The sequence below is a fragment of the Galbibacter kalidii genome (genome assembly GCF_026241135.1).
In the GTDB taxonomy this organism is placed as follows: domain Bacteria; phylum Bacteroidota; class Bacteroidia; order Flavobacteriales; family Flavobacteriaceae; genus Galbibacter.
In genome coordinates this window covers 115,344-173,014 of record NZ_JAPFGA010000002.1, presented here as the reverse complement: position 1 = coordinate 173,014, position 57,671 = coordinate 115,344, and the positions used below count along the sequence as shown (strand labels likewise).

General features: G+C 38.7%; 50 protein-coding genes, 1 tRNA gene, 1 pseudogene and 1 riboswitch (2 of these 53 cut by a window edge). Of the genes and pseudogenes, 27 read left to right on the top strand and 25 right to left on the bottom strand.

The window, feature by feature from the left end; all coding sequences use genetic code 11:
• The 4 genes from OOZ15_RS02950 to rseP form a co-directional block, all read right to left on the bottom strand.
• A protein-coding gene (locus OOZ15_RS02950) for a hypothetical protein (protein WP_265954222.1) crosses the window boundary here: on the bottom strand, window positions 1-33 show its 5' end (the start). It extends 642 nt beyond the left edge of the window; only the first 33 of its 675 coding nucleotides appear in the window; its start codon is at window positions 31-33; its stop codon lies beyond the left edge, outside the window.
• A 135-nt stretch (window positions 34-168) separates the two neighbouring features.
• Window positions 169-242: transfer RNA gene (locus tag OOZ15_RS02945), tRNA-Asn, on the bottom strand.
• Between the two features lie 3 nt (window positions 243-245).
• Window positions 246-530, bottom strand: a complete 285-nt coding sequence (locus tag OOZ15_RS20235; protein ID WP_265954221.1) for a GIY-YIG nuclease family protein — start codon at window positions 528-530, stop codon at window positions 246-248.
• 152 nt (window positions 531-682) lie between these two features.
• Entirely contained in the window at window positions 683-2,008 is a 1,326-nt protein-coding gene (gene rseP, locus OOZ15_RS02935) for an RIP metalloprotease RseP (protein ID WP_265954536.1), read from the bottom strand.
• Between the two features lie 157 nt (window positions 2,009-2,165).
• On the opposite strand from rseP, the gene OOZ15_RS02930 reads away from it, so the two are divergent.
• The 4 genes from OOZ15_RS02930 to OOZ15_RS02915 all read left to right on the top strand — a co-directional run bounded on the left by OOZ15_RS02930 (window position 2,166) and on the right by OOZ15_RS02915 (window position 5,950).
• Window positions 2,166-2,837, top strand: a complete 672-nt coding sequence (locus OOZ15_RS02930) for an SCO family protein (RefSeq protein ID WP_265954220.1) — start codon at window positions 2,166-2,168, stop codon at window positions 2,835-2,837.
• Between the two features lie 92 nt (window positions 2,838-2,929).
• Window positions 2,930-3,178: a FeoA family protein gene (locus OOZ15_RS02925; protein WP_265954219.1), complete on the top strand. Its 249-nt coding sequence runs from the start codon at window positions 2,930-2,932 to the stop codon at window positions 3,176-3,178.
• Window positions 3,171-5,270 carry a ferrous iron transport protein B gene (gene feoB / locus OOZ15_RS02920; protein ID WP_265954218.1) on the top strand — a complete coding sequence of 700 codons (2,100 nt, stop codon included), beginning with the start codon at window positions 3,171-3,173 and terminating at the stop codon, window positions 5,268-5,270. Before OOZ15_RS02925 ends, feoB begins: the two co-directional genes overlap by 8 nt.
• Window positions 5,271-5,437: 167 nt before the next feature.
• Entirely contained in the window at window positions 5,438-5,950 is a 513-nt protein-coding gene (locus OOZ15_RS02915; RefSeq protein WP_265954217.1) for a DUF6155 family protein, read from the top strand.
• A 61-nt stretch (window positions 5,951-6,011) separates the two neighbouring features.
• Here OOZ15_RS02915 and OOZ15_RS02910 read toward each other — a convergent pair.
• Window positions 6,012-6,614: pseudogene (locus OOZ15_RS02910) on the bottom strand (BRO family protein); the annotation flags it as partial.
• Between the two features lie 106 nt (window positions 6,615-6,720).
• Between OOZ15_RS02910 and OOZ15_RS02905 the strand changes: the two are divergent.
• On the top strand, window positions 6,721-7,167 hold the full coding sequence (locus OOZ15_RS02905) for a YybH family protein (RefSeq protein WP_265954216.1): 447 nt from the start codon (window positions 6,721-6,723) through the stop codon (window positions 7,165-7,167).
• Window positions 7,168-7,214: 47 nt separating this feature from the next.
• Here the strand turns inward: OOZ15_RS02905 and OOZ15_RS02900 are convergent, their stop codons facing one another.
• Window positions 7,215-8,039 carry a ZIP family metal transporter gene (locus OOZ15_RS02900; RefSeq protein ID WP_265954215.1) on the bottom strand — a complete coding sequence of 275 codons (825 nt, stop codon included), beginning with the start codon at window positions 8,037-8,039 and terminating at the stop codon, window positions 7,215-7,217.
• Window positions 8,040-8,042: 3 nt separating this feature from the next.
• On the bottom strand, window positions 8,043-8,696 hold the full coding sequence (locus tag OOZ15_RS02895) for a metal-dependent transcriptional regulator (protein ID WP_265954214.1): 654 nt from the start codon (window positions 8,694-8,696) through the stop codon (window positions 8,043-8,045).
• Window positions 8,697-8,780: 84 nt separating this feature from the next.
• Between OOZ15_RS02895 and OOZ15_RS02890 the strand changes: the two genes are divergently transcribed.
• Together OOZ15_RS02890 and OOZ15_RS02885 are read left to right on the top strand one after the other, a co-directional pair.
• The gene (locus tag OOZ15_RS02890; protein WP_265954213.1) at window positions 8,781-11,045 is read left to right on the top strand and encodes a TonB-dependent receptor; all 2,265 of its coding nucleotides are present in this window, start codon (window positions 8,781-8,783) and stop codon (window positions 11,043-11,045) included.
• Window positions 11,046-11,126: 81 nt separating this feature from the next.
• Window positions 11,127-12,119 (top strand): hypothetical protein, encoded by a 993-nt coding sequence (locus OOZ15_RS02885; RefSeq protein WP_265954212.1) that lies wholly within the window; start codon window positions 11,127-11,129, stop codon window positions 12,117-12,119.
• Here OOZ15_RS02885 and OOZ15_RS02880 read toward each other — a convergent pair whose 3' ends face one another.
• Window positions 12,120-13,094 carry a polyprenyl synthetase family protein gene (locus OOZ15_RS02880; protein WP_265954211.1) on the bottom strand — a complete coding sequence of 325 codons (975 nt, stop codon included), beginning with the start codon at window positions 13,092-13,094 and terminating at the stop codon, window positions 12,120-12,122. It abuts the gene before it with no gap.
• 127 nt (window positions 13,095-13,221) lie between these two features.
• On the opposite strand from OOZ15_RS02880, the gene OOZ15_RS02875 reads away from it, so the two are divergent.
• Genes OOZ15_RS02875 through OOZ15_RS02860 form a run of 4 tightly spaced genes read left to right on the top strand, consistent with a single transcriptional unit; the run spans window position 13,222 to window position 19,912 of the window.
• A complete protein-coding gene (locus tag OOZ15_RS02875; RefSeq protein ID WP_265954210.1) occupies window positions 13,222-13,827 on the top strand; it encodes a TetR/AcrR family transcriptional regulator in 606 nt (201 codons plus the stop codon).
• A 3-nt stretch (window positions 13,828-13,830) separates the two neighbouring features.
• The gene (locus OOZ15_RS02870; RefSeq protein ID WP_265954209.1) at window positions 13,831-15,186 is read left to right on the top strand and encodes a TolC family protein; all 1,356 of its coding nucleotides are present in this window, start codon (window positions 13,831-13,833) and stop codon (window positions 15,184-15,186) included.
• A 28-nt stretch (window positions 15,187-15,214) separates the two neighbouring features.
• Window positions 15,215-16,381 (top strand): efflux RND transporter periplasmic adaptor subunit, encoded by a 1,167-nt coding sequence (locus tag OOZ15_RS02865; RefSeq protein ID WP_265954208.1) that lies wholly within the window; start codon window positions 15,215-15,217, stop codon window positions 16,379-16,381.
• Window positions 16,382-16,387: 6 nt separating this feature from the next.
• Entirely contained in the window at window positions 16,388-19,912 is a 3,525-nt protein-coding gene (locus OOZ15_RS02860; RefSeq protein ID WP_265954207.1) for an efflux RND transporter permease subunit, read from the top strand.
• A 190-nt stretch (window positions 19,913-20,102) separates the two neighbouring features.
• Here OOZ15_RS02860 and OOZ15_RS02855 read toward each other — a convergent pair whose 3' ends face one another.
• Window positions 20,103-21,200, bottom strand: coding sequence for a PA0069 family radical SAM protein (locus OOZ15_RS02855; RefSeq protein ID WP_265954206.1), 1,098 nt, complete (start codon window positions 21,198-21,200; stop codon window positions 20,103-20,105).
• Window positions 21,201-21,359: 159 nt separating this feature from the next.
• Window positions 21,360-21,454: riboswitch (TPP riboswitch) on the top strand.
• Between the two features lie 93 nt (window positions 21,455-21,547).
• On the opposite strand from OOZ15_RS02855, the gene thiS reads away from it, so the two are divergent.
• The 8 genes from thiS to OOZ15_RS02815 all read left to right on the top strand — a co-directional run bounded on the left by thiS (window position 21,548) and on the right by OOZ15_RS02815 (window position 29,140).
• Window positions 21,548-21,751, top strand: coding sequence for a sulfur carrier protein ThiS (gene thiS, locus OOZ15_RS02850; protein ID WP_265954205.1), 204 nt, complete (start codon window positions 21,548-21,550; stop codon window positions 21,749-21,751).
• A gap of 33 nt (window positions 21,752-21,784) precedes the next feature.
• Window positions 21,785-23,644 carry a phosphomethylpyrimidine synthase ThiC gene (gene thiC, locus OOZ15_RS02845; protein ID WP_265954204.1) on the top strand — a complete coding sequence of 620 codons (1,860 nt, stop codon included), beginning with the start codon at window positions 21,785-21,787 and terminating at the stop codon, window positions 23,642-23,644.
• A gap of 14 nt (window positions 23,645-23,658) precedes the next feature.
• Complete coding sequence (locus OOZ15_RS02840; protein ID WP_265954203.1) at window positions 23,659-24,393, top strand: thiamine phosphate synthase; 735 nt, start codon at window positions 23,659-23,661, stop codon at window positions 24,391-24,393.
• Window positions 24,380-25,144, top strand: coding sequence for a hydroxymethylpyrimidine/phosphomethylpyrimidine kinase (locus OOZ15_RS02835; RefSeq protein ID WP_265954202.1), 765 nt, complete (start codon window positions 24,380-24,382; stop codon window positions 25,142-25,144). The genes OOZ15_RS02840 and OOZ15_RS02835 overlap by 14 nt, the downstream gene beginning before the upstream one ends.
• Window positions 25,132-25,779, top strand: a complete 648-nt coding sequence (gene thiE, locus OOZ15_RS02830; protein WP_265954201.1) for a thiamine phosphate synthase — start codon at window positions 25,132-25,134, stop codon at window positions 25,777-25,779. Before OOZ15_RS02835 ends, thiE begins: the two co-directional genes overlap by 13 nt.
• Complete coding sequence (locus OOZ15_RS02825; RefSeq protein ID WP_265954200.1) at window positions 25,769-26,542, top strand: thiazole synthase; 774 nt, start codon at window positions 25,769-25,771, stop codon at window positions 26,540-26,542. The genes thiE and OOZ15_RS02825 overlap by 11 nt, the downstream gene beginning before the upstream one ends.
• Complete coding sequence (thiH, locus tag OOZ15_RS02820; protein ID WP_265954199.1) at window positions 26,535-27,644, top strand: 2-iminoacetate synthase ThiH; 1,110 nt, start codon at window positions 26,535-26,537, stop codon at window positions 27,642-27,644. The genes OOZ15_RS02825 and thiH overlap by 8 nt, the downstream gene beginning before the upstream one ends.
• 80 nt (window positions 27,645-27,724) lie before the next feature.
• Window positions 27,725-29,140 carry a Gfo/Idh/MocA family protein gene (locus OOZ15_RS02815; protein WP_265954198.1) on the top strand — a complete coding sequence of 472 codons (1,416 nt, stop codon included), beginning with the start codon at window positions 27,725-27,727 and terminating at the stop codon, window positions 29,138-29,140.
• A gap of 749 nt (window positions 29,141-29,889) precedes the next feature.
• On the opposite strand, the gene OOZ15_RS02810 is transcribed toward OOZ15_RS02815, so the two are convergent.
• The 5 genes from OOZ15_RS02810 to purN are packed head-to-tail and all read right to left on the bottom strand — an operon-like array spanning window position 29,890 to window position 34,474.
• The gene (locus OOZ15_RS02810) at window positions 29,890-31,791 is read right to left on the bottom strand and encodes an amidophosphoribosyltransferase (protein WP_265954197.1); all 1,902 of its coding nucleotides are present in this window, start codon (window positions 31,789-31,791) and stop codon (window positions 29,890-29,892) included.
• Between the two features lie 51 nt (window positions 31,792-31,842).
• A complete protein-coding gene (locus tag OOZ15_RS02805; protein WP_265954196.1) occupies window positions 31,843-32,769 on the bottom strand; it encodes a PfkB family carbohydrate kinase in 927 nt (308 codons plus the stop codon).
• Between the two features lie 26 nt (window positions 32,770-32,795).
• Window positions 32,796-33,392, bottom strand: coding sequence for an START domain-containing protein (locus OOZ15_RS02800; protein ID WP_265954195.1), 597 nt, complete (start codon window positions 33,390-33,392; stop codon window positions 32,796-32,798).
• A gap of 43 nt (window positions 33,393-33,435) precedes the next feature.
• On the bottom strand, window positions 33,436-33,918 hold the full coding sequence (gene rnhA / locus OOZ15_RS02795; protein ID WP_265954194.1) for a ribonuclease HI: 483 nt from the start codon (window positions 33,916-33,918) through the stop codon (window positions 33,436-33,438).
• Window positions 33,911-34,474 (bottom strand): phosphoribosylglycinamide formyltransferase, encoded by a 564-nt coding sequence (gene purN, locus OOZ15_RS02790; protein ID WP_265954193.1) that lies wholly within the window; start codon window positions 34,472-34,474, stop codon window positions 33,911-33,913. The genes rnhA and purN overlap by 8 nt, the downstream gene beginning before the upstream one ends.
• A 280-nt stretch (window positions 34,475-34,754) precedes the next feature.
• Between purN and OOZ15_RS02785 the strand changes: the two genes are divergently transcribed.
• From OOZ15_RS02785 to OOZ15_RS02760, 6 genes are all read left to right on the top strand, one after another.
• Window positions 34,755-34,988 carry an acyl carrier protein gene (locus OOZ15_RS02785; protein WP_008989958.1) on the top strand — a complete coding sequence of 78 codons (234 nt, stop codon included), beginning with the start codon at window positions 34,755-34,757 and terminating at the stop codon, window positions 34,986-34,988.
• Between the two features lie 103 nt (window positions 34,989-35,091).
• The gene (fabF, locus tag OOZ15_RS02780) at window positions 35,092-36,342 is read left to right on the top strand and encodes a beta-ketoacyl-ACP synthase II (protein ID WP_265954192.1); all 1,251 of its coding nucleotides are present in this window, start codon (window positions 35,092-35,094) and stop codon (window positions 36,340-36,342) included.
• Between the two features lie 17 nt (window positions 36,343-36,359).
• Window positions 36,360-37,100 carry a ribonuclease III gene (gene rnc, locus OOZ15_RS02775; RefSeq protein ID WP_265954191.1) on the top strand — a complete coding sequence of 247 codons (741 nt, stop codon included), beginning with the start codon at window positions 36,360-36,362 and terminating at the stop codon, window positions 37,098-37,100.
• Between the two features lie 104 nt (window positions 37,101-37,204).
• Entirely contained in the window at window positions 37,205-37,681 is a 477-nt protein-coding gene (locus OOZ15_RS02770) for an IPExxxVDY family protein (RefSeq protein ID WP_265954190.1), read from the top strand.
• Window positions 37,674-39,104, top strand: a complete 1,431-nt coding sequence (pyk, locus tag OOZ15_RS02765) for a pyruvate kinase (RefSeq protein ID WP_265954189.1) — start codon at window positions 37,674-37,676, stop codon at window positions 39,102-39,104. The genes OOZ15_RS02770 and pyk overlap by 8 nt, the downstream gene beginning before the upstream one ends.
• Window positions 39,105-39,230: 126 nt before the next feature.
• Window positions 39,231-41,852 carry an ATP-binding protein gene (locus tag OOZ15_RS02760; protein WP_265954188.1) on the top strand — a complete coding sequence of 874 codons (2,622 nt, stop codon included), beginning with the start codon at window positions 39,231-39,233 and terminating at the stop codon, window positions 41,850-41,852.
• Here the strand turns inward: OOZ15_RS02760 and OOZ15_RS02755 are convergent.
• From OOZ15_RS02755 to OOZ15_RS02735, 5 genes are all read right to left on the bottom strand, one after another.
• A complete protein-coding gene (locus OOZ15_RS02755) occupies window positions 41,849-43,018 on the bottom strand; it encodes a DNA cytosine methyltransferase (RefSeq protein ID WP_265954187.1) in 1,170 nt (389 codons plus the stop codon). The two genes, OOZ15_RS02760 and OOZ15_RS02755, sit on opposite strands and share 4 nt — an antisense overlap.
• Complete coding sequence (locus tag OOZ15_RS02750; RefSeq protein ID WP_265954186.1) at window positions 43,015-45,765, bottom strand: BpuSI family type II restriction endonuclease; 2,751 nt, start codon at window positions 45,763-45,765, stop codon at window positions 43,015-43,017. The genes OOZ15_RS02755 and OOZ15_RS02750 overlap by 4 nt, the downstream gene beginning before the upstream one ends.
• Window position 45,766: 1 nt before the next feature.
• Window positions 45,767-47,422, bottom strand: coding sequence for an Eco57I restriction-modification methylase domain-containing protein (locus tag OOZ15_RS02745; RefSeq protein WP_265954185.1), 1,656 nt, complete (start codon window positions 47,420-47,422; stop codon window positions 45,767-45,769).
• The gene (locus tag OOZ15_RS02740; RefSeq protein WP_265954184.1) at window positions 47,415-47,714 is read right to left on the bottom strand and encodes a helix-turn-helix domain-containing protein; all 300 of its coding nucleotides are present in this window, start codon (window positions 47,712-47,714) and stop codon (window positions 47,415-47,417) included. The genes OOZ15_RS02745 and OOZ15_RS02740 overlap by 8 nt, the downstream gene beginning before the upstream one ends.
• 161 nt (window positions 47,715-47,875) lie before the next feature.
• Window positions 47,876-48,556 carry a LytR/AlgR family response regulator transcription factor gene (locus OOZ15_RS02735; protein WP_265954183.1) on the bottom strand — a complete coding sequence of 227 codons (681 nt, stop codon included), beginning with the start codon at window positions 48,554-48,556 and terminating at the stop codon, window positions 47,876-47,878.
• 111 nt (window positions 48,557-48,667) lie between these two features.
• On the opposite strand from OOZ15_RS02735, the gene OOZ15_RS02730 reads away from it, so the two are divergent.
• Together OOZ15_RS02730 and OOZ15_RS02725 are read left to right on the top strand one after the other, a co-directional pair.
• Entirely contained in the window at window positions 48,668-50,188 is a 1,521-nt protein-coding gene (locus tag OOZ15_RS02730) for a vanadium-dependent haloperoxidase (RefSeq protein WP_265954182.1), read from the top strand.
• A gap of 166 nt (window positions 50,189-50,354) precedes the next feature.
• On the top strand, window positions 50,355-51,473 hold the full coding sequence (locus OOZ15_RS02725) for a transporter (protein ID WP_265954181.1): 1,119 nt from the start codon (window positions 50,355-50,357) through the stop codon (window positions 51,471-51,473).
• Between the two features lie 251 nt (window positions 51,474-51,724).
• On the opposite strand, the gene OOZ15_RS02720 is transcribed toward OOZ15_RS02725, so the two are convergent.
• From OOZ15_RS02720 to OOZ15_RS02695, 6 genes are all read right to left on the bottom strand, one after another.
• The gene (locus OOZ15_RS02720) at window positions 51,725-52,555 is read right to left on the bottom strand and encodes a 3-keto-disaccharide hydrolase (protein WP_265954180.1); all 831 of its coding nucleotides are present in this window, start codon (window positions 52,553-52,555) and stop codon (window positions 51,725-51,727) included.
• Entirely contained in the window at window positions 52,556-53,314 is a 759-nt protein-coding gene (locus OOZ15_RS02715; protein ID WP_265954179.1) for a 3-keto-disaccharide hydrolase, read from the bottom strand. It abuts the gene before it with no gap.
• Window positions 53,315-53,342: 28 nt separating this feature from the next.
• On the bottom strand, window positions 53,343-54,395 hold the full coding sequence (locus OOZ15_RS02710) for a sugar phosphate isomerase/epimerase family protein (RefSeq protein ID WP_265954178.1): 1,053 nt from the start codon (window positions 54,393-54,395) through the stop codon (window positions 53,343-53,345).
• 103 nt (window positions 54,396-54,498) lie between these two features.
• Window positions 54,499-55,641, bottom strand: a complete 1,143-nt coding sequence (locus OOZ15_RS02705; RefSeq protein ID WP_265954177.1) for a Gfo/Idh/MocA family protein — start codon at window positions 55,639-55,641, stop codon at window positions 54,499-54,501.
• Between the two features lie 275 nt (window positions 55,642-55,916).
• Window positions 55,917-57,050, bottom strand: coding sequence for a Gfo/Idh/MocA family protein (locus tag OOZ15_RS02700; RefSeq protein WP_265954176.1), 1,134 nt, complete (start codon window positions 57,048-57,050; stop codon window positions 55,917-55,919).
• A 110-nt stretch (window positions 57,051-57,160) separates the two neighbouring features.
• Window positions 57,161-57,671, bottom strand: the 3' end of a protein-coding gene (locus tag OOZ15_RS02695; protein WP_265954175.1) for a nucleoside permease. It continues 722 nt past the right edge of the window; only the last 511 of its 1,233 coding nucleotides appear in the window; the start codon falls outside the window, past its right edge — the gene reads right to left on this strand; it ends in the stop codon at window positions 57,161-57,163.

Here is a 57,671-nt window from a genome sequence, read left to right as displayed (position 1 = left end):
TAATAGAGCTAATTTTTTTATCCATTTATCCATATATGGTTACTTATATTTTCCAATACAGACCTTAAGATAAGAAATAATTAAAAAGTGGATTTTGTTGTACCTATGTTGTACCCGAGCAGAAACAAAAAAGCCACTCAATTTCTTGAATGGCTTGTCGTTGTTATGCTCCCCCTCTTGGGCTCGAACCAAGGACCCTCTGATTAACAGTCAGATGCTCTAACCAACTGAGCTAAGGAGGAATATTATTTATATTTTAATTTTAACCGTTCTATAATTTCAGGATATTTTACAATATTCCTGACATACGTTGAACTTTTCATTTTATTAATGTGTGATTCAATTTTTTTTGCTTGACTTCGTGAATCACATTCAATTTTATAAAATAAAACCCAATCATCAGTAATCGATGTAAATGAATCTTTGAAAAAACCATCGTTGTGTTGTTTCAATTTCAAGTCAACATTTTCTGATTCCGATTCCCCGGTGTAAAACCTATCTAAGGCTTCAGAGTATAATATATATACCATAATAACACATTTCTAAGAACGTCTTCTCCGATGCTCTAACCTATCGATAGCTATTGGGGTGAGCTAAGGAGGAAGGTGGTATTCCCTTATTTTGCGGATGCAAATATATATGTTTTTTTGTTTAAGGCAAACAAAAAAGATTAATTTTTATTTTAATCAAAAATAGCTTTGTAAAGATCGTTCCCGTTAGCATACAAAAGTAAGGCAATTAATAAAAAGAACCCAACCATTTGTGCATATTCCAGGAATTTTTCATTCGGTTTTCTTCCGGTAATAATCTCATAGAGGAGAAACATCACATGACCACCATCCAATGCCGGGATAGGCAGGATATTCATAAAGGCCAAAATAATGGAAATAAAAGCGGTAGAATGCCAAAAATTCCGCCAATTCCATGTGTCTGGAAAGAGTTTGGCAATGGTACCAAAGCCACCCACCTCCGTTGCTCCTTTTTTAGTGAATATGAATTTCATCGAACTCACATAATCCATTAAGGTCCAATAACCGTATTCGATACCCGCTGGTAGCGCCTCAGCAAAGGAGTATTTTTTCTTTTCAAATTCTACACCGGCTAAAGGTGATGTTGAATACACCCCAATCGCGTTATCGGCATCAGGAGTAATGGTCATCGTGTCAGTAAGCTTGTTGCGCTCTATAACAAAATTGATAGGTTGCTGATTGCCATTTTCAACCACACGGCTAAATTCGTCCCAGTGATTGATAGCTTTCCCATTGATCGACACAATACGGTCGTTTGCCTGCAAACCGGCTTTCATGGCCGGACTGTCGGGAACAATACTGTCTAAAACAGTGCTTCTTCTCGGGATAATAGGCTGCATCACCCCTTGCTTGAATAAATATGTGCCTAAAGTATCAGGAAGGGCAAGCACTGCTGTGTTTCCGTCAGGATGTTCTACTTCTACAGTTTTTACACCTCTAACGATCATCATTCTGCTAACGTCCAGGATGTTTTCCGGTTGTTTTCCGTCTACTTTTAATACTTTATCACCATCTTGGAAACCAAATTGTTCGATCTGGTTGGCAACTTCAAATCCGTTAGGAAATTCTGAAGAATCCACTTTATTGCTTCCGTAAACAAAAAGGATCATAGCATAAATGAAGAACCCTAAAAACAGGTTGACAGTAACCCCGCCCAACATGATAATCAAACGTTGCCATGCGGGTTTAGAACGGAATTCCCAAGGCTGTGGCGGTTGTGCCATCTGCTCTTTGTCCATGCTCTCATCGATCATTCCGGAAATTTTCACATATCCGCCCAAAGGCAACCACCCGATACCATAAACGGTTCCGCCTATTTTCTTTTTGAACAAGGCAAACTTCACATCAAAAAACAGGAAGAATTTTTCTACCCTGGTTTTAAATAATTTAGCTGGGATAAAATGACCAAGTTCGTGTAGAATAATCAGTATAGATAAACTTAAAAAAAGCTGTATTGTCTTAACTAAAATCGGACTCATAAATCTAGTATCAATTTCAAATCGCACAAAAGTAAGGTTTTCAGTCTATTTACCATAATCAAAATGGATTGATACTTTGGTTTTATGATTCATTTAAGATAAAAACACAAATTTTCCTCTTTGATGTTGTATTTTTGCATTGTAAAAGATGTTTTCCATGCTTCGTTTTTTCAGTAAATTCAAATACCTCTTTATTACGCTTTTTGTGCTGTCGGTCATCATTATCAGTTTGATCTATCAGGTGCTGAAACCAAAAGAGCGTTTGACTGTTTATGAACCCGCCATGGTTAATCCCGAATTGGTGGACAATAGCATTCAGTATGTGAGGAAATACCACACCATTTCACCGTTTGAGTTGGTCAATCAAAATGGGGATACGATTACTGAAAGCAATTATGAGGATAAGATTTATGTAGCCGATTTTTTCTTTACCACCTGCCTGTCCATTTGTCCGATTATGACAGACAATATGGTACGTTTGCAGGAAAAGTTAAAGGACGATCAGGAAGTGATGTTCCTTTCACATTCGGTCACTCCGGAGATCGATTCGGTGCCAAGACTCAAGGAGTACGCGCTTGAAAAAGGAGTGATCGACAGTAAATGGAATATGGTGACAGGCGATAAAAAGCAAATCTACGAGCTGGCTAGAAAAAGTTATATGGCTGTAAAAACCATAGGTGATGGCGGACCGTTTGATATGATCCATACCGAAAATTTCATTCTTGTCGATAAGAAAAAACGCATTCGCGGATTTTATGACGGCACTAAGGAAGAAGACATGGAAAAACTCTTGCATGACATCCAGGTGCTTAAGACTGAATACCAATAAGTGAACATTGTTCCTTTTTATATCACCAAATAATTTCATCAAACCTAATTTTTATCTTACTTTTGCTTACTTAAAATGAATCTAAATAAGGTTTGAAGTTGACAATTGCACATTTAAAACGCGGAGAACGCGCCATTATAAAAGAATTTTCTACAGACATCATTCCCATTAAACTTCTGGAAATGGGATGTTTGCCGGGGAATGAAGTTGAATTATTGCAGATCGCACCGTTTAAAGATCCGTTGTATTTGAATATCAACGGTTCGTTTTTGGCCATCCGCAGGGCAACAGCACTTCAAATTGAAATAGACGTCTTAGCAGAAAATAAGCCGTATGAGTAAGCAGATCAATGTAGCCCTCATAGGAAATCCCAACACAGGAAAGACTTCGGTTTTTAACCAATTAACGGGACTCAACCAAAAGGTAGGGAACTATCCCGGGATCACGGTCGAGAAAAAAGAAGGGGTTTGTAAATTGCCCCGAGGGGTTAAAGCACATATTCTGGACTTGCCGGGAACCTATAGCCTTAATGCAACTTCCCTGGATGAAAATATGGTTATTGAACTCCTGTTGAACAAAAACGACAAAGACTTTCCCGATGTGGCCATTATCGTTACCGATGTAGAGAATCTGAAAAGGAATCTGCTTCTGTTCACACAAATAAAGGATTTAAAAATACCGACCATTTTGGTGATTAATATGGCTGATAGAATGGAGCGTAAAGGGATTGTTCTCGATGAGAAGATCCTTGAAGAGCGCCTTCATACAAAAGTGGCTGTTGTAAGTACCAGAAAGAAAACCGGAATTGACAGAATTAAAGCACTGATAGCTGATTATAGGAGCATTTCTACTATACCTTGCGTGGATACGACTCTAGTAGACCCTGAATATTTTGACGGATTAAAAAGTGCTTTTCCGCAGCAGGATATTTATAAATTGTGGCTGGTGATCACCCAAGATGCCAATTTTGTGAGTCTCGACCGTTCGCTGATTAAGGACACTTCGGCTTTTTCAACAAAACCTAAGTCAGAACTGAAAAGGATGCAGCATAAGGAAACGGTCTTGCGCTATCAGTTTATCAATGGGGTTTTAAAAGAAGGGTATAAAGTTGATGCTAATGCAGCAAAAGGATTCCGGGCTTCTTTCGACCGGATTTTGACCCATAAAGTGTGGGGCTATGTGATCTTTTTTGCCATTTTACTCGTTATTTTTCAGGCGATATACGACTGGAGCAGCTATCCAATGGATTTTATTGATAGTTCTTTTGCATCGCTAAGTGAATGGACAAAAAACACCTTACCTCAAGGAGCACTTTCCAATCTTATTTCTGAGGGAATTATTCCGGGCTTGGGAGGAATCGTGATTTTTATTCCGCAGATCGCCTTTTTGTTCTTGTTTATTTCCATTTTGGAAGAGTCCGGTTACATGAGCCGTGTAGTATTTTTGATGGATCGCATCATGCGCCGTTTTGGATTGAGCGGAAAGAGTGTTGTACCTTTGATTTCGGGGACAGCCTGTGCTATTCCGGCGGTAATGGCCACCCGAAATATTGAAAACTGGAAAGAGCGTTTGATCACCATTTTGGTAACGCCATTTACGACCTGTTCGGCACGTCTTCCTGTATATCTTATCATCATTGCCCTGGTGATTCCCGATAATCGTTTTATGGGGATGAGCATACAAGGGATTACCCTAATGTTATTGTATTTGCTGGGCTTTGGTGTGGCAGTGTCTTCTGCATGGATGCTCAATAAGGTTCTGAAAATAAAGAGTCGGACATTTTTTGTGATGGAAATGCCCAATTATAAGGTGCCATTGTTCAAAAATGTGTTGATTACCGTTATAGAAAAAACCAAAAGCTTTGTTTTTGGCGCCGGTAAGATCATTATGGCAATATCGATTATTTTGTGGTTTTTGGCTTCCAATGGCCCGTCGGACAGGTATGATAATGCAGAAGAGGTCATTACTGCCCAAACGGCTTCACAAAGCCTTTCCGAAGAGGAGCTTTCAACTAAAATCACCTCATACAAACTGCGGAATTCTTATATAGGTATTGCCGGAAAAGTTATAGAACCAGTAATATTGCCTTTAGGATATGATTGGAAAATAGGTATTGCGGTTATAAGTTCTTTTGCTGCACGTGAGGTGTTCGTGGGGACTTTGGCTACCATTTATAGTGTTGGTAGTGATGAAGAAGAAACCATAAAAAACAGAATGGCAGCAGAAGTAAACCCGATTACGGGCGGTCCACTGTTCGATCTGGCTTCAGGGATTTCTTTATTGTTGTTTTATGCCTTTGCGATGCAGTGTATGAGTACCTTGGCTATTGTAAAACGGGAAACCAATACCTGGAAGTGGCCTATAATGCAATTAGTATTTATGACCGGATTTGCGTATCTTGTAGCTTTCATTGCGTATCAAATAATTAAATAAGAAAATCTAAAATGGATCTCCAAAATATATTAGTTTATATCATTCTTTTTTTGGCAGTTGCTTATTTAATCTGCAAGTTCTTTTTCCCGAAAGCGCTTTATTTTTTAGGCGGAAAGAAAAACGACAGTGCTTGTGGAAGCGATGATTGTAACTGTCATTAATCCGATATGTCCAAACGCGATCTAAAGAAATACCTTAAATCCTTAAAGAAAAAAGAGCTCGAAGAGCAAGTTCTTGAGCTATATGGTCGTTTTAAAGAAGTAAAAGTCTATTATGATTTTGTTTTTAATCCGAAAGAAGACAAGCTCATAGATGAGTGTAAAGCCAAAATTGCCAACGAATACTTTCCTGTAAAAAGAAGAAAACCCAGAGCCCGACGCTCTGTGGCTCAAAAATATATCAAGCATTTTATCACCCTGGGCGTCAATCCGGTTTTGATTGCTGATGTGATGTGGTTTAATTTGGAAATAGCACAAACCTTCAATAAAGAAAAAGCATTGAAGCAAGAAGCTTTCTATAAAAGTATGGTCAAATCTTTTGATGAAGCGGTTAAATTTACTATGGTACACGGACTTTTAGACCAATTCAAGCCCCGATTAATAGCGGTTTATAAAGAAGCGCAAGCTCAGGAATGGCCACACTTATCCACGATGGAGCGTTCTTTGGATTTGATTGATTAGTGTTTTTATGACAAAACAAATCCATAGAAATACTAGTTGTTATAAATAATACTTTATCAGGATTTTTTCCAAGCTTTTTAGATTCAGAATTTACCCTGCGCTCAAGTTTTTTAACATCTTCTTCAGGGGGTAGTTCTTCCGGTTTGATCCCTCTTTTCAGTAAAATACTTCTAACTCCACGGTTATTTGTTATGTGTTCAGTTGAAATCTGTCTTTCAGTGGCTAATTCTTTTTCTGAAAGCGTTAATTTTTGTCTAGCTTGTAACCTTTCCCAGTCTTTTATTCTTTTTTCGATTACCTCAAATTTCCTGGTTTGAATTGCAAAATAATTTTGGGCAAAAGCAATTTGTTCTTTTCTAGGGTCTCCATTTTGGGCTATTAGATAGCAGGCATATCGGGTAAGCATTATATCGTCAATTTCCCTTTTACTCCCAGAACCTAGTTTAACCATTTTGTTGACGTCAACAAAATGGTCCAAAATTTCATTTCCGGTAGCTTCACAAGAAGTTTTTGCTTTAACAATTACTTTTTGAAAGTTCCTCCATTCTGAATATCCAAGTAAATGCTGAACATCCCTGGCAAACCAAAATTCGATTCCATTTTCGGTTGTTTGAGAGTGGTCTTCAAAACTATTGGAAAGTGATTTTATTATTTCTGATTTCATATAGTAATTATACGAGTTTTTAATGTAATTTCATAGTTTATTCAACATTACAAAAACTTATGTTTTAATTAATTACCTTGGAACCATCATTTAAAACTATCTAACAATGAAACCATTCTTCCTCGCTGTTTTTTTATTACTGAATATAAACCTGTCCTTTGCACAGGAACAAATTTCTCCAGCCGATCGATCGGCTATTTTGAAGGTGTTCAACGAACAGGAATCAGCGTGGAATCGCGGTGATATCCCTGCGTTTATGGAAGGCTATTGGAAATCTGAAGATTTGGCTTTTGTAGGTTCCTCCGGAGCTGTTTTTGGTTGGGAAGCTACAAAAGAGCGCTATTTAAAAGGGTATCCCGATACCACCGCCATGGGAAAACTGACCTTTAAAGTGATTAAACTACAACAAGTAAAAGAAGGAGTTGCTCAAATCATAGGTTCTTTTCACCTAAAGCGCAGTATTGGCGACCTCAACGGATATTTTACCCTGATATGGCGAAAATTTGATGATAAATGGCTTATCATTAGTGATCATACTTCCGCTACCAATTAAAGAATAGAGAACTCCCCTCCGCCTAAGGCGGGAGGAAAGGAGGGACATTAACCCAAAGCCACATCCAATGTCATCATAATCAAAAATCCGCCCATAAAACCAAGGGTGGCAATATCGGTATATTTATCCTGTTGCGTTTCGGGAATTACTTCCTCCACGACTACAAAGACCATGGCGCCGGCGGCAAAAGCCAGGGCGTAAGGTAAAATAGGCGTAAAGAAACTCACAGCCAAGGCTCCGATAACACCTGCAACGGGTTCTACGATAGCAGATAATTGTCCGTAGTTAAAGCTTTTCCTTCTACTAGCTCCTTGTCGGCGTAATGGCATGGCAACGGCAATACCTTCCGGGAAATTTTGAATCCCGATCCCTATGGCCAAAACAACGGCACCGGAAATGGTAGCTTCAGGTACTCCGGCAGCAACACCGCCAAAAAGCACCCCTACTGCCAATCCTTCGGGAATATTGTGGAGGGTAATGGCGAGCACCAACAAGATGGTTTTATGCCAATTGGTCTCTATACCTTCAGTTTCACTCGCTTTAAAATTGATGTGCAGATGCGGTAAAATTTTGTCCAATCCAAAGAGGAAAAGCGCTCCGAGTCCGAAGCCAACAGCTGCCGGAAGCACTTTTTCAAAGCCTTCACCTTCACTCATTTCAATAGCGGGAGCGAGTAAGCTCCAGAAACTGGCTGCTATCATCACACCTCCGGTAAAGCCTAGCATCCCATCGAGAGCGCTACGCTTCATTTGTTTAAAAAAGAAAACAAAAGCGGCTCCCAGAGCGGTGAGCAGCCAAGTAAAAATGGTCGCAATCAGTGCGCCCAGGACAGGGTCTATCCCCTCAAAGAATTCTATGATTGTTTCAAACATCTGTTATATGGTTTTTAGATAAATATTATTGGCCGTTAAGGCTGAAATACTGATTTTATGTGAGTCGAGTTCGATCAAAACCGAATTGTCAAAAGGTTCTTTGTTTAAAATGGTGATTTCTTTTCCTAAGGCGATTTTCAGTTTGTCCAAATACCTCAGGAATTCTGAAGAAGAATCTTTGACCCCTACAACAATACCGCGTTCCCCTTTTTTTGCTGATGACAACAATACCTTATCGACCTTGGCAATATTCCCATCTTTATCCGGAATAGGATCTCCATGCGGATCCACCCGCGGAAAATCAAGGAAGGCATCTAGCTTTTCGATCAGCTGCTCGCTTTTGATGTGTTCCAGTTCTTCTGCAATATCGTGAACCTCATCCCATGTAAAATTGAGCTTTTCAACTAAAAAAAACTCCCAAAGACGATGCTTTCTCACAATTTTGGCTGCATAAGTCCTCCCTTTTTCTGCCAGACGAACGCCTTGATACTTTTTGTAGTGAACTAATCCTTTGTCGGCTAGTTTTTTAATCATATCAGTAACCGAGGATGCTTTGGTGTCCATTTGCATAGCAATGGCGTTGGTCGAAATGCCTTTTTCCACATCTTTAGAGAGTAGGAAAATGGCTTTTATATAATCTTCTTCAGAAAGAGTCATTCGTTTTTAGTTTGTGCAAAAATACATTTTTATATGTAAAAACAAATTTTTAGCTTTGTCTAAAAATAAATTTAATATAGACTAATGAAAAAGAAATACTCATTATTATTGTTTTTGCTAATGTCAATTGTGGTATTCGGACAAGAGATTGAAGGGAGGGTTTTGTCTAATGGAGAACCTTTGCCTTATGCGAATGTGTATATTTCAGAAACAAACAAAGGAACGTCAACAGATGACAATGGATACTTTAAAATAGAAAAGCTTGAAAACGGAGTGTATGAAGTAGTGGCCTCGTACACGGGTTTTATTCCTAAAAAAAAGGAAATAAGACTTGAGAATAATACGGCTTCGGTGGAATTTAACCTGAAAAGAGCTTCAAGCCTCGATGAGGTAGTGATTACGGGAACGCTAAAACCGGTGAGCAGGATGGAAACACCCGTACCGGTAGAGGTATATAAACCTGCTTTTTTTAAAAAGAACCCCACTGCGAATGTGTTTGAAGCCCTTCAAAATGTAAATGGAGTACGTCCACAGCTAAATTGCAACATATGTAACACCGGAGATATTCATATTAACGGTTTGGAGGGACCTTATACCATGGTGTTGATAGACGGAATGCCTATTGTAAGTGGACTTTCAACAGTTTACGGACTTTCGGGGATACCAAATTCCTTGATAGAACGTTTGGAAGTCGTAAAAGGTCCGGCTTCTTCGCTTTATGGTAGTGAGGCTGTTGGCGGACTTATCAATGTCATTACCAAAGAGGCGCTTTATGCTCCAAAACTAACGGTTGATGCTTTTGGAACGACTTGGGGGGAATTAAATGTTGATCTGGGATATAAAGCGCTGCTCGGAGAAAAGACTTCTTTTCTACTTGGTGCCAATTATTTTAATTACGATCAGCCCATCGATAATAACAACGATAATTTTACAGACCTGACGCTACAACACCGAATCTCTCTTTTTCAAAAGTGGAATTTTAAACGGAAAGAAAACAGGGTGTTCTCATTGGCAGCGCGATATTTTTATGAAGACCGCTGGGGAGGGGAAATGCAATGGACACCCGAGTTTCGTGGTGGAGACGAAATATACGGTGAAAGTATTTACACCTCGCGTTGGGAATTCTTTGGGAACTATCAACTTCCGTTTAAAGAGAAAATGTTGTTCAGTTTTTCATATACAGATCACGATCAGAATTCGGTGTATGGAGATGAGCCCTATTTGGCACAGCAGCGTATTGCTTTTGGACAACTCACATGGGATAAAGAGGTGAACAATCACAATTTGTTGTTTGGAGCCGCATTGCGATATAACTTTTATGACGATAATACTACAGCAACGGCTTCTGATGGTGAAAACAAACCGGATGAGGCTGCGATTCCTGGAATTTTTGTTCAGGATGAAATAAAATTTTCAAAAAAACAGACCTTGCTTGCAGGTTTGCGCTATGATTATGATAAACGACATGGAAGTATTCTTACGCCTCGTTTGGCCTATAAATGGAGTGTAACAGACAACGATATTTTACGCTTGAATGCGGGGACGGGTTTCCGTGTGGTGAATTTGTTTACAGAAGACCATGCAGCATTGACCGGAGCACGCGACGTTATTATTGAAGAAGAATTGGATCCGGAGCAATCCTATAATGTGAACATCAATTACTTAAAGAAGATATATACCGGAAACGATAATTTTATCGGTTTGGATCTGTCGGTTTGGTATACCTATTTTACCAATATGATTTTGCCTGATTATGATACTAATCCCAATCAGATTATATATGACAACCTGGATGGTCATGCAGTAAGCACCGGGGTGAGTGCCAATGCAGATATCGTTTTTTACAACGGATTGAAAATGACCTTGGGTGCTACTTTGATGGATGTTTCACAAACAGAAAATGGAGAGAGAACCCGGCAAATGCTTACAGAACGATTCTCGGGAACATGGGGAGTTTCGTATAAAATAATGCCTTGGAACCTGAATCTTGATTATACGGGAAATTTGTATGGTCCGATGCGTTTGCCATTATTGGGGGATCTTGATCCCAGAAAAGAATATTCGCCGGTGTGGAGCGTTCAAAATATTCAGTTTACTTATGACGGATTTAAAGGCTTTGAGATCTACGGAGGGGTAAAAAACCTGCTGAATTGGACACCAAACAGGGGAAATCCGTTTATCATTGCCCGGGCTCACGATCCGTTTGACAAAAATGTAGAGTATGATCCTGAGGGGAATGTCATGGCTACCGAAGAGAATCCTTACGCCCTTACCTTCGACCCTTCCTATGTTTATGGTCCCAATCAGGGAATCCGTGGTTTTTTGGGTGTTCGTTATCGTTTGGATTGATGAATCTAAATCCGCGGGGAATGCATTTTTATAGCTAGTTTCAAACAAAATTTCTATTTTTAGCTAAAATCTAAATTGCCCATGAGAATTATATATGCTTGCTTACTGCTTGTCACAAGTATTACCTACAGTCAGACTAACCTGAGCGAACAGGTAGCCTTGGAAGCAAAAACGGAACAGGAATTTTTTATTGCTGCCAATGAAGGGGATTTGATCAACATCAAAATAAAAAAGACGGACGGAAAAAAAATTCCGGTGTTTTCATTTACTGCCCTGAAAAGTGGAAATACAGTGTTTACTGAAAAGCGATTTCGAAAACTTAAGAGTTCGATAACATCAATAGAAAAGAGTGTTTACAGACTTAGATTCAGAAATAGTTTTGACAAAGCGGTTGCTTTTGATATGGATATCAGCATAGATACCTTTGGAAAAACACCGGCAAAAATTGTGTACAAAACGGTGACGGACACTGTTTACGGTGAAGAAAAAACGGTGATGGACACGCTTGAAACCTTGGAAACAGAAATCCTTCAAAAAGAGCGGTTCTACTTAAACAGTAAATCAAATGCCTTGGTTAAAGGAGGCAAAAATCGTGTGGTTTTTCCGGTCTATCTGCCCGAAAACACCAAGGAATGGTTTTATGTGCTTACCGCAGATCGCGACCAGGAGGCGGTGAAAAGAACGGCGAAAACATTTAGTCTTGCATCAGAATTGAGTAAACATCTCGACACAGAAGTAACTTCACTTTCCAGTGCTGTGACCCAATTAAATGCGCCTCCGGGGGCACATATATGTGATGTTTATTTGTTGGAAAAAGAACAGGCTCAACTTTTTAGGGAAAAAGAAGACTTTAGTTTTAATATGGAGGGTTCGCGTGAAAATTATAAATCAGGAGTGATCCACATTAAGGAAAACACAGCCGACAAATTTTATATTGGGGTGAACAATCCGGATAATTTATACGGAATTCATGTTGGGATTGAAGTGGTCGCTATCATCAGCAAAGAAGAAATCGTTCCGAAGCTCATCCGAACCCCGGAAATTCACTCAAGGGAGGTTCCCTTTGCGGAATAACTATACATTTCTGTTCATCAATTCGTTGGCGAAATTCCGAAGCAATTCTTTTTTGTCATCGTTTATGGAAAGGGTGTCCAGTACATCCAGCGCCTTTTGGGTGTAATCTTCAATAGCCTCCAAGGTGGCTTCACTTCCTCCACTGGAAAGCATCAAATCTTTGACCGCCTGGATTTTATTAGCGGGATCTTCCGGGTCGATAGAATACAGATGCAGTAACTGATCAGCATCATCGGCATTTAGTTTTTCCATGGTTTTAAGGTATAGATAAGTTTTTTTATTTTCGATGATATCACCCCCAACCTGTTTTCCAAATGTTTTTGGGTCTCCAAAAGCATCCAAATAATCATCTTTCAACTGAAAAGCAACCCCGAGGTTGAGTCCAAAATCATATATGGCTTGCGCCTCTTCCTCCATAGCATTTCCTATAAAAGCGCCCATTTGTAAAGAAGCTCCGACCAAGACAGCGGTCTTGTAAGTGATCATTTTGATGTATTCCTCGATACTCACATCCTCCCTGGTTTCAAAATCGATGTCGTATTGTTGGCCTTCACAAACTTCGATAGCCGTTTTACTGAACAGTCGTGCCAGTTTTTTAAAAGTTTCCGCTTCGTAATTTTCAAAAAACTGATAAGCAACGATCAACATAGCATCCCCGGAGAGAATTCCTGTGTTGAGGTTCCATTTTTCGTGTACTGTTTCTTTTCCCCTCCGCAATGGGGCATCATCCATAATGTCGTCGTGAACCAAAGAAAAATTATGAAAAATTTCGATTGCCATGGCCGCATGCATGGCTTTTTTATGATTGTTCCCAAAAATATCGGCAGCCATTAAGGTCAACACCGGACGTAAACGTTTCCCGCCTAAGCTTAAAATATACGTGATGGGTTCGTAAAGATTAACAGGTTCTTTAGTGATAACGGTTTTTTCTAAATGTGCTACAAAAGCTTTCCTGTACTTATCTATGGACAACATAGGGTTCAATTTTTTGCTAAAATACCATAATTAGGAAAGACGCCCATTTAAATTTAATGTTAAATCTTAAAAACTATGGAAACTTTATTTGTTTTTAAAGTTTCCATTATTATCTTTGCCCTCAATTATGAAGGAGAAAATATTAGATAAGTCAGCAGAAATGTTTATAACCTTAGGGTTTAAGAGTGTCACTATGGACGATATTGCATTGTCTTTGGGGATCTCTAAAAAGACCATTTATCAACATTTCAAGAATAAGGGTGATTTGGTGGATTCAGCGGTTTTTCACCTGTCTGAGTCAATTTGTGAAGGGATTGATTACATATGTGAAGTGTCAAACAACCCTATAGAAGAGTTGTTCCATATTAAAAAATTTGTGAGTGATTATCTCAAAGATGAAAAGTCATCACCGCATTTTCAACTTAAAAAATATTATCCGGGAACCTACAATCGCTTGCTTAGGAAACAATTTGAAATGATGCAGGATTGTGTTACGGAGAATATTAAAAAAGGAATAAAATGTGGGATGTTCCGAAAAGAGGTCGGTATTGATTTTGTGTCGCGAATTTATTTCAGTGGTATGATTGGGATTAAAGACGAGGACATTTTTCCGCCGGATATATTTTCCCAGAGTGATCTAAAATCGAAATATCTGGAATATCACATAAGGGCAATTGCTACCGAAAAAGGAATTGAGGTTTTAAAAGAATTTATTAATGAAAACAAAGATTAACAGATGAGAAAGTATTTAGTCATCTCTATCATATTACTAGCTACAACTGTTAGCTTCTCCCAGGAGAAAAATTACAGTTTCTCTCTAGAAGAAGCTGTCAATTTTGCGTTGGACAGTAGTTATACCGCTTTGAACTCAAGACGGGAAGTGGCCAAGTCATTAAAACAAAAATGGGAAACAACAGCAACGGGACTGCCGCAAATAAACGGGGCAGTAGATTATCAAAACCAGCTGAAACAACCTGTTACTTTGATTCCGGGCGAAATAGCCGGTGGAGAACCGGGGACTTTTGTGCCGGTAACCTTTGGGACAAAACAGCAAATGTCACTCACAGCAACATTGAACCAGCTTATTTTTGACGGTTCATATTTGGTAGGTCTCAAGGCAGCCAAAGTGTTTGTGGATTACAATGAAAACGCAAACGAAAAAACCTTGCTGGAAGTAAGAAAAGGAGTAATTAACGCTTATGGCGGGGTGCTTTTATCACAAGAAAGTATAAGCATATTGGAGAAAAACCTTGAAACGTTGAAAGACAACCTAAGGGAAACAAAAGCAATGTTTGAAAATGGTTTTGCTGAAGAAGAAGATGTCGAACAATTGCAAATTACAACAGCACAGATTGAAAATCAGCTTAGCAACTCGAAGCGTTTGGAGGTTTATGCCAAACAAATGCTGAACCTTGCTTTGGGGATTCCGGTAAATAGTAATGTTATTTTGGAAGACAATCTGGGAAGCTTGACTGTGGAAAGTGTGAGTTTAGAGCTAATGGACACTACTTTCAGTTATGAGGATAATGTTGATTATCAAATAGCGCAAAACTTAACAAAACAGCGTGAATTGGAATTGAAATTGGAAAAAAGTAGGGCCTTACCTTCCATAAATGCATTTGTAAATTATGGGACAGCGGCCTATGATGATGAATTTGTGTTTTTTGACAGGGAAACCTCATGGTTCCAATCTTCTATTTTGGGAGTGAGTATGACAGTACCCATCTTCAGTTCGCTGCAAAGAAGTGCAAAAACCCAACAAGCAAAAATAGCCTTAGAACAAGCCAAAACAGAATTCGAACAACAAACCGAGCAGATCAATGCAGATCTGGATCTGGCAAAGAGCAATTATAGGTTTGCTATTGAAAATTATCATACCTCACAAGGGAATTTGAGGTTGGCAGAGCGGATAGAGCATAAAAATCAAGTAAAATACAAAGAAGGAATCTCAACGAGCTTTGAGCTGAGACAGGCACAAACTCAGTTGTATACAGCCCAACAAGAATATATTGAATCCATGTTGGACGTTATTGAAAAGAAAGCGGAACTTGAAACCGTATTGAACACTCCCAACCTTTTAAACAGGAATTAAATTGAGCAAAAAACTAAATCAACAAAAAATGAAGAATATATATGCAACCATATTTTTAGCAGCCTTTATGGTCTCTTGTGGAGGAGATTCTAAAAAGTCTGTAGATGATGTTATAGCCGAAGGCGATCTAAAAGCTTTGAGAACTATGCGAGAGGAGGTTTCTAAGCAACACGATATTCTTGGAGCTGATCTTGGAAAACTTGATGAAGCAATCAAAAAACTTGATACTGTTGAAAATCGAGTGTTGGTGACGGCTCTAAAAGCCAAGGACACTCTTTTTAATCATTATATCGAATTACAAGGGAATGTGAGTACCAAAGAAAACCTGATGATCAATGCAGAATATTCAGGAACCCTTCAGCGCGTTTATGTGAACGAAGGCCAAAAAGTAGGCAGAGGTCAGGTTTTGGCGCGAATCGACGATGGAGGCCTTGGAGCACAACTCTCACAATTGAGGGCACAAGCAAGTTTGGCGAAAACCACTTTTGAACGCCAAAAAAGATTGTGGGAACAAAACATCGGTTCCGAGATGCAATATTTGGAATCCCAGACACAGTATGAGTCAACTAAAAATGCAGTGGTGCAATTGGAAAGGCAGTTGGTCAAAACTACCGTTATAGCACCTTTTTCGGGAACCATTGAAGAGATTATTTCTGAACAGGGAAGTAATGTTTCCCCTGGAACAGCCATCTTGCGTATAGTGAGTTTGAGAAATATGTACATAGAAGCGGAAGTACCGGAAAGATACCTGCCGAATGTAAAGAAAGGAACTCAAGTAATTGCAGATTTTCCGGTGTTAGGGGAAAAAGTAGAAACAGAGGTTCGTCAAGCGAGCAATTATATCAATCCGGGTAACCGTTCTTTTAGAATAGAAGTGGGTGTTCCTAATAAAAACGGATCGATAAAACCCAACCTGACAGCCAAAATGAATATTAACGACTATACAAACGAAAAAGCCATTTTGGTTCCACAGAGCGTTATATCGGAGAATGCCGAAGGTGATCAATATGTATATGTAGCATCAGCCATTGACGAAAACGGAGAGGCTGAAGTGCATCGATCCATCATTGAAACCGGCAAGACACAAGAAGATCTAGTGGAAGTACTTAGTGGGATAAAAGAAGGCGACCAGATTATAAAAGAAGGAGCCCGAAGCGTACAGGAAGGACAAAAAGTGAAAATTTTAAAAAGATAAACGTCCATGAGCAAAATAAATAAAAACGCCGAAAAGGAATTTAGACTCTCGTCATGGGCTATAGAGAACAAGACGACGATCTATGTACTGATCGGGATCATATTTTTTCTCGGTATTTCAGCCTATTTCGGAATGCCGCGGGAATCGTTTCCGGAAGTAAAAGAAACCAAAATATATATAAGCACACCCTATCCGGGGAATACAGCTGAAGATATTGAACGATTGGTCACCGATCCGCTTGAAGAGGAACTGGAAAACGTGAGCAATGTGGTAGAGATTATTTCTACCTCTCAGGAAGATTATTCGATCATTACGGTCGAATTTGATGAAGACATTACGGTTGAATCTGCCAAACAAAAGGTAAAAGACGAGGTAGATGCCAAAAAAGCGGGTGAAGATTGGCCCGTTTTCAACAATGCCAAAGTAGAGCCTAATGTTTTTGACCTGAACCTGTCTGAAGAAATGCCGATCCTCAATGTGAATATCAAAGGGGATTATCCGGTGGATAAACTGAAGGAATATGGCGAATATCTGGAAGACAGGATCGAAGATTTGCCACAAATAAAAGAAGTAGATATCCGAGGTGCGCAAGAAAAAGAAGTAGAAGTGGCAGTGGATATCTATAAGATGATGGCGGCACAAGTGAGCTTCGATGATGTCTTAAACACTATTAGCGGAGGAAATGTGACCATGTCTGCCGGGAATATGATCACCAGTGGACAGCGAAGAACGATTCGTATTTTGGGAGAGATCGAGGATCCGAAGCAACTGAATAATTTTGTTGTAAAATCAGAAAACGGAGCAGTTTATTTACGGGATATTGCAGATATTAGCTTTAAAGAAGAAGATAAAACTACCTATGCTCGGGAGTTTGGCGCAAATGTGGTGATGCTGGACGTAAAAAAACGTGCCGGTAAAAACATGATTGAAGCTGCCGGGCAAATCCGCACAATTATAAAAGAAGCGGAGGAGAATAATTTCCCCCCCGATCTTTCTATCAGTATTGCTAACGATCAATCTACTCAAACCTTGAACCAGGTAAGTGATCTGGTAAACAACATTATTTTCGGGATTATTTTGGTTGTTGGCGTGTTGATGTTCTTTTTAGGGTTCAGAAACGCACTCTTTGTCGGTTTTGCGATTCCTATGTCTATGTTCATGTCTTTCATGATCCTGCAAGGACTTGGCTACACACTTAACACCATGATTCTATTTGGACTTATCATGGGACTGGGAATGTTGGTGGATAACGGAATTGTGGTGGTCGAAAATGTTTATAGACTGATAGATGAAGAAGGCATGTCCCGCATTGAAGCTGCAAAAAAAGGAATCGGGGAAATCGCCGTTCCTATTATTATTTCAACAGCTACGACTGTCGCAGCCTTTATCCCGCTGGGAATGTGGCCGGGGATGATGGGTGAATTTATGATTTACTTCCCCATAACGCTATCGGTAGTTCTAGGATCTTCGCTTTTTGTGGCCATTTTTATGAATTCCATGTTGGTTTCCCAATTTATGGATACCAACGAAAAAGTGCTGAATAGAAAACAATTGATCCGTTTGAGTGTTATCCTTGGAGTTCCCGGACTGTTTATCTTGATTTTCGGAGGAGCTGTAAGGGGTATCGGAACACTCATGATCTTTACGGCAATTATGTTTTGGATATATAGATATGGACTGAAAAGAGCTGCAAATTATTTCCAAACCCATATTTTGACATGGCTTGAAAATAAATATCAGAATTTCTTAAAATCGGCACTCAATGGATGGAGACCTGTGTTTTTTACAGGCGGAACCATTGGCTTGCTCATTATCGTGTTTATGCTCTTTGGAGGATCGCTGGGGAGCGGAAGGACAAAAGTGGAATTCTTTCCGGATAACAAACCCAACCAGATCATTGTTTATGTAGAATATCCGCAAGGAACAGATATTGAAAAGACCAATGTAATCACCAAAGAGATCGAGAAACGGGTGTATGCTGTTTTGAACGATGATGAGTATATGGACAATGGCTATAATTATATGGTGGAGTCTGCCGTATCCCAGGTAGGTGAAGGTGCCGGAAATCCGCAAACAGACGGAGGTTCGAGTGCAGAAATGCCACACAAAGCCAAGATTACAGCGACCATGCGGGAATATAAATACCGTAGAGGAAAAGACAGTGAATTACTTCGTAAAAAAGTACAGGAAGATCTGAAAGGGATTTTCCCCGGAATTGCTATTTCTGTGGAAAAAGATGCTGTTGGACCTCCGGCCGGATATCCTATCAATATTGAATTGAGTGGTGAGGATTATGACGAACTCATTGTGACTGCAGAAAAAATGAGGGATTTTATCAATTCCAAAAATGTATCGGGAGTTGAAGAATTGAAAATCGATGTGAACAAAGGAAAACCGGCAATGGTTGTTGAGGTAGACCGTGAAAAAGCCGGGGAAATGGGCGTTTCTGTCGGACAAGTAGGAAGTCAATTGAGGCGTTCTATTTTTGGTGAAAAAGCCGGAATTTATAAAGAAGGAGGGGAAGATTATGATATTTATGTACGCTTCAATCAGGATTTGAGATACAATCCCAATGCGATTTTTGATCAGAATATCATATTCCGGGATCAAGCAAGTGGACAAATAAAGGAAATTCCCGTTTCCGCAGTAGCACACAGAAAAAACACATCTTCGTTTAGTGCGATCAAACACCGTGACCTGAAAAGGGTAGTAACCGTTTATTCAGGCTTGGCTCCTGGTTTTACAGATGCTGGTGCCGTAGTGGGTGATATCCAAAAGGAAATGGGCAATTTTGTGGTGCCGGATAATATTCACATTGATTATACGGGTCAGCTTGAAGAGCAAGAAAAGCAAATGAACTTTTTGATGGGAGCATTCTTTTCGGGACTTGGATTGATCATGCTTATTTTGGTGTTCCAGTTCAGCTCCATTTCAAAGCCTACGATCATTATGCTTGCGATCTTTTTGAGTTTCATAGGTGTTTTTGGCGGTTTGATGATTACCGGATGGCCGTTTGTGATCATGATGACCATGATGGGGATCATCTCCCTGGCGGGAATTGTGGTGAACAATGGGGTGGTCTTGCTGGATTATGCACAGATTCTTATTGACCGAAGAAAAATTAAATTGGGCTTTAGGGAAGACAGTGATCTGCTTCCTATAGCTGATATGAAAGAAGTCTTGGTGATGGCTGGTAGGGCAAGGCTACGTCCGGTACTTTTAACGGCAATTACCACTATTTTAGGACTTATTCCTTTAGCTATCGGATTGAATATTGATTTCTTTTCCCTGTTTTCAGAGTTTGATGCCCAAATCTATATGGGTGGGGATAATGTGATCTTCTGGGGGCCGTTGGCATGGACCGTTATTTTCGGACTTTTTGTTGCCACCTTCCTTACATTGATCATTGTTCCATTGTTGTTTTATATCACATATAGGATAAAACTAAAAATCAGGGGAAGAAGAGGAAGAAAAAATAACAACAAAAGCAAAATTGAACCTGAACCTGCAGTAGTATTAGAAAACGTATAAAAGAAAAATCTTGATGATGAGGAACATCAAGGTTTCTATTGAAGTTCATTAGGGTTAATAGTGACTGGAATCGGTTTTTGTCTTAGGAATAAGATGAAAACCGATTTTTTTATGGTGGAAATGATGATGAGTTAAAAAAATCACATAGTTTGATAGCAAAACGTGAGTTCGCTTTATTTTGAGGTGACAATCAAAACAAAGTCATTTGCCCATCCCGACTACTTCTGTGCCTGTGTTTTTCCGTCTCATACAACTCGTGGTTCAACCTTGGGAAGGTTTTGTCTTTAAAATAGGTTTGCCGGGCTATCCGGAAGAGATTGTGAATTTGTTCTGCGATTTTTCCCTCTCCTTTTTTCCTTACGCCATATCTACTGTCATTCAGTGTGCCACCGTGGCAATCAGCAATTTGGTGTAAAACCTTTTCGGCTTTATCGGGCATGGTTTTTTTGATCCAATCAGTAAATATTTGTCCGATAGCCCCGTTCAGCCGCACTATGGTAAAACCGATCGATTTTGCTCCGTGTTCTTCTGCAGCTTTGGCGAGCGATAGTATTTCGTGACTGTTGATCGACGGAATGATAGGAGCGATCATTACATTGACAGGAATGTTATTTTCAGTAAGGGTTTTTACGGTCTTCAATCTTTTTTTGATGCTGGCCGTTCTGGGTTCCAACACACGGCGGGTTTCTTCGCTCAATGAGGTAATAGAAATGTTGACCCCTATCAATCTGTCTTTTGTCAGAGCCTTCAAAATATCAAGATCGTGACAGATATAAGCGTTTTTGGTGATAATGGCCACAGGGTGTTTGAACTTTAAAAAGATTTCTAGACATTTTCGGGTGATGCCAAATTTTTGTTCTGCAGGTTGATAACAATCAGTGTTACCGGACATAACAATGGTTTTAGCGCGCCAATTCTTGCTCAGCAACTTCTTTTCCAGCAATTGTGGAGCATTTTTTTTGATGAGGATTTTCCTTTCAAAATCCAATCCGGCACTATAGCCCCAATATTCGTGAGCGTTTCTGGCATAACAATAAATGCATCCGTGTTCACAACCTTGATAGGGATTCATGGAATAGCCCATGCCCACATCGGGACTTGTCACTTTGTTGACGATGGTTTTTGGAAAAACTTCAAGGTATTGGGTCTTGTTTTTGTCGGCTACCTCTCCTTCCAAACGGCAATATTCAAGAAAATCATCACGCGTTTCATGGGATAATTCCAAGAACTTATTGCGAACGTTTATTTGCGCTCCCCTGCCTTTGATGTGTTTTTCTATATTGGACATATTCCAAAATTATGGAATAATTCCAATCAATAAAAAGATTATCATTTTTATTTCTTCAAAAACCAACAGATAAAAATGTTGTTGTTAGAGGAAACGTCTGGAAATAAAGTTTTTAAGGTATTATTTTTATTTCTACCTGATTTTCATTTATCTTTGAAAAGTAAACTTTGGGGGTGCTGATTCATTTCAGCTGAGATAAACCCTTTGAACCTGATCAGGTTAATACCTGCGAAGGGAAAAGTCAGTCACTTTTTATACAACAAAATTACTTTTCAAAATGTAGTTTTTTGTATTTCACTTCCTGTTGGGATTTCCCCTTTGGTTTACAGCTATTAATTTAAAAGATTATGATAACTGTAAACATCAACAAGCAATCGTATTCATTTTCACCTCCCATTACCGTGGGTTCAGTATTGGAACAACTCAAAATTGGTTCACAAGGAATCGCTGTGGCCGTTAATAATTGTGTAGTGACACGTTCGACCTGGACAACACAACAACTCGACGAAGGTGATAAGGTGATGATTATTCAAGCTACCCAAGGGGGTTGATGTTTCGCCAAATATGTGCAAAAAATGAAGGAAATGCAAAATAAAGAATCGTCTCAACCCACGACAACCATTAGTAGGGAACCCTTCCCTAACTCAACAAAAGTTTACGTTAGCGGAAGTCTTTTTAAAGATATCAAGGTTCCCATGCGGAAAATATCACTAAGTGATTCAGTGGACAGGTTTAACGGAACCCGGGAAGTCAATGATCCGGTTTATGTCTATGATACCAGCGGTCCTTATACAGATCCCTCGGTAGAAATAAACGTGCGAAAAGGATTGTATCCCTTGCGTCAACCTTGGGTTGCTGCCCGTGAAGATGTCGAATTGCTAAAAGGACTGTCTTCAGATTATGGAAAACAAAGAGAGGTCGATAAAAAATTGGATGAACTTCGATTCCAACACGTACGCAAACCCTTAAAGGCAAAATCCGGTAAAAATGTGACACAAATGCATTATGCCAAAAAGGGGATTATTACACCTGAAATGGAATTTATTGCCATTCGTGAAAATCAGAAATTGGAAGAACTCAAGGCGCTTTCTGAACAGCATCCCGGAAATAGTTTTGGAGCATCCATTCCCAAAGTGATTACCCCGGAATTTGTACGGGATGAAGTGGCTCGTGGAAGGGCAATCATTCCTAACAACATCAACCATCCGGAAAGTGAACCCATGATCATCGGACGTAATTTCTTGGTGAAAATCAATGCCAATATCGGGAACTCTGCTGTGACCTCTTCCATAGAAGAAGAAGTGGAAAAATCCGTTTGGGCATGTCGTTGGGGTGCTGACACCATCATGGATCTTTCTACTGGGAAGAATATTCACGAAACCCGTGAGTGGATCTTGAGGAATTCTCCTGTTCCGATCGGAACGGTGCCGATCTATCAGGCCTTGGAAAAAGTAAATGGTAAAGCCGAAGACCTGACCTGGGAAATTTTCAGGGACACTTTAATCGAACAAGCCGAACAAGGGGTTGATTATTTCACCATTCATGCCGGGGTTCGACTAAAATATGTTCCGCATACGGCAAAACGTGTTACCGGAATTGTTTCCCGTGGCGGTTCGATCATGGCGAAGTGGTGTTTGGCACATCATAAGGAAAGCTTTTTATACACCCATTTTGAAGAAATATGTGAGATTATGAAAGCTTATGACGTAGCGTTCTCCTTGGGAGACGGCTTGCGTCCGGGTAGTATTGCCGATGCCAATGACTATGCTCAGTTTGCAGAGCTTGAAACCTTGGGCGAGCTAACAAAAATTGCATGGAAACACGATGTGCAATGTATGATTGAAGGCCCCGGCCATGTTCCTATGCACATGATCAAAGAAAACATGGAGAAACAGTTGGAAGAGTGTGGAGAAGCGCCTTTTTACACCTTAGGACCACTTACAACTGATATCGCTCCGGGTTATGACCATATCACTAGTGGAATTGGAGCAGCGCAAATCGGGTGGTATGGTTGCGCAATGCTTTGCTATGTTACCCCAAAAGAACATTTAGGATTACCCAACAGAGATGATGTGAAAGAAGGGGTGATTACCTATAAAATTGCAGCCCACGCAGCCGATTTGGCCAAAGGGCATCCCGGGGCTCAACATCGTGACGATGCCATGAGTAAGGCCCGGTTTGAATTCCGTTGGGAAGATCAGTTCAACTTGGCATTGGATCCTGATACGGCCAGAGCTTATCACGATGAAACCTTACCATCGGAAAATGCCAAGGTCGCTCATTTTTGTTCGATGTGCGGACCTAATTTCTGTTCGATGAAGATCACCCAGGATGTGCGGAAATATGCCAAAGAAAACGGCATGGAAACGCAAGAGGCGATCGAAAAGGGTATGGAAGAAAAAGCCAAGGAATTTAAAGATAAGGGAAGCGAAGTTTATTTGTAATCAAAAAGAACCTCATGTTCATTGTCATTACTTCTGAATCTGATCTTAAAAATGAAATAACGCAGATAAAACAGCTATTTGTGTTGGGTTTGGAAATTTTGCACGTGAGAAAGCCTTTTTTTTCAAAAGAGGAAATGCGACAATGGTTGAATTTCTTTCCGAAGGAAATACATAGAAAAATAGTTTTGCATCAACATCATGAACTGGTAGGGGAATTTGAACTGAAAGGAATTCATCTTACTGAAAAAAAACGTGCAGAAATTGAGAGTCAACAACCTCAGGAAAAGTCCTGTGAAATCCCTTCGGGAATATTTCACAGGGACAAGCACACGAGACATAAATCGGAAACCTATAAAAACATTTCGACGCAAGCCTCCCTGTTCGACAGACAGGCGTCAGAACTTTATAAATCTCACTTAGTGAGTGAAAATTGGAAAAGAAAAGGATTAACGGTAAGCGCTTCATTTCATCAGCAAAAAGAAGTGGAGCGTCAAATTGTGTATGACTACGCATTTTTGAGTCCGGTCTTTACCTCGATTTCAAAAAAGGAATATGAAGGGAAAGAGTATCGACTATCAAAAACCCAACGTCCGGTGATTGCTTTGGGAGGAATTTCAGAAAAAACGCTTCCACTAACCCCAGAAATGGGGTATGCCGGAGCAGCGGTATTGGGAAATATATGGTGTGAAACGGATCCGATAAGACAATTTAAAAACCTTCAAAAAATATATGAGGATGTGTACGGATAAACCAGTAGTGATGAGCATAGCGGGATTTGACCCTAGTGGAGGTGCCGGAATTTTGGCTGATTGCAAAACTTTTGAGGCCATCGGTGTTCCCGGAATTGCTGTCAATACCGCCAATACCATTCAGACCGATGTCGCATTTGAAACTTGCGAATGGCTTTCCGATGATATGGTGATGCAACAACTGGAAATGTTGCTGAATCGCTTTTCGGTTTCAGTGGTGAAAATCGGAATTGTTCAGCATCTTTCATTGCTTCAGGAATTGGTGCAACTCATCAAAGAAAAATCCCCGGAATGCAAGATTGTATGGGATCCGGTTTTGAAGGCATCAACAGGCTTTGACTTTCATTCATCAGCTCCTATTTCCAAAGAAATCCATCAACTGTTGCCAGACATCGATTTGGTAGTTCCCAATTATGAAGAAGTAAAAGCTTTTTCCGAAGAAAATACGGTAGCCGGAGGAGTGAAAGCCATCACCAGATGCTCTCATTTATATTTAAAAGGAGGACACCGAAAAGACCGCTTGGGTGAAGACGAACTTTTTTTGGGGACGAGTGACAAAACTATTTTGAAACCCTCAAGAAATGATTGTACCAAAAAGCACGGAAGTGGTTGTGTGTTATCAGCGGCCATTGCTGCTTATTATTATTTAACAAAAGACTGGGAGGAGAGTTGTCGAAAGGCAAAAACTTATACGGAAAACTTTTTGGCTTCCACCCCCACATTAATTGGAAAGCATTTATGCAAAATATAGGATTGTATTACATATCTCAAGGAGAAACCCCTGAAGAACACCTTTTGTTTATTGAAAAAATGGCAAAAGCAGGGGTAAAATGGATTCAGCTGCGCTTGAAGGAGGTTTCCAAAGGCATATTTTTGGAAACAGCACTAAGGGCAGCCACCGTTTGTGAACGATATGGAGCGAAACTTATAGTGAACGACGATGTGGAAGTGGCAAAAGCAACAGATGCGGCGGGTGTTCATTTGGGAAAGGAAGATAGTTGTCCACTGATTGCCCGAAAACTATTGGGTGCTGAAAAAATAATAGGCGGAACAGCCAATACCCTTGCAGATTGCTATAATTTGATAGTGAATAAGAAAGTAGATTATATAGGATTGGGCCCCTTTCGGTTTACGACCACCAAAAAGAATTTAAGTCCGATAATGAACATAGAAGGCTATCGGGAAATTTTAAAAGCATTGGATATTCAGGATAGGTCTACTCCGATGGTTGCTATTGGAGGAATAACTAAAACAGATGTTTCTGCACTAAAACAAGCAGGGGTTCAAGGGGTGGCCATTTCGTCGTTTTTACATCAACAAGAAGATCTGCAACAATGCGTTGATCAAATCCAAAACCATTTTAAACTTCAAAGTTATGCAAGATAATTTAACCATCGCGGGACGCACTTTTTCATCCCGGCTGTTTACCGGAACGGGGAAATTCAGTAGTGCAAATGTTATGGAAGAAGCCATACTGGCAAGTGAAAGTGAGCTGGTAACCGTAGCTTTAAAGCGTGTAGACCCCGAAGCAAAAGAAGGCGATTTGGTAAGCGCTTTAAAACATAAACATATTCATTTGTTACCCAATACTTCCGGGGTTCGAAACGCAGAAGAAGCTGTTTTTGCAGCAGAAATGGCTCGGGAAGCTTTGGGAACTCATTGGGTGAAAGTGGAGGTACATCCCGATCCAAAATATTTACTGCCGGATCCCGTAGAAACCTTAAAAGCTTGTGATATTCTTGTAAAAAAAGGATTTGTGGTGATGCCATATATTCATGCCGATCCGGTATTGTGTAAACGATTGGAAGAGGTGGGCGCACAGTGTGTGATGCCACTGGGAGCTCCCATAGGAACCAATAAAGGATTGAAAACCTTAGATTTTTTAGAAATTATTATTGAACAAAGTAAAGTTCCGGTGATTGTGGATGCAGGAATTGGAAGCCCTTCGCATGCGGCTCATGCTATGGAAATAGGAGCCGATGCGGTGCTGGTCAATACAGCGATTGCGGTTTCACAAAATCCGGTTAAAATGGCAAAAGCGTTTAAAATGGCAGTTGAATCCGGACGTATGGCTTATGAGGCCAAACTGGCTTCTTCATCAGTGGAAGCAAACGCCAGTAGTCCGTTAACTCAATTTTTATATGAGTAGTTTTAAAGATACATTAGCACAATATTCCTGGGATGAAACCTTGCAAAGTATATTTGATAAAACCCTGGGCGATGTTCAAAAGGCACTGGAAAAAGAGCAAAGGGACTTAGAAGATTTCAAAGCACTGATCTCTCCAACGGCAAAGCCTTTTTTAGAGGAAATGGCCCGAAAAAGTCATTTGCTCACCTTAAAGCGTTTTGGGAAAACCATGCAAATGTACGCGCCGCTGTATCTGAGTAATGAATGTCAGAATATTTGTACCTATTGCGGCTTTAGCTTTACCAATAAAATCCCCAGAAGAACCCTGAACGATGATGAGATCCTCAAAGAAGCCACTTTTTTAAAGGAAAAAGGTTATGATCATATTCTGTTGGTTACCGGGGAAGCCAATCGAACCGTAGGGGTGGATTATTTGCATAATGCCATTACCTTGCTTCGTCCCATTTTTTCAAATATATCGATAGAAGTACAACCCCTGGAAGAGACAGAATATATTTATTTAAAGGAAGCCGGATTGTATGCCACGCTCGTATATCAGGAGACCTACCATCGGGAGACCTACAAGCAACACCATCCGAAAGGGAAAAAATCAAATTTTGATTACCGATTGGAAACCCCCGACCGTTTGGGAAGAGCGGGAATACACAAAATAGGCTTGGGAGCTTTATTCGGACTGGAAGATTGGCGGGCAGATAGCTTTTTTACGGCCTTACATTTAAAATACCTTCAAAAAGAATACTGGCAAACCCGATATTCCATTTCCTTTCCGCGACTTCGACCTTTTAGTGGTGGAGTGGAGCCAAAAGTTGAAATGACCGATGCGGATTTGGTGCAGCTTATTTGTGCCTATCGATTATTGGATGAGGAAGTAGAACTTTCCATTTCGACCCGGGAAAGTGAAATTTTCAGGGATCATATTATTCATTTAGGCATTACGTCCATGAGTGCCGAATCGAAAACCAATCCCGGAGGGTATGTGGTCGAACCTCAATCTCTTGAGCAATTTGAAATTTCAGATGAACGCTCTACCGAAACCATTGCAGAAATGTTAAAAGCAAATTATCTGGAACCGGTTTGGAAAGATTGGGAAAAAGCTTGGTAGTCGAAAATTAATATAACAATATCTTGTTCATTTTTTTTGTGTAACTTTTACAATGAATTTTAAAAACTAATACATAAAAAATGAAACGAAGGGATTTTATTAAAAATACGGCAGCTGCCGGAGGAGCTTTTTATATTGTTCCTTCCCACGTGTTGGGAGGAATGCACATACCGCCAAGTGACACTCTGTATATTGCAGGTGTAGGTGTTGGAGGGAGAGGCGGACAAGTGGTAAAAGATTTGGTCGGCACCAAAAAAGTAAAATTTGTAGCGCTTTGTGATGTTGATGAGAAAAGAGCTGCAGAAACCTTTAAGCTGCACCCAAAAACAAAGAAGTACAAGGATTTTAGAAAGGTTTACGAAAAGCATTTAAACGATATTGATGCCATTATGGTGGCTACGCCCGATCACAATCATGCAACGGTGGCAATCCCGTTTATGGGGGCCAAAAAACACGCTTATGTTGAAAAACCATTAACGCATAATATCTACGAAGCACGATTAATGGCAAAGGTGGCCAAAGAAAATGGTATTGTGACACAAATGGGGAATCAGGGAAGTTCTTCTGATGGCATTCGAACTACTCAAGAATGGATTGACGCCGGTGTGATTGGGAAAGTACACAAAGTAGACTGTTGGACCAACCGTCCGGTTTGGCCACAAGGATTAAGAAATATTACTGAAGGCGAACCCGTGCCCGAAACCTTGGATTGGAACCAGTGGCTGGGACCGGCGGCATTTCGCCCGTACAACTCAGCTTACCTTCCGTTTAAGTGGAGAGGTTGGTGGGATTTCGGTACTGGAGCTTTAGGCGATATGGGATGCCACATTATGGAAACACCCTTTAAAACACTTGGGTTAGGGTATCCAACCGAAGCAGAAGCCAGTTGTACTACCGTTTGGTCGGGAGATTTTGTTGAAGCCGATTATAGTGAAGCTTGTCCTCCTTCTTCTGTAGTGCGATTGAAATTTGAAACCGAAGTCCATGGTGAAGTGGAATTGAATTGGTTTGATGGAGGGATGATGCCAAATATTCCGGATGAATTACAAGAAGGAGAAACCGTTGGCGATAGTGGCGGTGGAAGTGTTTTTTATGGTGAAAAAGGAATTATGGTGACCGATACCTATTCAGGTAATCCCAGAATATTAAATCATTATAAAGACAAAGTAGGGACATTTCCAAAACAAACACTAAAGCGGATTAAAAACGGACATACAGGTAATTTTGTTGAAGCTTGTTTAAACGGAACGCCAACATCATCGCCATTCTCTTACGCCGGACCTCTAACAGAGTCCGTGCTTATGGGAAATCTTGCGATTAAAGCGTATCAGTATAAAGTGTTGAAACCCGGCAAGAAAGCAGGCGATTGGGCACCATATGATTATCCTGGAAGGAGAAAGATCTTGTGGGACGGGGAGAACATGAGAGTGACCAACTATAAAGATGCCAATAAATGGGTGAAGGGAAATTATAGAGAAGGTTGGGAACTTAGTTGATAATAGAAAAATAGCAATGCATCATAGCGTCTGTTACAGGCGCTTTTTTTATGGGTTTAAAGTAATAAACTATATAAAAGTTGCCAATTGTCTGCGTTCTTTGTGCCTACCCGTAAGGGCGGGGAAAACTTTGTGATCTCTCCGAGAAATGATTTCAGGCAAAGTTTGCTATGAACCCGAAAAAACCGCAAAGTATAAATAGAATTTTGAATTATAGATTTTCAATGTGTAGCAATAAATGTTATAAAGCCTGGAAGAGGGGGAAATGGAAAGTATATAAAATAAAAAAGGTGGAAATTAATCCACCTTTTTTGCCCCAAATCTTACCATGAACTTAACCTACTTATGCTATGGTGATTCAAATATATACCAAGCCATTTTTGTACCAAAAAGAATCAGTTGTAATGCAATATTTTTAGTTAAAGTGCAAGCGAGTTTTTGGAGTATGATTTTCTTTGTGAAAAAGTGGGTTGGATATTAGTTTTTTATGAAATCAAATGAAGAAAAAGAAGTTTGAACAACAGAAGTGTTTTGCATGGAAAAGACAAAAAATTTAAAATCGTGCAAAGGGGAAATGGAAAGTATATAAAATAAAAAAGGTGGAAATTAATCCACCTTTTTTGCCCCAAATCTTACCATGAACTTAACCTACTTATGCTATGGTAGACACAAATATAAGATCTTATAGATAGACCCCTGTTAAAATTCAGTTAAATTGCAAATTTTTTCGATGAAATGCACAAATTTCTTTAATATGCTCTGTCTTTCACTCCTTCATAAAAGTTCATAAAGGCCCTGTTTACTACTCTGTTACCACCCGGAGTCGGGTAATTTCCGGTGAAATACCAATCTCCAAGATTTTTTGGACAAGCCTCGTGAAGGTTATCCACGGTTTGATATATAATTTTGACTTTTGCATTGATGTCTTTCGGTGCTAATAGCTCAGAGATTTTTGCTGAAATTTCCTCGTCTGTAAAGGGTTCATAAAATGCTTGAACGGCATTTTTTACTTCTGTATCCGGTAGGTTCACCTGAGCTTTACAATTCTTGTATATTTCTTCAGTAATATGAGAAGTTCCCTTTTCTTTGTGAAGTTCTAAGGCAGCTTTGAAAGCGATGAGCCCTTCCAATCTGGCCATATCGATACCATAACAATCCGGGTAGCGGATTTGAGGTGCCGATGAAACAACCATAATAGTTTTAGGGTTCAGTCTGTCGAGAATTCTCAAAATACTCCTTTTAAGCGTAGTTCCACGAACGATACTATCGTCTATGATCACAAGATTATCTGTTGGTTTTACAGAACCGTAGGTAATGTCGTAAACGTGGGTTACCAAATCGTCCCTGCTGCTATCTTCAGTAATAAACGTACGAAGTTTCGCATCTTTAATGGCGATTTTTTCAATACGCGGTCGGTAGGAATTCAAAATTTTTGAAAGTTCTTCTTCGCTAAGGTTGTCCCCTTTTTCCTTGATCTGTTTCAAGCGCAGTTGATTGGCATAATCTTCTGCTGCTTTGATCATTCCGAAATAAGAAGTTTCCGCAGTGTTTGGTATGTATGAAAACACGGTGTTTTCGAGATCGTAATTAACCTCTTTTAAAATTTTAGGCATTAACAAACGCCCCAGCTTTTTGCGTTCTTTATATATTTCAGCGTCACTTCCCCTGGAAAAATAGATGCGTTCAAAAGAACAGGCTTTTCTTTCCAAAGGTTCGAGAATTTTTTTGGTTTTTACTGAACCATCTTTTTTTATAATGATAGCCCTTCCGGGATCCAGTTCTTGTACGTCTTCAAAATTGACATTAAAAACAGTTTGTATTACAGGTCTTTCCGAAGCAACCACTACAACTTCGTCATCTTGGTAGTAGTATGTTGGTCGAATCCCTGCAGGATCTCTAAGTACAAAAGCATCACCGTGACCCAAAAGTCCGGCCATGGCATAACCTCCATCCCAGTTTTTAGCAGCTTTTCTTAGAATTTTAGCGACATTCAATCTTTCGGCAATAATAGGAGAGGCTTCCATTTTGTTGTGCCCTTCCTTTTTTATTTGCTTGTAGAGTTTAGACACGGCATCGTCAAGAAAATGCCCGATCTTTTCCATAACGGTAATGGTGTCTGCCTTTTCTTTCGGGTGCTGACCTAATCTGATGAGGTTGTCGAAAAGTTCGTTGACATTGGTCATGTTAAAATTTCCGGCAACGATTAGGTTTCTGTGCATCCAGTTGTTTTGTCTCAAAAATGGATGAACACTTTCAATGCTGTTCTTTCCGAAGGTTCCATAACGAACATGCCCTAACATAAGCTCACCTATATAAGGAATATGGCGCTTTTGAAGTTCGATACTGTCGTTGTATTCAGGGTGTTCTTTCAGTTCCCCGTTGATGCGGGTGTTGATCGTTTTAAAAATATCTTGAATGGGCTGTGACTGATTGGAACGTACCCTACTCATATAGCGTTCTCCGGGTTGCATATTCATTTTGATACTGGCAAAACCTGCTCCATCTTGACCACGGTTGTGTTGCTTTTCCATCATCAGGTACATTTTATTGATACCATAAAAAGCACTTCCGTATTTTTCTTTGTAGTATTCTAAAGGTTTTAACAACCTAATTAAGGCAATTCCACATTCGTGTTTAATAGCGTCACTCATCGTATTCTAATAAAAAAGCCCCGAAATTTTTTTCAGGGCAGGTAGTTTTGTTTATGAAATTTCTATATCAAATTGTGTCAGGGCTTTAAACTGTTGAAGCCTTTTATAGACTTCGTCAGGACCTAATTCTTTTAATCTTCGTGTTCCAAATTTTTCTACACAGAACGAGGCTAGGTTTGAACCGTGTATCACGGCGCGTTTCATGTTTTCAAACGAATAGTCGTCTGTTTTTGCCAAATATCCTGTGAACCCTCCAGCAAAAGTATCTCCTGCTCCCGTGGGATCAAAGACTTCTTCCAGTGGTAAGGCGGGTGCAAAAAACACATTGCCATTGTGGAACAATAGTGCTCCGTGTTCCCCTTTCTTGATCACCACATATTTTGGTCCCATCGCATGTATCTTCTCGGCAGCTTTTACCAAAGAATATTCTCCTGATAATTGTCTGGCTTCCTCATCGTTGATTGTGATAACATCCACTTTTTCGATAACATCCATTAATTCGTCCAGGGTGTTGTCCATCCAAAAGTTCATTGTGTCTAGCACAATAAGCTTTGGTTTGGTTTCCATCTGGGCAATAACACTTAATTGGACGGAAGGATTTAGATTTCCTAACATCACAACATCGGCATTTTTATAATTTTCAGGAACGACGGGCTTGAAATTGGCCAAAACGTTCAGTTGAGTTTCTAATGTATCGCGGGAATTTAGATCGTTGTGATATTTCCCTTTCCAAAAAAAAGTTTTTTCGCCTTTCACGATCTCTATGGCGTTGATATCAATATTTTTTTCAGAAAATAAGTCGAGATATTCTTGCGGAAAGTCCTCTCCCACTACAGAAACAATGGCACTTTCAACATTAAATTGAGAAGCGGCCAAACTTATAAATGGAGCAGCACCACCAAGAATTTTATCTGTTTTACCAAAAGGGGTTTCAATAGCGTCAAAAGCTACGCTTCCTACAATCAGTAATTTACCCATGCAAAAATTTTTGTGCAAATATACGTTTAGTTTTCCAGTATTTCTTTCAGATTTTCAAAAGAATGATATGGAAATGCAATCAAAATGGAGTTGACAAGCCATGGGGGGATATTGCCTTTTGGGTCACCGTACATTTGTTGAGTGACTTCAACGGAATCTTGGTCAAGGGTTCTGACCAGCCAAAACCCCTGGAAATGATCCATTCGGATTACTCTTTGGTCTTTTTCAACAAGGCTAGAGTCTCCTGGAAGAATGTCTATCTTGTATGTGATACTGTCGGGCTTACTGACAAAGAGATGTGAAATATTATCGCGATCACTAATGGGCCAAGGCAAGTCATTTTCCATCCAGAGGACGATTTCCTTGTCTGAAATCTTTTTAAGGGTTTTACTTTTTGGGGTTTTGTGATTCCACGTGTTAAGCTTGTCCCCGTCGGTCAATATTTCCACAACTTTTTCTGCTGTGGTATTGGCGATGAGTACAGCTTTGTATTCATTGATTTTGGTAGAATCCAGATTCCGGGTAAAAACCTGTATGTTGTTACTGTTTCGCTTTAAACTCCATTCTTGGGAGTGTGCCGGTATTACGGCAAAATGTAATGAAAGGATGAGGAATAATTTCATTGAGGGGTAATTTATTTATGAACTCGTTTAAACGAGTTCTATGTTATAATAAGGGTTTTATATTGTTTTCAAATCCATTGTCTGTTTTTAAATTTGGTTTTTTTGAAGCTTCAACGGCCAAAAAGTCACAGCGTTCATTCTGTGGATGGTTATTGTGTCCTTTTATCCATTGAAAATGTACTTTTTGTTTTCTGTATTCCTTTAAAAAATCGATCCAAAGGTCGGGGTTCTTCTTGTCTTTAAAATTTTTCTTTTCCCATCCGAAGACCCATTTTTTTGTAACGGCATCGACTACATATTTTGAGTCTGAAAAAACCTTGACCGTTGTATTTGGCCTTTTCAGTTTTTTCAAAGCCTCGGTTACAGCCATAAGTTCCATTCGGTTGTTGGTGGTTTTCTTAAAACCTTTGGAAAATTCTTTTTTATACGGCTTTCCAACCCACTCCATTACAATTCCGTAACCTCCGGGGCCTGGATTTCCCCTAGAAGCACCGTCGGTATAAATATGTACATCAAATTTAGTCATGAAGCAGTTTTTCAATTACTTTCGGAAAATGTGTGTATTCCAGTTCGTGGATCTTCGCAGCAATATCTTCCGGGGTATCTGAAGGCGTTACAGCTATTTTTTCCTGAAAAATAATGTTGCCTTCGTCATATTGTTCATTTACGTAATGTATAGTAATGCCCGATTCTGTTTCCTTGTTGTTCACTACTGCTTCATGAATGCGCATTCCGTACATGCCTTTGCCTCCATATTTAGGTAATAACGCCGGATGGATGTTAATTATTTTATCGGGAAAGGAATTGATGATGGCTGAAGGTACTTTCCATAAAAATCCGGCCAAAACGATCAAGTCGGGTTTTAAAGCATCCAATAGTTGTAGTACTTGCCCATTGAAAAATGCTGTTTTGTTAAAATAAAATGCGCTTTTATTGTGGGTGTTGGCGCGATCGAGTACCTTGGCGTCACGTTTGTTGGAAAGTACCGTGGTGACCGATGCTGAAACAGTCTGCTCAAAATATTTTATAATGTTTTCGGCGTTGGTTCCCGATCCCGAAGCGAAAATGACGATGTTTTTCATATGTTTATATTTTTAAAAATAAAAAAACATTCAAGAATAGGTCAATATCTTTTCATCTTGATTAGTAAATGTGTAGATGAAGGAAATGTCTCTGTTTTTAATATGTAAGCATTTTATTTTTAGGCAAAAAAAAGAATAATAATCAAGAAATTGAAGGCAAAAATAAAATAGTTGAATTAAAAATTATTAACTTTAAAAGCACATTTTAGTCCCAAAACGTTTTTTTAAAGCAAAGTTTTTTATTTTTGCCAACAATTTAAATTTTAAAAACAAAAAAATTATGTCAGACATTGCATCAAGAGTAAAAGCGATTATCGTAGACAAATTAGGTGTAGATGAAAACGAGGTTGTGCCAGAAGCAAGCTTCACTAACGATTTAGGCGCAGACTCATTAGACACTGTGGAATTAATCATGGAATTCGAAAAAGAATTCGATATTCAAATTCCGGACGATCAAGCTGAAAACATTGCTACTGTTGGTCAAGCAGTTAAGTATATCGAAGAAGCAAAATAAGCGTTTTTATAAAAGGAAATAGATCAAAAAATTTATTCATGCTTTTTTGGCGTGAATAAATTTTTTTGATAGATTGGTATTTATCAGAATAAAAAGTATTCAGATGAAATTAAAGCGAGTTGTAGTAACAGGATTAGGCGCGTTGACGCCCATAGGCAACACTGTAGAAGAATATTGGAACGGCCTCGTCAATGGTGTTAGCGGAGCTGCACCTGTGACCCATTTTGATGCGTCCAAATTTAAAACGCAATTCGCTTGTGAGGTTAAAAACTTCGACCCTACAAACTTTATAGACAGAAAAGAAGCGCGCCGTATGGATCGCTTTGCTCAGTATGCCATGGTAACGGCAGACGAGGCCTTGAAAGATTCCGGTCTTGATGTCGAAAAAGTGGACAAATACAGGGTAGGTGTTATTTGGGGAGCCGGTATTGGAGGATTGGAGACTTTTCAGGAAGAAGTAACCAACTTTGCATTGGGAGACGGAAGCCCGAGGTTCAATCCTTTCTTTATCCCTAAAATGATTGCCGATATTGCGCCCGGACTTATTTCCATCAAAAATGGATTTATGGGTCCCAATTACACTACTGTATCTGCTTGTGCATCTTCAGCAAATGCAATTATAGACGCATTGAACTCCATTCGTTTGGGAACTACCGATGTGGTAGTGACCGGAGGTTCTGAAGCAGCTGTAACAGCTGCAGGAATGGGTGGTTTTAATGCTATGCATGCCATGAGTACCAGAAATGACGATCCAAAAACAGCTTCAAGACCTTTTGATGCCAATCGGGATGGTTTTGTACTTGGAGAAGGATCGGGAGCTTTGGTGCTTGAGGAATATGAACATGCCGTAGCCCGAGGAGCCAAGATTTATGCTGAAATAATTGGAGGCGGATTGTCTTCAGATGCTTATCACATGACAGCGCCACATCCAGAAGGGATTGGAGTTGTTGCAGTAATGAAGAACTGTCTGGAAAATGCCGAAATTAAACCGGAAGATGTCGATGCGATAAACACGCATGGAACATCCACTCCGCTTGGCGATGTTGCCGAACTGAAAGCTATTGGCAAAGTATTTGGCGAAAGCGCAAAAAACATCAATATCAATTCTACAAAATCAATGACAGGTCACTTACTCGGTGCTGCCGGAGCTGTAGAAGCGATTGCATCTATTTTGGCTATGGAACACAAATTGGTGCCTCCTACCATCAATCATTCCACCGTAGATGAAAACATAGACCCCAACTTGAACCTAACCCTTAACAAAGCACAAAAACGAGACGTTAAGGTTGCTATGAGTAACACTTTTGGCTTTGGAGGTCATAATGCTTGTGTTGTTTTTAAAAAGCTGGATTAGATTATCAACCCTATTGAATGAGAATCATTCGGAAAATATTTAATTCCCGGTCACGAGATGACGGGGATTTTTTATTGGAAATTCAGCAAATACTTGGTTTTAAGCCTAAAAACATTCAATATTATAAAAAGGCATTTACACATCGGTCTGTAAATGAAAAAAACGAGGACGGACTCCCAATAAATTACGAGCGATTGGAGTTTTTGGGAGATACCATGCTCAGTACCATTATTTCCTATTATCTTTTTATGGAAGTACCTACGGGCGACGAAGGTTATCTCACTAAAATGCGTTCAAAAGTGGTGAGTAGGGAGCATCTCAACGAATTGGGAAAAGACCTCAACCTCATCAAATTTGTAAAAAGTAAGATTCCAAACGAACATTTTGGGGATAATATCCACGGAAATGTCTTTGAAGCCTTGGTTGGAGCCATTTTTCTCGATCAGGGCTATCACTATTGTGAGCGTTTTATCAGGAAGCGGGTCATAGAACCTTATGTGGATATCGAAAGTTTGGAAGGGAAAATAATAAGCTATAAAAGTTTGATTATAGAGTGGTGCCAAAAAGAGAAAAAAGAGTTTCTTTTTGATACCTATGAAGATGATGGAAATGACGAATTGAAGCATTTTGCCGTAAAACTTTACATTAATAAAAAGTTAATTTCTAAGGCAAGAGCGACATCAAAGAAGAAGGCAGAAGAAAGTGCTTCGAAAAGGGCATATTATGCACTTCAAGATAAAATCGACGAATTTTTATAACAAAAACTACATCGTTTTCGTATTAAATTCACTGCAATCAGGGAGTTAAAAGTTGCTAAGTCATAGTTATAATTATATATTTACACTTCTGTGTAAACTTATTTATGGCGGTCTATAAACTATTAGATGATTTTTATGAACATCCGTACACCCTAATCGCAATCCACGGTTCTTTAGAGGATTACAGGTTGGCTTATTTTTTGAATTTAGAGCTAAATATAAAATTGGAAAGACTGGATAATGATGTAAATATTGCAGAACAAGGAAACGTCCCGGCATTTAAATGGTTTGATGAAGAAAACGAAGTATCTTGGAATTTGTTGAAAAACAAAGCAAAGGTTGTGCTGGATAGGACTGAACCCGACCTTTTTGGGAAAAACCCGGCAATACAAGCCAAATTCTTAATACCGGAATACAACAAAGTGGATTATTTTCTTAAAATAGATGAAGAAGGGACTTATAAAAATGAAATTCCGGCCCTGATAAAGATTAAAAAGATACCGGGAATAATAACTGCATACAAAATAGACACACAACAATTAAAATCTAAAAATAACTTAATTTTTCTAACGAATGCCTAAAAGGAAAAAGACAAAAATTGTAGCGACGCTTGGTCCCGCCACAAGTACCAAGAAAGTCTTAAAAGATATGGTTGAGGCGGGCGTAAACGTATTTAGAATCAACTTTTCTCATGCTAATTATGACGATGTAAAAGAACGTATTGAGATGATACGTTCCCTGAATGCAGAATTTGGATATAACAGTGCCATTCTTGCCGATCTTCAGGGGCCAAAATTGCGTGTTGGGGTCATGAAAGAAGATGTGACCGTAAGTGAAGGAGATGAAATAACATTTGTGACCGGAGAAGCATTTGAAGGTGATGCAAACCGTGTGTACATGAACTATGCAGAATTCCCAAGAGATGTAAATCCCGGGGAACGTATTTTGTTGGACGACGGAAAGTTGATTTTTGAAGTTGTTTCAACCAATAAAAAAGAAGAAGTTAAAGCAAAAGTATTACAAGGAGGACCTCTAAAGTCCAAAAAAGGAGTGAATCTTCCAAATACCGATATTTCCCTGCCGGCACTTACCAAAAAAGATGTAGAAGATGCCATTTTCGCGGTCAAACAGGATGTAGACTGGATCGCACTATCGTTTGTAAGACACAGTGAAGACTTGATGGATCTTCAAAAACTGATCAATGAACATACAGATCATAAAATACCGATCATTGCCAAGATTGAAAAACCGGAAGCAGTAGAGAATATCGACAAGATCGTTGCACATTGCGACGGCTTGATGGTAGCACGTGGTGACCTAGGAGTTGAAATTCCTGCACAGGAAGTGCCATTGGTTCAGAAACAGTTGGTGTTGAGAGCTAAAAAAGCCAGGATTCCGGTGATTATCGCTACGCAGATGATGGAAACCATGATTTCGAGCTTAACACCCACACGTGCTGAGGTAAATGACGTTGCCAATTCGGTAATGGACGGTGCAGATGCTGTGATGTTGTCAGGAGAAACCTCGGTTGGAGCTTATCCTGTTCAGGTAATAGAACGTATGTCGAGCATTATTGAAAGTGTTGAACATTCAAACCTGATCAAAGTTCCTGCTGAACCACCACACATCAAAACAAAAAGATATATTACAAAATCAGTTTGTTATCATGCATCGAGTATGGCCAACGAGATCGATGCAAAGGTGATTACTACATTGACCAATAGCGGATATACAGCATTCCAAATTTCGGCCTGGAGACCAAAAGCGCATATTTTGGTGTTCACATCCAATGAAAGGATATTAACGCAATTGAGTTTGTTGTGGGGTGTAAAAGCCTTTCATTATGATAGATTCGTAAGTACCGATCAAACCATAGACGATGTTACTACCATGGCTCAAGAAAAAGGCTTTTTGGAAAAAGGAGATATGATGATCAGTCTTGCGGCCATGCCTATTCAGGAAAAAGGAATGGTAAACACGTTGAGGGTAACCGAAATCGATTAAAAAGGATATAGATATTATTTTTTAGATGATGCCTGCCTTATTTGGATAAATGGGGCAGGCACTTTCTATTGTTTGCATTCAACTTAAATAAAACCTAATTTCGTTTCCACACACCAATCAGACGAAATGAAATTTCGACATTCCATAGTTACCCGGGCAGCCTTGTTCTTTACGGGACTTATAATTTTTGCCATACTTTTATCCGGGTATTTGGTGTTCGAAAAGTCTTCTAAGGTAATTACAGAATATTCCAAAAAGCGTATTACCTATGTCTCACAACTGGCAGAGCAGTCTTTTTATGCCCTATTGGGAGAGGTTTCTAACGATATTGCCGTAATTGCTTCAAGTCCGACACTTCAAAATTATGTTGCCAATTCAGATAAAGAAGCAACGCAAGACATAGATCAACTTTTTTATACGATACTTAAAAATAAAAAATCTTATTTCCAGATACGTTATATAGGGGTTGAGAATAACGGAAAGGAAATTATTCGTTTCGATAAAGAGGAAGGTAAGATCGTTAAATCAGATGATCTTCAGGAAAAAGGGGATCGGGATTATTTTAAAGAAGCAGTTCATATCAAAGCAGACGAGCTTTATTTTTCAAAGATAAATTTAAATGAAGAATATGGGGTAATTAGTGAACCCCACATACCAACTCTAAGGGCGGCCAGCCCTATTTTCAATAATGGGCAGATAAAGGGGATTGTTATTATAAATGTAGATTTAAGGGACTTGTACAATACATTAGGCCAGATTTCAGGCTTAGAACCAGAACCCCAACTTTATTTAATAGACGCAGAAGGTCAATATTTGTACGCACCGGAAGAACAAAAGACATTTGCCCTTCAGAAAAAGAGCAATTATAATTTTTATGCGGATTTTAATATCGACCAGGAATCGATCTTGCCGGTTACAGGCGAAGAAGCCGGTAGCCCAAAAACAATAAACGATCATTATCTTAGCTACACAAGGGAATTAGGCTATTTTAACAAGAAAAGAAAGATCTATTTTATATCCTTAATCGAGGAAAGTGTGTTGCTGCAAAGTGCGCGAGCAGTTGGAAAAAACAGCATACAGACCTTGGTTTGGGTGTGCTTGCTTTCTATTTTGATCTCCTGGTTTTTTGTCAATTTTTTCTCCAAAAAAATCAACCAGGTCACCAACGCAATCAGTAATTATGACAAAGGAAAAACAACAACGATAAACCTTCCAACCAACAGAAAAGATGAAATAGGTGTTTTGGCCAAAGCTTTTACCAAAATGAAAGCTAAAATAGACCAAAATGTTGAAAAGCTGAACACATCACTCGAAAAAGAAAAACAAGCCAAGGCACAACGGGATGAATTTTTACAGAACATGAGCCACGAAATGCGCACTCCACTTAATGCTATTCAGGGGTTGATTCAGTTGTTGTATAAAAATTCACCTTCAGAAGATCAAGGACCTATTATTAATTCCCTCGAGAGGAGCGCCAATAATTTAGCCGGATTGGTGTACGATGTGCTCGATCATAAAAAACTGGTAGAGGGGGCATTAAAAATTGAATACAAAACAACAAATATTGCAGCACTTTTAAAAGAGATCCATTCGAGTTATCAATATGATGCACTACAAAAAGGATTAAAGTTTACAATAGACATAGATAAAAAACTTGAGGAACAAACCTACCAAACCGACCCCTTGCGGCTGTCACAAATTGTCATCAACCTGATAGTCAATGCCATTAAGTTTACCTATGAAGGAACCATTAAATTGCAAGCCCACATCAGTCAAGAAGACAAGCTTACAATAAAAGTGACAGACACCGGCATAGGCATAAAAGCCGAAAACCTGAGTAAAATAAACGACCGGTTTTTTCAGGAAGGGGAAGGCTTGTCGGGCCGGTATGGAGGCTATGGACTCGGTTTGTCGATAGTGAAACAACTCACCGGTTTGTTTGGAGGGACGTTGAAAGCAACTTCTGAAAAAGAAGTAGGTTCTGAATTTTGTGTGACCCTCCCCGTGCTGCCGACCACTGCAGAAGATGTAACAAATAATAAGGACAGACAAGCCCCTCTGCTACCAACGCTTTCCAAAAATTACAAGGTACTTCATATAGAGGATGATATTTCTACTACGGAATTGATTAAACATGTCCTTGCCGATGACGCTATTGATATAACACAACTGAACAACCCTGAAACTGCCGTCAACTATCTTGAAGCAAACAAACCCGATTTGGTGATAAGCGATTTGTTGTTGGGGCAGGAAAAGTTTTATCCTGTTTTGCAGCAACTCATAAAAGAAAAGAAAATTACTTGTCCGGTAATTATTACATCGGCGTTGGAGCCTGAGAAATTACAAAGAAAAATATGGCATTTTCAAAAACCCTTTCGGGTAGAGGAGTTAAAAGATGCTGTTTACACTCTTTTGGGAAGCCGGGAATGGACTGCTCCGGATTTTTCCAATATCTATTCAAATTATGATGAAGAGGCGCAAAAAATAAAAAAAGTGCTGGACTTGTTGCATAAGGAGTTTGAAACCTATTTAGACAGGATAGACAAAGCGGTTGCTGATGCCAATCAAAAAGAATGGGAATCCATTCAGCATAAATTGATTGTACATATCAATAATTTAAAACTCGATGAACTTTCAGCCCTTTTTCCGCAGCAAATAATGGCACTAAAAAAAGAGGATTTAGAAAAGATAAATAATGCCTTTGCCTTTTATATGTGTTGTTTTAGGGTGGAGCGGACGTTAATTTAAATTGAGCTAATGTGCGTTCGTACTTTTTCCGTTCTACTTATCACTAAGTGTGCGGTTTTAGTATTGGGCTTTTCAATTAAATATTCAAATAAATGTTCCGCCCAAGCTTTTGATAATAATGGGGGAACAGCGTTTCCAACTTGAACATAATAATTTCTTTTCGTTTTAGAAATTAAATGAAAATCATCTGGAAAAGACTGGAATCTCAAACCTTCTCTAATTGTTATCATTCTGTCCTCTTCATAGTGTATATTACATCCAATATTCGGTCTGTTGAAATGTGTGTTTAATGTGTAGTTAGGTTTTTTGGGATCAAGTCTTCCATATGTGGTTGTTCTACCTCCAGTGCTTTTAAAATACATTATTCGTTTGGTTGAAACTTCATCTGGAACATCCATATAATTGCCACCTGGTTTAACATGTTTTATAATTTCTTTGTCAGTCGGGCTTGAATATGGTGTTATTTGTAAAGTTGTGTTATCGCTATTTTTACGCATTAATTTTTGATAATCACACATTGGAGAATTCCTGTATTTCACGATACCGTCGTCAGTTGGTGATTCCAAATCAGAAATTGCTTCATACGATGAAATCCATTTCTTTTTATTTGATTCGTTCTCATAATGAGTTTGACTGGGAGCAGTTATATCAACTCCAAATTTATTACCAATGATAAATACCCTTTTTCGTTTCTGAGGCACACCATAATCCGCAGCATTAAGGGTATGAATGTTTATATGATAACCAATAGCTTCAAAGGCTTCTTTAAGATTGTCAATTACTTTAGACCCGTCAGCCGCCTTTGAAGATTTTATTCCTGTTACATTTTCAAAAAGGAAAACTTTAGGCTCAATTTTATTTACCACATCTAAATAGGAATAAACTAATGCTGATCTATTGTCATTTGGGTCTCTTTTACCTATGCCGGAAAAACCTTGGCAAGGAGGACCGCCAATTATAATATCTGCCTTAGGAATGGAATTTAAATCGACTTTAGTAATGTCTTCATTAATAATGTGGTCACCAATATTTAATTTATACGTTTCACACGCATCTTTTAAAATATCATTTGCCCATATTAAGTCATAACCAGCTTGCTTAAAGCCTAAATCAAGACCTCCACAGCCAGAAAATAATCCGATGACCTTTGTGTTGTTTTTTTTCATAATCTTCTGTCTTCAACTAAATCAGCTAAAAAGAGCTCAAAAAAATCAGTTAATTGATTAGCATTGGGAAACCCTAAGCTATTCCTATTAAAAATTATGTTTGCGATTTCTATATCGAGTTGCCTTCTTGGTGTAGTAATCCCTTCGTCTCCACTTACTGTTGTTTTTTGAGAGTTAAGATTTTCAAATGCAGTAATAACTGAATCTATTTCATTTCTTGTTAGTTGTTTTACGTCAGGAACTTTTAATTCATCAATATGAAATCCCTCAAGTTTTCTTAAACCCTCTTGATTGTTTGAATGTATCTCAAATTGTATTTGTCCAAAACAAGAGTTTAAATAAGCAGTAATAAATTTAATTTGACTTCCTTCAGTAATAGATGAATTAGTGTTTCCGTTTACAAAACTTGATAGGTAAAAAAAGTTTGTGGTTAATACTACAGGAGATGTAAAAGGATTAAAATAACAACTGTGTTTGGTTCTTTCAGCTCTTGGTATTAAAATATCGAAATTGACTTTGTTTCTATAAGCAGCATTTACAATCCTTTTCCACTTAGCAGAATCATTTGTATTATTTGCCGTAAAAACTGAATTAAGAGAAGTATCAGATTGATAAGTTGTTCCTAGTCCATTAACCGATGAGTCATCATATCGATTTGGAAAATGAATCGCTAGTTCTTGTTCTAAATCAGCTTGTTCTAAAATTAAACTTCTTGAACCTCTACTATTTTTAATACCAAAGCCTTTATTTGAATTTGAAATACCTAAATATGGTGATTTTGTAAAGTCGGGAAAAATAATTTTTGAACCGCCACTGTTTTCGGCACCACCTCGTCTTTTGTTGGTAAAGAAATCACCTAGTGGTTCTAAAAATTGAAGGGTGTCTAAGGCAGCAAATTTATCTTCTGGGTCATTGAAATGCATTTTCCAATTGTCAGAAGCATTTATGTTTCTATCTGTAATTTTTAAAGTATAATCTGATGTGATTGTAGTCGTTGTAGTTGAGTTTAGAATAGACTTTATGTCATTAGGTCTAGATAATAAATCAGAATCTATTATACGTAAAAACTTAATCTCATTAGATGGTTGTTTATTTAACACAGTAATTACAGTTGTTACTTTGAAATCTTCAAAGAAGTTTCTTGGATATAAAATAATTGCATCAACTTTATCTAAAATAAACTGTTTTAAGTGTTCTCCCTCTTCATTATTTAGAAATTTAGCCATTAAAATAATACCAGCTTTTCCTTGATTGTTTAAATAATGCCAGACATAATTAACAAAGTAGAAATATAGATTTGGCTGTGATGCAAGAGTTACGAAATTTGTTTGACCACAACTTGTAATAGCATTATTCATCAATGTTTTGTCAGCACTTGTAATTGGTGCATCTGGGTTATCATTTCTTAAAAAAGGAGGATTCATCAAAACGACATCATATCCAGAATTATTGGAATTTCTGAATGTACTACCTGCAATAATATTTGCATTTGTTGTATTATCAACACCTGAAAGGTTTTTTGAAACTAACCTAAACGTTGCTAACTGTGCTAAAAATGGGTCAATTTCAATACCGTTAATTTGATTTAATAGTTGATTATGTGTTAGGGTGTTGCCATTGGTTAGATTTAGAATATTGAGATAATCATATGCTGCATCTAACAAAGCACCATCACCTGAGCAAGGGTCTAAAACTGATGCATTAGGATTGTCAATTGTAACTGTAGATAATAATATAGATAGTTCTGTGTCTGACATAATTTTTCCCTTTTTATGAAGGATTTCTTTGTCATAGACTTTTGAAGTCAACAGATTGAAAATATATTCAGGCAAAGGGTTGTCAGATACCGCTTGAGAACCATAATTATTCAATGCCAGAATCGTGTTTTTAAAGTATTGAATAATTGATACATTAAAATTTTCAGGAAAAATTCTATCTGTAGAATTTGGGTGATTTGAGAAAACTTGATTGAAATCTAGTTGTAGAACTCTGGTATAATTGTTTGAAAGTCTATTAGTAAAGGATTGTAGGCTGTCACTCTGTGAAGGGAAACTTCTAAAATAACTCTGATTAGAGTTATTGGTTTGATTGTAATAATCTTTTAAATAAGTAAATGCCAAAAGTCTAAAAAACTCATATAGGGATAATTCATCAGATAGCTCTTTATTATAACCAAGACTACTACTTACACTTTGGTAATTTTGATAGAATGTATCTATGATTGGTTGCCAATTGTTATCCCAATCAGGTTGTGTTCGGTTAACAATTAAAGGTAATATTTGTTCAAAAGTAGCTTGAAACTCTAAGCTAGTTTGAGTAGCATCACGAGTCTGCGGATTAAATCGAGTATGAGATTTTGGATTTCCTTTTAATATGCAAGTTGATATTGGACCTTGCCTATCGGCAAAAAGAATTAACTCTTCAATATTTGTTAAGCAAAAGTATTTTGGATAACCTGGTTCCCAATATGGGGAAAAATCAGATACATATGACCGAGACTGATTTTGAAATCTTTGAGAGGTTACATCACGAGATGTTTTTTTTACTTCAATAACAAAGATATATCGGTTTGAAGATTTTAGTTTGATAGCAAAATCAGGAATTATCGTACTATTTGGGATTGATGGATGGTGTTCTAACTCTAATAAAGTGTCATACCCACAATTTGATATAGCATTATTTATTGCATTTTCTACAACTGGATGAAAACCTGTTACTTCATCAGAGTTATACCATAGATTTATCATATTAATTGATGTATTCTTTTAGTTCACTTTCTATTACCTCTAGTTCGATAGAAGTATTGTTGTATTCGTTATATTCCTTTAATAAAACTGCGTCTATTTTTCTTATTATCTCGTTTTGGTTATCGTCATATCTGTTTTCATTTGCCAAAGTTTCACCTAATTTTTCAAGCCTCTTTAGTGATTGGTTTGAAATTTTATTGACGTCAACAACTTTAATTTCATTAAATTCATAAAGCTGTATTTTTCTCAACCCATTTCCTTGACTCCTAGAATTATTTAAAATAGACAGCTTTGTAAATGTGGAATTTAAAATTGCCAAATGAGCCAATGGGGATTCATTGATGTTAATCGAGTAAAAATTGTCTGATGACAAAACCCTATCCCGGTTATATATAAAGTCAATGTTATTTCTCAAGTAGTAATTGAAAATAAAATTGCCACAGTTTTTTATTTTTATACCATACCAATTTTTGTTTAAATGGATGTTCTTTTTAACGGCCTTGTACTTGTCTGAAGGGGTGTTGATAATCTCATTCTTGATTGAGCTAATATATTCTTTAGTTGATTTCGAAATAGAACCGTTTAAAGCTAAAATATAAGCATTCCCTATAGAAGTGGAATAAGTTTTTATTTGGTATACATCTTTAATTATCGGTTTCAGTTCAGGGAACTTTTTATTGTTGAAAATAAAATATTTATTGATTATAGCAGAAGTTCCTCGCTGAATGGGTTGGGATACTATCGATTTGATTTTTTTGAAAAAAGATGATTTATAATTAACAATGCTGCCATTATTAAAAGAGTGGGTTAATAGTTCTTTTTGTTTGAAGTTTTGGGATTTAAGAGATAAACTGCCATACGATTTTATATCATTTAGGTTGTTAAGCGAGTAGTATGAAACCGATTTTCTTGTATTTTTAGTTTTATGAAACTTAATAACTGTAGCCCCAACCTCAATATTTTCAAAAGCACTTTTCTTAAAATGGTATATGTTTTCCAAAAAGCCCAATTTAATAAAAGACTCCTTTAAAAATGTACCAAAACTACTGTACAGCCAACTGTCATATATTACAGCGACCATAATCCCATTTTCTTTAAGGTGTAAAATAGCTTTTAATAGGAAATAGATGTATAAGTTAGATTGTGAAGGGATAGTTGAAACGTTATTTGAAAGTGTATTTTGAATTGCACCCTTTGAGTTTATGCCTTTTGATAACAATTCTTGCCTTACATAAGGGGGGTTTTGAATTATTAAGTCAAACTTTTCTGAAGTGCTTAAATCAAAAAAACTTCCGTTAACTAATGTCCTTTTAGGTTCATTATAAAAACTCTTAGTATCTTCATTAACTAAGTTTTCATCTATTTCAATTCCTTTTAGATAGCAATTTGCTTTTTTGTGAGGAATAGCTTTAAAAAAGGTGTTAGGCCCAATACAAGGGTCAAGAAGTGATATTTTGGGATTAATGTTCTCTTGAAGCAATCCAATCATAAATTTGGCAAGAAGAGGGGAGGTAAAAACTTGTCCTAAGTTTTCATTAGGTTTAGGTTTTTCAACCCTTTTATCAAGTTCTTTAGAAAAGAACAGTTCAAGTTGTTCTTCAAATGACTGAACGATGTCACCTATCTCATATTTTGGTTTTGAAATCGTACTAATCATTTTTATGGGTTTTATATTTTATTTGTTCTTCGGCAACTTTTAAAACATCAATTGCTTGTTTTTCATCTTTTATTATGTCATAGATTTTATTGGCTAACCAAAGGGTTTCGAGTTCAGAGTATGGAACTTTGAACAACCTGCTAATTGTCTTTAAATGTTCTTTTTTTAGGTTTTTTTGATTTCGTTCCACCTTGCTGATAAATGCGTCTCCAACCTCTAGTCTATATGCAAGTTCTCTTTGTAGCATTCCTGCATTTTCTCGTAAGGTTTTTATTTTTTGTCCAATAGTCATTTTCCCATAGTTGACTTTCCCTGTTTAGGTCAAATGTAATTGTTTCTGTGTAATTAGTCAACTTATATTGATTAGAAGTTTTCAACATTCTTTTATTCATGCCTAGGTAAGGACAAATTCTTTTGGTTTTCAACTTGCAGAGAACATCTTATGAAAACAAACTAATTTAAAAGCTTGATTTTTTGGTAGAGCTCCTTTTCGTGGCTTTGGCTTACAGGAAGGTGCATTTTTCCAATTGTTATGGCATTGTTGTCGATGGATTCAATTTTGTTGAGGTTGACAATGTAGGAGCGGTGCACACGTTGAAAAAAATCCGGCAACTTCACTTCCAGTTCTTTCAACGCCATCAGCGTAAGGATCTTTTTTTCTTTGAATACTACGGAAATATAATTGGCTTCCGATTTAAAAAACAGCACCTTTTCCAAATCTACTTTTACCAGTTTGTTCCCTTCTTTTATAAACAACCTGTTATCTTTTTCCCGATACCTGTTTACAAAATCCTGAGCTTTTTGAATCCCTCTGAAGAATCTGGGGAAATCTATCGGTTTTACCAGAAAATCTACAATTTGGTCATATTCATAAGAATGAGAAGCAAAATCTTTATTAGAAGTGACCATTACTACCGCAGATTTAGGGTCGATGGCTTTTAAAATCTCTTCCCCATTAATATCGGGAAGGTTAAAATCGAGTAGAATCAAATCAAAAGAAGAGGAATTGATAAGGTTTACCGACTCAAAACCCGAAGTAGTGGTAATAACATGGGTAATGGCATCCACCTTACTGCAAAAATGCTCAAGCAAGTCACACATCAACGGATCGTCATCTACAATAAGGCATTTCATCTGTTTATCAAATATATGGTGTATTTCGTAAAGCAATATACGTAATCTGTGTAAAAAATAAATCCCGTGCGGTTCAAAAGCTTATTATTGAACTTACTAAAACTAACTAATATGAAAACTAAACTAATTCAATTGTCATTTGTCGTTATACTGCTGATAGCGTTTACAAATTGTAAAAGAGGACAAGACAACAAAAAAGAAATTGCTGAAAATCAGCTAAAAACCGATGAGCAACCAAGGGGCGAAGACAATGTGGCCCATCAATGGGCGCAGATAGCTTTTGAAGGCACCGCAAGGGATACCGATCGATTTAAGCCCCGACCCACGATTACTTCGAGGTACCTTGGACTTATTTTTACTTCGATGTTTGATGCCTGGACCCGTTACGATGAAAAAGCATCCCCTTTATACTTAAAAGGAGTAGAACGCAGGCCAGAAGCAGAAAGAATATTAAAAAACAAGGAGATTGCTATTAGTTATGCCGCTTATAGGGCTTTGAACGAATACTATTTTTCAGATAGCACCCTGTTCAGGAACAAGATGAAAGAACTTGGGCTGGATCCTGATAACACTTCCCTTGACTCGAATACTCCCGAAGGCATAGGAAACTTGGCCGCCAAAACAGTGATTGAAGCCCGGCATAACGATATGTCTAACCAATATGGCGAAGTAGAAGGCTCTAACGGACAACCGTATTTTGACTATACAGGCTATAAGCCCGTTAATCCGGTAGATAGTATAGTCGATATCGACCGGTGGCAACCCAAATACTTTTCTGATGGCAAGGGCGGGAAGTTTGCTCCCGGGTGCTTAACGCCGTTTTGGCAACACGTAAAGCCGTTGTTGTTAAAATCGGCCGATCAGTTTCGTCCGGGGCCTCCACCTAAGGTTGGGTCTAAACAAATGGAAAAGGAGGTAAAAGAAGTGATCGATCTTCAGGCGAATTTAAGCCCGGAGGACAAAGCCTTGGTCGAGTTTATGAGAGACGGTCCTAAGTCGGCACAACAGGCAGGGCACTGGCTTATCTTTGCGCTAGATGTTTCCCGTCGCGACCAGAATACGCTAGATGAAGATGTAAAAATGTATTTCTTGGTTGAATCTGTTGCCATGGATGGGTTTATAGCTTGCTGGGATGCCAAGATGTTTTACGATTCTGCTCGCCCTTATGCTTTGGTTCACGAATATTACCAAGACCAGCTTATCAAAGCTTGGGGCGGTCCCGAAAAAGGAATGATGAAAATGGATGGAGAAAAATGGAGACCGTATTCCCCCGATACTTTTTTATGCCCGCCCTTCCCGAGTTATGTTTCCGGACATAGTACCATTAGTGGGGGTTGTGCAGAAGCTTTGCGTTTGTTTACAGGAGATGATGCCTTTGGTACTGAGGTAGAATTAGTGCCGGGAGCCCTTACCGAACCGAATAATACGGATGATCCGGTAGTGCTTAAATTCCCAACATTTACTAAAGCCGGTGAAATGGCCGGTATATCAAGAGTAATGGGCGGTTACCATATTCAGGCAGATAATATTGAAGCGCTGAAGCTAGGACGTAAAATAGCCCGGTATAACTATAAAAAATATTTGGAGCTTATAGGAGAAGAAGCGTCAGATGTAGCAAAACTAGAGGAATAGCAAATGCTTTTTAGGCCAGGTGTCTCCCATTTTACCGATTTAATAGTATTTTCGGCAAATTTTAGAATTTGTCGTGGCTCGTTTTATTCTCCACAGGCAATACCCAAGCCAACATCAAAGCAATTTTAAATAACCATTATTAATCAATCTTTTAACTTTTAAATAAATGAATAATAACCATCTAAAACAACTGGTTTTAACAGGAATACTATGTGCTGTTTTGGGCATATTTAAGTCGAATGCACAAGGATGTGTAGCCATTCGCGGTTTTTCATCATGTTCAGGAAATATTGGTGCTGGGGCTAATTTAAATAAAGGGGATTTTTTGGTCGGGACTAATTTTAGGTATTTCGAGTCGTTCAGACATTTCAGGGGGAGAGAAGAAGAAACACACCGAATTGAAGAAGGAACGAATGTAATAAATGACTCTTATTTTGTTGATATTACATTCAATTATGGTATTTCAGACAGACTGTATGCCAATCTTTTGCTACCGTTTGTTTCACACATACGCTCTTCATTGTATGAACACGGACGTGAGGAAAGGCATGAAACCCGTTCCAGTGGATTGTCTGACATGAGAATGGGCTTAGGATATTGGTTATTCAAACCCGGCAAAGCATATAATTTTGCTTTGGGGGCAGGAATCAAACTGCCAACCGGAGAGTATGCCTATGATGATACTTTTTATAATCAAGGAGATAATAACGATATGGACGTAGAAGGTGTTGTAGATCAGTCCATTCAGCCGGGTGATGGCGGACTTGGTTTTAATCTGGATATGCAGGGTTATTATATGTTGTCGCATAGTTTTACATTAACAACAACACTGTATTATTTATCCAATCCGGAAGAAACCAACGGAGTGTTAACCCGTAGAGGAACGAGCGAATTTTCAGTACCCGATCAATATGCAGCACAATTAGGTACGTTGTTTTATCCAAAGATAACAGGACTCAGTTTTTATCTGGGCGGAAGAGTTGAAGGCGTGCCATCGTCTGACCTTATTGGAGGAAGTGCAGGATACAGAAGACCAGGATATGCCATTTCAGTAGATCCGGGAATTAATTACAGTGCCAATAACCTAACCTTAAGTTTAAATGTTCCTGTAGCCGTAGAGAGAAACAGGATTCAAAGTTATAGCGATAAGCAAAGAACGGCCGAAACCGGGGAGTACAGGATTGGCGATGCGGCTTTTGCCGATTACCTTATTAATTTCAGCTTGTCTTACAGGTTTTCAAAATCAAAGCCTAAAATAGGAGATATCCACGAAATGGATTTATAAGATTAGTTATTTGTTCTAAAGAAGAATGAGGTCTAAAAATTTGTTTCCTGTTGGTTCGAGCATTATCGAGATTCAAAATACATTTTGAATTGAAGATATCAAGCGAAGCTTATCGAGAACTCAACAAATAGGTTTCGATGGCTATACCATGTGCTTTCAATAAAAATATATTTTATTTCAAGCAATGCTCAACCTGACAATACCCCTGTTTATATTACTTTTTAGACCTCTTCTTTATTTTGCTAAGGGAGTTAATCCAATTCCCTAACCCAAATATTTCTATAGCTTACACGACTATTGTCTCCATGGTCTTGAAGCCTTAATGGACTCTTTCCGTGTGCTTCGTTTTTAGGCCAACCGATATAAGAGGTGGCTCCTTTTATCTCTGTGTGGTCCTGGATAAGAACCCCATTGTGTATTACCGTAATTGTAGCCGATTTTATCTTTTCGCCTTCTGCATTGAATTCGGGAGCGTGGTAGATAATGTCGTAGGTATTCCACTCTCCGGTGGGTACAGAGGCCATGGCCAACGGAATACTTTGTTTGTATATAGAACCTACTTGTCCGTTTGCATAAGTGTCATTGTCGTTGTTGTCCAACACCTGTACTTCATATAGGTTTTGTAAAAAGATTCCACTATTTCCGCGACTTTGATTTTCTCCTTGAATTTCCGCAGGGGATTTCCATTCGATATGCAGTTGCACACTACCGAAATTTTTCTTGGTCTGAATATCACCGGCTTTGTTTTTTACCGTCATACTTCCATCGTCGTTAAGATGCCAATCGACAGCAGCACTGTCTTTGGTGCTTATCCATTGATCGAAGTTTTTCCCGTCAAAAAGAACAATAGCATCACTGGGAGCACCATTCTTTTCTGTTGGGTTTACTTTTGGCGGAACCGGCTCATAGACTTCGGTTTCTTCCGGTTTTGTGGGGTCTTCCCCACTGTATTCTTCATAAACAATAACAGAGGGTGCTTCTTTTTTATCTTGCTCAGCAGTTTTTTCAGCTAACTGCTTTGGAGCATTGTTACAGGACATGAGTCCGGCAAGGATAAATGCAGATAAATATATTTGCTTCATTTATTTGATCTCTTTGATTTTTATATTTCTGAAATACACTTTGTTTCTGTGATCTTGTAGACCAATCTTTCCGCTCTTTGAAGTTCCAAAACCGTCCCAGCCTTTAAATTTTGAATTTTCAACCATTTTGCCCCACTCTTCTCCGTGTACAGGGAATTCTGCAACTACAGTTCCGTTTAAAGTAACTGAACCTTGATTAGTGTTATGATCAACCTTGATCACACAGGTATTCCATTCTCCTGCAGGATTTACAGCATCATCTTTGCTTGGCGCCACCATGTCGTATAAGGCTCCGGCCTGATGTGTTTTACCCGCCTTAGCATCCGGATGTCTTTCATTGTCCAACACCTGTATCTCAGGACCTGTTTGGTATGCTGTTTTGTATTCTTCACCTTCTTGAACTCCCCAAAAGATCCCACTATTACCTCCTTCGGAAATCTTCCAGTCTACTGAAAGGATAAAGTTTGAATAATCTTCATTGGTGACAAGATCTCCGCTTTCATCTCCGGGCGTGAAAATCAGGACATCCTCTTCGATGGTCCAGCCTCCCGCTGTTCCTTCATCAGCATTAAAGACATGCCAAGCGTCTAAAGAAGAACCGTCAAAAAGCACTTTCCATTCGCTTTCTTTAGCTTTCTTTGTTGTTTCTACGGTTGCCGTTTCTTCAACTTCTGCTTGTTCCATCCTTTTTTCATCACTTTTTTGCTTACAGGAGAGAAGCATCAAAGAAGCGATAAATACATAAGTGATCGTTTTCATAAGTTTCATTTTTTGTTGTTTAGTTGGTTTATAATCCGAGTATTTTTTTCAGCTTTGCTTTGTCCACTTCAGCTCCGGCAAAATCGTCGAATACTTTTTCGGTAGCTTCAATGATGTGTTTTTGGATAAAAGGCGCACCTTCCCTAGCTCCTTGTTCGGGGCTTTTAATGCAGCATTCCCATTCCATTACCGCCCAAACATCACATCCGTATTGTGTGAGTTTTGAGAAGATCTTTTTAAAATCTATTTGTCCGTCACCCAAAGAACGATATCTTCCGGCTCTGTCACCCCAACTATTGTAACCGCCAAAAGCTCCTTTTTTCCCCGTAGGGTTGAATTCTGAATCTTTTACATGAAAGGATTTGATGAATTCGTGATAGTGGTCTATATATTCTATATAATCCAATTGCTGAAGGACAAAATGAGAAGGGTCATACAAAATGTTGACTCTCTTATGGTTTCCGGTGGCTTCCAAGAAACGTTCAAAAGTATCGCCATCGTGGATGTCTTCTCCGGGATGCACTTCATAACAAACATCAACCCCTTGTTCATCAAATTCGTTCAAAATAGGCATCCAGCGTTTTGCCAATTCTTCAAACCCCATTTCTACCAAACCTGCAGGGCGTTGTGGCCAAGGATGGAAGGTATGCCAAAGCAAGGCACCGGAAAATGTAGCATGTACATTAAGACCAAGTCTTCTACTGGCTTTGGCAGCTTTTTTTACAGTATCAACGGCCCATTCTGTTCTTGCCTTTGGATTGTTCTTTACTTTTTCCGGAGCAAAATTATCAAACATGATATCATAAGCCGGATGAACAGCTACAAGCTGTCCTTGTAAGTGTGTGGAGAGTTCAGTTATTTCAAGTCCGTAGGAATTGATCTTCCCTTTCAGTTCGTCACAATAGGTTTGGCTTTCCGCAGCCCTGTCCAAATCGATCAAAAAACTTTCCCAAGTAGGAATCTGTATTCCTTTGTATCCAAGGTCGGCAGCCCATTTGCACATGCCGTCCAAAGAGTTGAATGGAGCTTTATCATCTACAAATTGTGCTAAAAAAACGGCGGGGCCTTTGATGGTTTTCATTTATATTTTTGTTTATGGTTTTCACTAAAATAAGAATCAAGCAATTTATCGAGAAAATTACTTGATTAAAAATTTAAAGTCTTAAAAAAATAAGACGGGTTCTTTATTTGTACTTTATCCAACGAGCATTGGCTTTGTCACTTTTTACGGCAGCATAAATAAATTGAACACCTCTTAGACCATCGATTATGGTAGGATAATCCGGTTTTTCAATGGTTTTATTGTTCAATACAGCTTGAAGGTGCTCGCCAAAATTCCTGTAAACCGTTGCAAATGCTTCCAGATATCCTTCGGGGTGACCCACCGGAATTCGGGAGACAGCTCGAACCGAATCATAGATGCCGTTTCCGTCGGGAGTAAATGTTTGTTGCGGTTTGTCAATCCACTTCGCGATAAGTTTGGTCGACTCTTCCTGATTCCATTCAAGACTTCCTTTGCTTCCATAAACTTTGATGGCAAGGTTGTTTTCTTCACCTACGGCAATTTGGGAAATAGACATAAGACCTTTGGCTCCGTTTTCCATTCGGAAAAGAATATTGCCGTCGTTATCGAGTACTCTTCCTTCCCCGATTCTTCCCAGATCTGCAGCGAGTTCTTTTATTTTCAGCCCGGTGATGTATTCTGTCAAGTTTTCGGCATGTGTCCCGATATCGGCAAGAGAACCACCTATCCCTGATTTTTTGGGGTCGGCACGCCAAGGTTTTATCGAGGCCTGATCATCGAGTTCTTTGGCCATCCATCCCTGTAGGTACTGCACCTGAACTTTTATGATGTCGCCCAGCTCACCGTTTTGTACCATGGCCCTGGCTTGTTTTACCATAGGGTTTCCGGTATAATTATGGGTGAGGGCGAACAATAAGCCCGTTTTTTTGACAAGTTTTTGTATTATTTTGGCCTCATTAACGGTAAGTGTCATCGGTTTGTCGCACACTACATGGAAGCCATTTTCGAGAGCTGTTTTTGCGGGTTCAAAATGTAAATGATTGGGCGTAACGATGGTTACAAAATCCATGCGTTCGCCTTCCGGAAGTTCTTTTTCTTTTAAGATCATTTGCTGAAAACTTCCATAACATCTTTCTTCGGGAATAGATAAAGCTTTCCCTGTTTCTTTTGTTTTTACCGGACTTCTGTTGAAAGTTCCGCAGACCAATTCGAACATACCGTCAAGACCGGAGGCTTTTCTGTGAACATCGCCCATAAAAGAACCGAGACCGCCACCAACCATGCCCATTCTTAATTTTCTCATGTGTTATTTTGATTTTTTTGAATCCCAATAACTAAGTGGGTTTAACCTGACTATCGTTAGGCAGGTTTCCCCAATGCTATTAAGGTTTATTCATCTGAATACCTCAAGGATTTGTCCCCAAGGTAGTTGATATAATGTTTTTTGTTCAATATAAGATAAAGAATAATAATGATTTTGCGAAGGGTTTATGGGAATTTTAAGAAAAACCCTGCATATGGAAAGACTGTGTAAACGCTTAATTTACACAGCCTTTTGTATTCTAGTTGAATGTCTGGTTAAATTTTCACCCAAACATTTCCCTTTTTGTGGGAGTCAACTGCTTTTTCAATAAAATTCATACCGCGAACACCATCTTTCATCGTTGGGAATTCTCCCGGATGATACGGTTCTTTCCTAATGGCTTTGGCTACACCTTTGTATATATTTCCCATAGAATCAAAGATTCCTTCCGGATGCCCTGGAGGAAGTTTTGTTCCGCTTAGCGAAAGTTCACTGTTATACGCATGTCCGGGTTTTAAAACCTTTAATGGTTCGTCTTCGGTAAGGTGGTACAGGTAGTTCGGGTTTTCTTGTTCCCATTTCAAGCCGCCTTTATTTCCGTATATTTTCACGGTAAAATTGTTTTCTTCACCGGTAGCGATCTGGCTGGTTCTAAGCAGGCCTTTTATATCATTCGGAAAACGAAGAAGCATAGTCCCGTCTATGTCCATTTTGTTGTCGCTGTAGAGGTAGTTCAGTTCAGCAAGGACACTTTCTACTTCCATACCGGTCACATATTCGATCATATCAAAACCATGGGTACCTATATCACCCACACAACAGCTAATCCCTGATTTTTCAGGGTCAAGACGCCAGGTAGCAGCCCTTTTTTCCTTATCGTGGATAATAGGGTTGATCCATCCCTGGTAGTACTGAACATCAATTTTTTGAATCTTTCCGATTACCCCTGATGCGATCATTTCTTTCATTTGGCGCACCATAGGATAACCTGTATAGGTATAGGTTACCGCAAATATAGTATTGGCTTTTTCCAGTGTTTCCTGAAGAATTTTAGCTTCTTCATATGTAGTTGTCATAGGTTTTTCACAGATGACATTAAAACCGGATTCTATCAGCTTTTTAGCCATTGGAAAATGGAGGAAATTTGGAGTAAGCACAGAAACCACTTGTATACGTTCATCTTCAGGGAGTTTTAATTCCTCTTCCATCATGGTGTCAAAATCCTTGTAAATGCGATTGGTTGGAATACCGATTTCTTTAGCAAAACCAATGTTTTCATCAAAATTAGGGTTGAAAACACCTCCTACCAGTTCATAGCTGTCATACATGGAAGAAGCGATTCTGTGTAATACACCAATCAGTGAGTCGCCACCTCCACCTAAAATTCCTAATCTTATTTTTGCACTCATATGCTTTTAGTTTATAATGTTGTATAGTTAAGTATATTATATAGTTTCTGGTTAGCCCAAACCTGTTAAGATTCGGACTTTACCCTAAAACTTATAATGCTGAATTTTTCTTATTGATCCTTGTATTCTACTTTTTCGTTTTTAAAGAAAATTATGAACAATACCATTACGCCCAATGCAAAAAATGCCGGATATGTCCATATCGATTTCCAGTCGTGAGACCCATCAGCCAATAAGAACTTATCTGATATTTCTCCTGCTACCCAGAACCCTATCAGCATACCAACACCGTAAGTAGCCAAGGTAATTAACCCTTGAGCGGCACTTTTGTATTTTTCTCCTGCTTTTGAATCGGTATAAATTTGTCCGGAAACAAAGAAGAAATCATAGCAAATACCATGAAGGGCGATTCCTATAAATAACATGAACACCAATTCCCCCGTATCACCATAGGCAAACAATAAATAACGTGCTGCCCATGCCAACATACCTACTAATAAGGTCATTTTAATACCATAACGCTTAAAGAAAATCGGTAATAATAGCATAAATATCACTTCGGAAGCTTGTCCTATAGTCATTTTTCCTGTTGGATTTTCCATGCCGGCTTCTGCCAGAAAT

Bases quoted from the DNA above. Each gene is read 5' to 3' on its own strand.
- OOZ15_RS20235 (WP_265954221.1), bottom strand. From the start codon at position 530: ATGGTATATATATTATACTCTGAAGCCTTAGATAGGTTTTACACCGGG.
- rseP (WP_265954536.1), bottom strand. From the start codon at position 2,008: ATGAGTCCGATTTTAGTTAAGACAATACAGCTTTTTTTAAGTTTATCT.
- OOZ15_RS02930 (WP_265954220.1), top strand. From the start codon at position 2,166: ATGCTTCGTTTTTTCAGTAAATTCAAATACCTCTTTATTACGCTTTTT.
- feoB (WP_265954218.1), top strand. From the start codon at position 3,171: ATGAGTAAGCAGATCAATGTAGCCCTCATAGGAAATCCCAACACAGGA.
- OOZ15_RS02915 (WP_265954217.1), top strand. From the start codon at position 5,438: ATGTCCAAACGCGATCTAAAGAAATACCTTAAATCCTTAAAGAAAAAA.
- OOZ15_RS02905 (WP_265954216.1), top strand. From the start codon at position 6,721: ATGAAACCATTCTTCCTCGCTGTTTTTTTATTACTGAATATAAACCTG.
- OOZ15_RS02900 (WP_265954215.1), bottom strand. From the start codon at position 8,039: ATGTTTGAAACAATCATAGAATTCTTTGAGGGGATAGACCCTGTCCTG.
- OOZ15_RS02895 (WP_265954214.1), bottom strand. From the start codon at position 8,696: ATGACTCTTTCTGAAGAAGATTATATAAAAGCCATTTTCCTACTCTCT.
- OOZ15_RS02890 (WP_265954213.1), top strand. From the start codon at position 8,781: ATGAAAAAGAAATACTCATTATTATTGTTTTTGCTAATGTCAATTGTG.
- OOZ15_RS02885 (WP_265954212.1), top strand. From the start codon at position 11,127: ATGAGAATTATATATGCTTGCTTACTGCTTGTCACAAGTATTACCTAC.
- OOZ15_RS02880 (WP_265954211.1), bottom strand. From the start codon at position 13,094: ATGTTGTCCATAGATAAGTACAGGAAAGCTTTTGTAGCACATTTAGAA.
- OOZ15_RS02875 (WP_265954210.1), top strand. From the start codon at position 13,222: ATGAAGGAGAAAATATTAGATAAGTCAGCAGAAATGTTTATAACCTTA.
- OOZ15_RS02870 (WP_265954209.1), top strand. From the start codon at position 13,831: ATGAGAAAGTATTTAGTCATCTCTATCATATTACTAGCTACAACTGTT.
- OOZ15_RS02865 (WP_265954208.1), top strand. From the start codon at position 15,215: ATGAAGAATATATATGCAACCATATTTTTAGCAGCCTTTATGGTCTCT.
- OOZ15_RS02860 (WP_265954207.1), top strand. From the start codon at position 16,388: ATGAGCAAAATAAATAAAAACGCCGAAAAGGAATTTAGACTCTCGTCA.
- OOZ15_RS02855 (WP_265954206.1), bottom strand. From the start codon at position 21,200: ATGTCCAATATAGAAAAACACATCAAAGGCAGGGGAGCGCAAATAAAC.
- thiS (WP_265954205.1), top strand. From the start codon at position 21,548: ATGATAACTGTAAACATCAACAAGCAATCGTATTCATTTTCACCTCCC.
- thiC (WP_265954204.1), top strand. From the start codon at position 21,785: ATGCAAAATAAAGAATCGTCTCAACCCACGACAACCATTAGTAGGGAA.
- OOZ15_RS02840 (WP_265954203.1), top strand. From the start codon at position 23,659: ATGTTCATTGTCATTACTTCTGAATCTGATCTTAAAAATGAAATAACG.
- OOZ15_RS02835 (WP_265954202.1), top strand. From the start codon at position 24,380: ATGTGTACGGATAAACCAGTAGTGATGAGCATAGCGGGATTTGACCCT.
- thiE (WP_265954201.1), top strand. From the start codon at position 25,132: ATGCAAAATATAGGATTGTATTACATATCTCAAGGAGAAACCCCTGAA.
- OOZ15_RS02825 (WP_265954200.1), top strand. From the start codon at position 25,769: ATGCAAGATAATTTAACCATCGCGGGACGCACTTTTTCATCCCGGCTG.
- thiH (WP_265954199.1), top strand. From the start codon at position 26,535: ATGAGTAGTTTTAAAGATACATTAGCACAATATTCCTGGGATGAAACC.
- OOZ15_RS02815 (WP_265954198.1), top strand. From the start codon at position 27,725: ATGAAACGAAGGGATTTTATTAAAAATACGGCAGCTGCCGGAGGAGCT.
- OOZ15_RS02810 (WP_265954197.1), bottom strand. From the start codon at position 31,791: ATGAGTGACGCTATTAAACACGAATGTGGAATTGCCTTAATTAGGTTG.
- OOZ15_RS02805 (WP_265954196.1), bottom strand. From the start codon at position 32,769: ATGGGTAAATTACTGATTGTAGGAAGCGTAGCTTTTGACGCTATTGAA.
- OOZ15_RS02800 (WP_265954195.1), bottom strand. From the start codon at position 33,392: ATGAAATTATTCCTCATCCTTTCATTACATTTTGCCGTAATACCGGCA.
- rnhA (WP_265954194.1), bottom strand. From the start codon at position 33,918: ATGACTAAATTTGATGTACATATTTATACCGACGGTGCTTCTAGGGGA.
- purN (WP_265954193.1), bottom strand. From the start codon at position 34,474: ATGAAAAACATCGTCATTTTCGCTTCGGGATCGGGAACCAACGCCGAA.
- OOZ15_RS02785 (WP_008989958.1), top strand. From the start codon at position 34,755: ATGTCAGACATTGCATCAAGAGTAAAAGCGATTATCGTAGACAAATTA.
- fabF (WP_265954192.1), top strand. From the start codon at position 35,092: ATGAAATTAAAGCGAGTTGTAGTAACAGGATTAGGCGCGTTGACGCCC.
- rnc (WP_265954191.1), top strand. From the start codon at position 36,360: ATGAGAATCATTCGGAAAATATTTAATTCCCGGTCACGAGATGACGGG.
- OOZ15_RS02770 (WP_265954190.1), top strand. From the start codon at position 37,205: ATGGCGGTCTATAAACTATTAGATGATTTTTATGAACATCCGTACACC.
- pyk (WP_265954189.1), top strand. From the start codon at position 37,674: ATGCCTAAAAGGAAAAAGACAAAAATTGTAGCGACGCTTGGTCCCGCC.
- OOZ15_RS02760 (WP_265954188.1), top strand. From the start codon at position 39,231: ATGAAATTTCGACATTCCATAGTTACCCGGGCAGCCTTGTTCTTTACG.
- OOZ15_RS02755 (WP_265954187.1), bottom strand. From the start codon at position 43,018: ATGAAAAAAAACAACACAAAGGTCATCGGATTATTTTCTGGCTGTGGA.
- OOZ15_RS02750 (WP_265954186.1), bottom strand. From the start codon at position 45,765: ATGATAAATCTATGGTATAACTCTGATGAAGTAACAGGTTTTCATCCA.
- OOZ15_RS02745 (WP_265954185.1), bottom strand. From the start codon at position 47,422: ATGATTAGTACGATTTCAAAACCAAAATATGAGATAGGTGACATCGTT.
- OOZ15_RS02740 (WP_265954184.1), bottom strand. From the start codon at position 47,714: ATGACTATTGGACAAAAAATAAAAACCTTACGAGAAAATGCAGGAATG.
- OOZ15_RS02735 (WP_265954183.1), bottom strand. From the start codon at position 48,556: ATGAAATGCCTTATTGTAGATGACGATCCGTTGATGTGTGACTTGCTT.
- OOZ15_RS02730 (WP_265954182.1), top strand. From the start codon at position 48,668: ATGAAAACTAAACTAATTCAATTGTCATTTGTCGTTATACTGCTGATA.
- OOZ15_RS02725 (WP_265954181.1), top strand. From the start codon at position 50,355: ATGAATAATAACCATCTAAAACAACTGGTTTTAACAGGAATACTATGT.
- OOZ15_RS02720 (WP_265954180.1), bottom strand. From the start codon at position 52,555: ATGAAGCAAATATATTTATCTGCATTTATCCTTGCCGGACTCATGTCC.
- OOZ15_RS02715 (WP_265954179.1), bottom strand. From the start codon at position 53,314: ATGAAAACGATCACTTATGTATTTATCGCTTCTTTGATGCTTCTCTCC.
- OOZ15_RS02710 (WP_265954178.1), bottom strand. From the start codon at position 54,395: ATGAAAACCATCAAAGGCCCCGCCGTTTTTTTAGCACAATTTGTAGAT.
- OOZ15_RS02705 (WP_265954177.1), bottom strand. From the start codon at position 55,641: ATGAGAAAATTAAGAATGGGCATGGTTGGTGGCGGTCTCGGTTCTTTT.
- OOZ15_RS02700 (WP_265954176.1), bottom strand. From the start codon at position 57,050: ATGAGTGCAAAAATAAGATTAGGAATTTTAGGTGGAGGTGGCGACTCA.